Here is a 51,017-nt window from a genome sequence, read left to right as displayed (position 1 = left end):
ATCAAATATTTTTCTTTTGTCTTGAAACAAAAGAAACAAAAATTCAAGACTTGAAACCTTCAGCTAAAAATAAAACATGTTTGCTAAAATTCTAAACTCGCGCGAATTTAACTGTAACCTTTTGATTCAAGTATAGCCTCGCGCTCAAACATTAGAATTTTATTAACGTTCACATCTTTTATTTTCTTAACGCTTCAGCTTCCTATGTCAATTTTTAAAAGATATTGCTTCTAACAGAAGAATTTTTCCAAAAGACATCATTAAGATAATTAGCAAAAATCTTTTTACTTTTTACTTTTTACTTTTTACTTTTTACTTTTTACTTTTTACTTTTTACTTTTTACTTTTTACTTTTTACTTTTTACTTTTTACTTTTTACTTTTTACTTTTTACTTTTTACTTTTATCAAAACAAATCATCCTTTTTATATTCTAAAGGAGATTTTCCGGTGTGTTTTTTGAAAAACTTGCTGAAAGCGGCCTGATCTGAGAATTTTAACTGCGAAGCGACTTCATTTACATTAGCATTGGAGTCTTTCAGTAAAATCTTAGATTCAATTAATAAAACATGATGAATGATATCTCTAGGAGATTTATAAATAGTTTTATTAATGACTTTGGTTAAATATTTTCGGCTGATAAATAGCTGATCTGCATAAAACTGAACATTATGCTGCTCTTTAAAATGTTGTCTTACAAGGATGAAAAAGTTGGTGGTGATCTCGTCTTCACGATAACTCACTTTATTTACTTTCTCGGTTTTCTTCATATAGTTATCCATCTCATAAATAACGAGAGAGAAGTGATGCCAGATCATTTCATTGAAATAATAATTCTCTTTTTCGGTATCATTTAAAGATTTAAGCTCATCTAAATGAAAATGTATTCTCTTATAAATTTCCGGTTCGTTTCGGATAATATTGGTGGGATCTTCTGAAAGACTTTTCAGAACATCATTTGATTTATAATTGAAGCCTGCATTAGAAATAAAGTCGAGGGAAAAGAAAATATACTTGGCATTATAATCATCAGATATTTCTTCTACCCAAAAAGTTTCTGCAATGGGACAAAAAATGATATCACCTTGCTGAACATCGTAACTTTTATCTGATAACCGGAAGCGAATGTACCCTTTTTCAATTAAAAAAACAGTAAAATAGTCGGAACGATAAGGCATATTGAGCTTTACTGAATAATTTACCTTATCAATATTCATCACCACGAATTCTTTTATTCTTAAATCGAATTCTACTTGATTTAATAATTCTTCGAAAGTAAAATGAGAAATGAAACTTTCTGTTTTCGGGATGAATTTTTTAGACATGAACGGTAAAAATTTAGGCGAAATTAATAAATAAAAAAGGGTAAACCATTAGATTTTTAATTGAAATCCTGAATCATATTGTTTGAGATTATTTAAAAATAAAGGAATGTCTTTTACTATTTGATGGCTGTGAAAAACTCCGTGAGGAAGGTCATTATTCAGAACAATCATCGCTATTTCTGTAGCGACAATTGCTGTTATTTTACCTTCATTGTTTCCGTTAATGCTTAACTCCTTTGTATTTCCTGACTTATTTTTTGCTATAATTTTTACGGCGTAAAGATCTGTACCTAAAGTGAAGTTATGAAAACTTTTAATCGCAAGATTTTGGATTTTTTCGTTTTTAAATAATTTAGTAATCTTTAATTTTCTAAGAATGGAAGTAAGATTTGTAAACCATTTTACATCAAAAGCCATTCTGGTTTCAACTTTTGGAATTTGTAAAGTATTTAATAAAACATGCTGGTCTGAAAAATCAAAAAGATAGAAGCTTCTTTTACCTAAAAGCTCGGTTTGAATTGGTTTTGTGAAGCTTTTCATGATTTTGTTCTTTCCGTTTTCTGAAAGTTGATATTGAGAATCAATATTATTGAAAGTCCATTTATAAGCAGCTTCGCCATGTTTTTCTCCTAATCCAAGAAGAACAAATATGTCGATGGAAGTTGTGTTTTGAAGTTCAGTAGTCGCATATTTTGCTAAAAGATTTGTAATTCCGGGGGCAAGACCTACACTTAAAACCACTGTCGATTTGTTCTCAATAGCCAATGATTTTAAATTTTCAATGCTTTTTAATGTTTTATACTGAGCAGAAATATCAATATAATGTATGTTTTTAGAGATGCAGTATTCCACAAAATCGGTGTTGGTTTGATCTAAACACATGATGACCAGATGAACATCATTAAGGATTGAAAAATCAGTTATATTATTGATATTTAATTGATAAGGAATGACTTTATGGTGAAGTTTCTCTGCTGTTTTTTTAGCCTTGGAAAGATTTCTGCCCGCAACGATAATTTGACTAGGAAATTTTTTCGATAAATTGTCTGCAATGATGCTTCCTACAGCTCCGTACCCTCCAACGATAAGTATTTTGTTTTTCATAGCAATAATCTTTTTGCAAAGATTATCATTGGGCATATGAATTTGTTATAAAATTCAGGGAGTATGTTGTGCAATTATGGAAAAGATAATTTATAGGAATATTTTTTTATAATTGAACTTCGCTTAATTATAATTTAAGATATTATTTTAAAGATTGCCCTTATTAGAGGTAAACTCTATTTTGATAAATATAAGATTTGATTTAATAAAAAAGAAAATTACGATACATGATATGCTTTTTACAGTTCTTATTTTATAATTGACGGTTCTTGTTTTATCTTTTACCTTAGCAGTTTTAACTTTTACGATCTTGGTTTTATCATTAACATCATCAAGTTTATCTTATGTGATGCTCATTTTATACTTTACTGTGATCGTTTTATGTTTTACATCAACAGTTTTAACTTTTACTACACTAAGTTTATTATTAACGTTACTCAATTTAACTTGTACAATGTTCGTTTTGTTTTTTACGGCAACTATTTTATATTTAACTATGCTTTGTTTATTTTAAATTTTGAAAAATATATAAAAATCATTTCGTTAAAAAGTTAATGCCTCCATAGAATTTACAATTCAATAATTAATTCTTTATTATAACCATTGTATTTTTCATCGATATATCCGTGTGGATTACAAATGATTTCAGTATTTAAAATCTTGTAGCGTGAAGGTGTATGAATATGCCCGTGAATCCAAAATAAGGGTTGATGTTCTATGATAAAACTTTCTAAATTTGAAGCATATGCAGAGGTAATCGGATCTTCTTTATACTCTTCCGGAACCGATTGCAGACTTGGCGCGTGATGGGTAACGACAATATTTTTGAATCCTTTTGAATTTTCCAGACTTTCCTGTAACCACAGTTTTGAGAACTGATGAATTTTAAATGTATCTACCGTTCTCATTTTTGAATACGATGGATCTCTGGTAATTTTCTTGTAATCATTCATCTTAGATTGACACAACATCCCGTAGTATCGTGGATCTCCAAAGATGGAAAAGTCCGTCCATAATGTTGCGCCATGAAAACGAATATTTTCTATGTCTACAAAAGAATTTTCCAGTACATGAATGTTTGAATCCTGGGCTGCAGCTTTTATTTTATTCAATGTTTTCGGATAAGAGCCTTTATAATATTCGTGATTTCCAAGAATATAGATCACGGGCTTTTCGGGAATTTTTGTTTTCACCCATTCGATGCCTTTGGTTCCGAGATTGGTATCTCCGGCGAGGATCACAAGATCTGCATTATCGAAAGATAGATCTGTGATGCCAAATTCCTGATGGAGATCGCTGATGATTTGAATTTTCATGCTGATAATATGGGCAAATTAAAGTAAAATATTTTAGATTGTCCTATTTTTTTTGCTCAATAAATGGCAAGTGTAATATTGATTTTATTTCTCCCTGATTTTGCAGATTACGCAGATTTTAAATTGTTTGAACATGAAGCTTATATCTGTGAAAATGGGCGGAAATTAAAAAAAATGTGAATTCGAGGCCAGTAAATTCCTTGAAAAAACAATTCGGAGACACCATTAGATATCTCCGAATTATTATTAACAATATATCAATGAATTATGAAACTGCCATAGTGGCTTTTTTTATTTTCGTTTCTTTCAGAATCAGATAGATTAATATTCCTAATGCGATGACAGCATAACTGATCAGGATTTCTAAACTTAAACTTCCGACAGCAAATTGTGATGGGAAAACTTGGCTCATTAAAGTCATAAAAGATAATCCGATTCCTGCTCCTAAAAAGTAACTTGTGGTGCTTAAACTGGAAGCTACGCCGTAATGTGCAGGCTGAATATCCTGAATTCCTAAGATTGATAATCCTGTGAAGCAAAACGTCATCCCAATTCCGGAAATGCACGCTGCTCCTAATAAAACAATAGCCAACGGATGCCCTGTGTACACTGAAATAAATAGCAATGATGAACCCAACAGCATAAATGACCAGCCCAAAATCCCAATCTGTGTGGAGCTTAATCTTTTAGAAACATGTGGTAATATAAATTTTGAAACCCATGCCGACAAAATACTAAACGGAACCAATAACAACCCTGCCGATGCAGAACTGTGGTGCATATCTTTTTGTAACATCAATGAAATCAGAAATAAAAATCCAATGAAAAATGCTCCCAATGTAAAGAAAACGATATTTGCTACCATTAATGATCTTTGTTTTACCAATTGAAGATCAATCAACGGTTGAGAAATTGTTTTTAATCGATAAAAAACCAACCCTAACAGCAGAACAGATAAAGCTAACGACCCTATAATGAAGAACGTATGTTCTTTGATTTGAATTAATTCGTGTGTTCCGTAAGTTAAACTCAGCAATCCTAAAACCAATAATATTCCTGAAATAAAATCTGTATTTTGAGGTTTTTCGTTTCTTTCGTCTTTTGGTAAAAATTGATAAGAAAAAATCAATGTAAAGAAAAGAATCGGAACATTGATAAGGAAAACCCAATGCCAGCTTAGATAAGTGGTGATGATTCCCCCGATCGACAAACCGCTTCCCGAACCAATAGCCGCAAAGGAACTGAAAATTCCCACCGCTTTGTTTCTCTCCTGTTCTTCTCTAAAGGTATTGGTAACAATAGACATGGCAGACGGCATAATAAAAGCTGCGCCTAATCCCTGCAATGCTCTGAAGATTGCCAATGATTCAAAGTTTGTAGATAAACCAGCTCCCAAAGATGTCAACATAAAAATTAAACCACCGATTAGGAAGATTTTCTTTCTTCCGATTTGATCTGATAATTTTCCTCCGATAATTAAAAATCCGCCAAAAAACAATACATATAAAGTCTGCAACCACTGTACGGTAGAAGCGTTGATATTGAATTGCTCCTGAATGGAAGGAATCGTTAAATTAATAATAGCAATATCCAAAGCCTCCACAAATGTTCCTACTGATGCGAGTATTAATATTAAATTTTTCCTTGAGTTCATATCATTCAAATTTCCTGCAAAATTAAAATTAACAGAACGTTTATAAAAATTATATGCTAAATTTGGAACGTATTTAATTTTAAAAACAACTTAAAAGAACATTCATTCTATTTAAGATTATTAAACTTTCAAAAACAGAACAAATGGCTACAGAAAATTATACTCCCGACGAAAAAGATCTTTCTATCCTGAGACTTCTGCAAAAAGATGCTAAACTGAGTGTAAGAGATATTTCAGCAAGAATTAACCTCAGCCCTACCCCAACCCATGAGCGCATTAAGCGTATGGAAAAGGCCGGAATCATTAAAGAATACACAACCGTTCTTGACCGAAAAAAGATAAACAAAGGCATGATGGTGATTTGCATGATTGCTTTAAATGTTCATAATAAAAAAACCGCCGGAAAATTCATTGAGGAAGTTGGAAAATTAAAAGAGGTCGTTGAATTTTATAACATCAGCGGAGATTTTGATTTTATGCTAAAAATTCTGGCTCCGAATATGGATGAATTTCATGAGTTTTTTGTGAATAAACTTTCTGAAATTGAAGGCATTGGGCAAACAAAAAGCATTTTTGTAATGAACAGTATTAAGGAAAGTGTACAGATTTTGTAAATGAAAGGAAATTAAATCATTACATTAAAATCATTACCATAGAGAAAGGATATAATGGTTTGCAATTAAAATCCGTAAATTTGCCGCATGAATAACGATACCATTTGTGCACTGGCTACGGCCAATGGAATAGGTGCTTTAGGCATTATCAGAGTTTCCGGAAATGAATCTTTATCTGTCGTACAGAAATCTTTTCCTGGTAAAAACCTTGAAAAACAAAAATCCCACACCATTCACTACGGATATTTTATGGATGGCGAAGAGGTGATTGACGAAGTAATGTTGTCTATATTTTTAGCACCTCGAACTTTCACCACAGAAAATTCGGTTGAAATCACCTTCCACGGTTCGCCACATATTGGAAAACGTATTCTTGAAACTTTGATTAAAAATGGCGCAAGAATGGCAAAAGCCGGAGAATTTACACTTCGTGCCTTTATCAATGGAAGGATTGATCTTTCCCAAGCGGAAGCCATTGCCGATGTTATTGCGTCTGAAAATGAAGCATCAAGAAAAGTCGCTATTAATCAGTTGAAAGGTGGAATCACCAATGAAATATCATTTTTAAGAACAGACTTATTAAATTTTGTTTCATTGATTGAACTTGAACTGGATTTTGCAGAAGAAGATGTAGAATTTGCAGACAGAACAGCTTTGAATCAGCTATTAAATAAGATAGAATTAAAATTAAATTCGTTAATTGAAAGTTTTCAATACGGAAACGCAATTAAAAACGGAACTGCTGTTGCCATCATAGGAAAACCTAATGCCGGAAAATCGACATTATTAAATGCTTTGTTGAAGGAAGAAAGAGCGATTGTAAGTAACATTGCCGGAACTACGAGAGATACCATTGAGGAAGTTTTACATATTAAAGGACATGCTTTTCGTTTGATTGATACAGCCGGATTGCGTGAAACAATGGATGAAATTGAAGCAATCGGTGTAAAAAAAGCCAAAGAAAAAGTAGAAAACGCCAATATTCTTGTATACTTAGCGGATGCAGCAACAGAAGATTTTTCTGAAGATATTGAAATGATAAAATCTTTGTTGAGAGAGGATTTGAAATTGATCATTTGTGCTACAAAAATTGATGATGTTTCTCCGACAACGTATGAAAAAGTGGAAGATATTTTCCGAAATGAAATTGCTCACGAATTCGATTTTATTAAAATTTCTGCTGTTGAAAATCAAAATATTCAGGATCTGAAAAACGAATTATCTTCTTACGTAGAACAACTGAAAGCTTCTGAAAATAATGTAATCATTACCAATCAACGTCATTTTGAAGCCCTGCAAAAATCTTTGGACGCTGTAAATAAAGTGAAAGAAGCCATAACATTTCAAATCTCAACAGAATTACTTGCTTATGAACTTAGAAATGCTTTAGAGCATCTTGGTGAAATTTCAGGCGAAGTAACCAATGATGAAGTATTGGGGAATATTTTTTCTAAGTTTTGTATCGGAAAGTAACACATTTTTACATAAAATAAAACAGCCATTTCTTCTCTGAATGGCTGTTCATTTATATAAAATCATTTAACAAATCAAAAGTAATCGATACTCTCCGTCATTTTCGATGGGAGCCCTGTGAATACAAGGCAGAACTTTTTGTTGCGGATGATCTACGGCTAATCTCCAAAGATTTTTCAAACCTAGATTAATCGGTTGGGAATCAGGTTTGGGCTCAAAATGTAAATCAAAATAATTCTCTTTCAGAAAAGATTCAAAATCTTCTTCTGAGCCGTCATGCAATTCTTTAAGCTTTTCGCGAATTTCAGGAATCAAAATTTTTAGTATAGCCTGATCGTTCGGTAAAATATCACTCGACGCCCCATAATAGGTACATAAGAAAGTATCGGTTCCGATCGGAGAACGGTCAACATGATAAGAATACACATCGGTTGAGATAAAATCAAACTCATCATCTCGATCATAATTTTTAAGCAAATTAAGTGAAGGAGAAGCTCCGAAATCGGTTAGTGACTGCAAATCATCTAAGATAATTTTCCGGGCTTTACTACCCTTTTCAGATAATTCCAGCGCTAAAAGATCTTCAGCGAAAACTTCGGTAATATTATCTTTTAACTTAAGTTTAGAAACAATTTCTTTAAAATCTCCCTCTAAATTTCTCTCCCAGCATATTGCATTTTGGGTACCTTCAAAAGCGGTATTTATCAACTCAGCAAAGGAATAAACTACTTTTACCTGATTATTAAAGATTTCATTTTTCATGTATTCACAGATGCCTTAAATTAATTCTACAAAAATAAAGAAGAATTCCAAGCTAATAAATAATTGTTGAGAATTCTACTAATTTAAGTTTATTTCTAAAGATTTAATAATAAAAAAATCAACCCAGAACGAGATGATTTTACTGCAATTGAAATTTACTTTAGTATATATGAAAATGATTAGTGTTGATTTTTTGTAGATTTTCTAGAGGCGGCTGGCTTCGCCAGCCGCCTCCATAAAACTTAAAAATGAGCTTAAACAAATGCTCCTATCACAGCTAGGATCTCAGTCGTTCTATTCAAATTTTACCATTAGACACTACTTTTGTTTTTGTCCCAGTACTTGTATTTTCTCCAACCACTTTTTCCTTATAGCCTCATCAGAAGTCTTCACAATTCCCACATACGTCACTTTTCCAGGTTTTATTCCACAAAACTCTAAAACAGATCTTTTAAGCTGATTCACACTTGGTCGACCATAAAACCATCTATAATACCAACCCGGCTGATCCAAAGTCGTTATAATATGAGCAGACTTGCCTTTCAGCAATTTGTCCCACCAAACTGAATTTTCACGATATTTAAAAGCCATTCCGGGAAGAAAAAGTCGATCAATGAGGCCTTTTGTGATCGCTGGAAGTCCGCCCCACCAAACTGGATGAATCCAAACCAAATGATCTGCCCATTCAATTTTTTTCCATGCTTCGAGCAAATCAGGTTCAAGTTCCATTCTTTTCTGATAACCGAATTGCAAATTGGGATTAAACTTCAAATCAGCAATGACAATTTCCTTCACTCCTACACCCGATTCCAAAGCTCCTTTTTTATAAGCTTCAGCAAGACCAAAATTAAAAGACTTTTTGTTGGGATGACCATTAATAATTACGATTTTCTTCATGATTCAACCTGAATTATAATGGATGGATAATTCATCAACGATTCTAATAAAGATGTTGATTCATGAAGCTGATGACTGAAATACACTTTATTTTCAATATCAGTTTTCAACAGTTTTTCAGTATGTAAAACAGCAGACAAAGCTGTCAGTTCCGCTTGCCCTTCTCTACTTTGAAGACTGATTTTCTTCGTTTCTTCTTTATTTTTAATGATAATTTCAAAAACAGTCTGATCACCATTTCCACTGGCTGCAAAAATCATTTTTCTTTCTTTTAAAGATAAAATATTATAGAGTTTTATTTTCTGAAAAGCACCCAAAATCCAGGTTACAAATTTTGAACTGTACGTCATTTTTACACTTACCGTCGGGATATTTTCAATTTGATTTAGAATATACAGATCGGGAACATCAAAATTATAAACCTGTCGCTTTCCAATTCCAAAAGAGAAATCAAAGTATTCGGAATCTAGGAAATGTTTTATCGAAACAGGTTGATTATTTTTATAATTTACAAAAGGGTTAGCTACATTTTCTGCCATAAAATGAGCCGAACTTTCACCTGCTTTATCTTTCACAGAATAATAAACAAAAAGTTTTACTTCATCAATAGATTTCATTTTCAACGAAGCAACATTCACCAAACCTGCCACAATTCCGCCCATCCAGCCAGAACTGAAAACAATTTTGTTATTTACGGAATGATTTTTCGCAAACTTATAAGCTTTCATCAAATCAGGAGTAGGTTTTGTGATATCTAAATAATCTATTTCATGATCGATAGCAAAACGAAGCACATGATCTTCTTTATCATTCACAGAAAGAATAATTAGATGAATATTTTTCTCTAATATCTTTTCAAAGGTTGAAATTTTAGTCACATCAATGAATAAATTATTTTCACTGTTTCCACCTTTTCTGCCTCCGATAAAAATAGTAAGTTCTGGATTTCTTGAATGTAAAATTCGGGCAACGGTTTTACCCACCAATCCGGTGCCTCCGATAATTAAAATATTTGACTGCATTTTATTTTTTTCACAAAACTATTCAGTCACGACCTCAATCAACAGGACAAATGTCTAAAAAGAAATCTCTTTTCGAATTCGGCTCAAATGCCTTTGTGTAATTCCCAAATAAGAAGCAAGATATTGCAGAGAAATATCCTGAATATAATTAGGTTGGTTTTCAAGCAAAGCTTCATAACGCTTTGCTGCACTATCTCTTTGAAGTTGGAAAAATCGTTTTTCAAGTTCCAGATATTCCTGTTCTGCAATTACTTTTAAAAATAAAATCCAATTAGGATTTTCATTAACTAAGGTTTCAATTTTATTTTTTTTGATGATTAAGATCTCGGCATCTGAAATGGCCTGCATATTTTCTATGCTTGGTTTTTCAGAAATAAATGAAGAATAGGAAGCTATTAAATCATTGGGAAACCTGAAACAATATGTCATGTCTTTTCCATCATCAGAAATATAATAAGACCTAAAAATACCTAATTCTATAAAAGCAATTTCTTTACATTTTTCACCTTCACGAACAAAAAAATCATTTTTATTAAGTTTTTTTCTTTCAAAAAGCTGTAAAAAATCGTCGATTTCATTTTCTGAAAAAATATTGAAACTTTGAAAAAACTGATGGATCATTATTTTAAATTAAGTCTGAGGAAAAGTAATTTTCAAACAAAAATACATAAAAAAATCACCCCAGAACGAGATGATTTTACTGCAATTGAAATTTACTTTAGTATATATGAAAGTGATTAGTGTTGCTTTTTTGTTGATACAAAGATACCTTCAATTACATTCTTAGCATTCAGGATAATTACTAAAATTGTTTCCGTAAAAATACGGTTGTGAAAAATAAAAACGTCTTGCAATAAGTTTTACAAGACGTTTTTTATCTAAATTAATGAATAAGGTGAATAATATAATTCACAATTCATCAATAACTGTTCACTTTCTATAACGGACTTACCAATCCAAGGAACCAATCTTTCACATCGCCTTCCAAAAATGGAGCTATTTTTTCTTCACACGTTTTGTGATAAGCATTTAGCCAAGAAATTTCTTCTTCAGAAAGAATTTCTTTTACGATGGTATCTTTAAAGAATGGGCAGAAAGTCAATGTTTCAAACTCATAAAAAGTTCCGTGAATAGTTGTTTCAGATTCTTTTACTGCGATTAGATTTTCGTGGCGAATCCCGTAATCTCCTTCCAAATAATAACCTGGTTCATTAGAACAAACCATTCCCAACCAAAGTTCCTGCGGATTCATATCTTTTCTGATATTCTGCGGACCTTCATGAACGTTCATAAAACTTCCGACACCGTGGCCAGTTCCGTGGTTGTAATCTTTACCTTCCATCCATAAAGGAAGTCTAGCGATTGCATCAAGCTGAACGCCTCTGGTTCCTTTAGGGAATTTCACCATCGATAAACGGATCAAGCCTTGCAAAACCAATGTTGAATTTCTTTTAAAATCATCAGAAACAGCACCTAAAGCAAGTGTTCTAGTAATATCCGTTGTTCCTTCAAGATACTGACCTCCCGAATCCACTAAAATACTTGCATCATTGGTCACTTCTTTACTGCCTTCACTTTTAGCGGAATAATGCATAATAGCACCATTATCTTTATATCCAACAATGCTTCCGAAGCTTTCTCCTACAAAATTTTCACCTTCCGCACGGAAATCTCTCAGTTTTTCACCGATTGAATATTCGTTCATTGCTTCTTTTCCAGCATTGTGAGTCAGCCAGTAAAGGAATTTCACCATCGCTACTCCATCTCTCACCATTACTTTTCTGAAACCTTCCAGCTCTGTTTCGTTTTTCTGAGCTTTCATTAAATTTCCAGGAACTGCTGCTTTGATAAACTGATTATCAGATTTTAAAGCCTCATAAATAGATTGATTACTGTTTGGAGAAACCAAAACCGTTTGATTTTTATATTCCTTTAAATGATTGTAAAACTCTTCGTAGGGCATCATTTTCACAAAAGACTCATCCATTTGCTTTCTTGCTTCCACTTCCATTTTTTCTAGATCGGTAAACAGGATTGCATCATTTTTAGTAATGATGAGATAGCCTAAAAATACAGGGTTGCTTTCTACATCGCTTCCTCTTAAATTCAATGTCCATGCCACGTCGTCCAGACTTGCAATCACGTGAACTGTAGCCTCCTGCTCTTCCATTTTCTGACGAATTGCAGCAATTTTATCAATCACAGATTTCCCGGCTCTTTCTACAGGATGCACAAAAATCGGATTTTTCGAAGGCGTTCCTCTATCCGTCCAGATTTGCTTCAAAAGGGGATTATCTACCAGCGTAATATTTTTAGCGTTTAATTTTTGAGTTAGCAGCTCCCAATTAGCATGGGCAGTCGCCAAAGCATTCACTGCTACTTTTCCGTTTGCTGGAATTTCAGAAATAATCCAGTCGATATAATTGGGAGTTCCTTCCATTCCATCTTTAAAAAGATCGATTCCTGAACCGGCCAATTCAATGGGAGCTTGTGTAAAATATCTTCCGTCAGTCCAAAGTCCGGCTTTATCTTTCGTTACTACCACAAATCCTGCTGAACCTAAAAAACCAGACAACCACGCTCTCTCCTGCCATTCCTGCGGCAAATATTCACTCATATGCGGATCTGCAGAATATACTATAAATGCATCAACATTATTTTTCTGCATTTCTTCACGAAGCGCAGCTACTTTTTCCTTTGAAGTCATTTTTCAATAATTTTTAAAGAGGTGAAGTTACGAATTTTTTGAGGCTTGAAAGAGAATTTGAAGAGTTTTTTAGCTTCGAAATTAAAGCTCTTTTTCAAGTCAATTTTCAGCCATCATCTTACTTTCTTATTTATTAGGAGCTTTTTCCCGCTTTCCATTACAATCTTTTTTTTCAAAAAAGGATGTTCATTGCAATCGGGGCTAGGGTTATAGTCATCCTTTTCAAAAATTGGAGATAAGTTCAAAGTTTGTCATTTCCTAGGAATTTAACTTCTTATTAGAAAAATTTGAGCTTAGATTCCTTCGGAATGGGAAATTTACATGTTAAAGATTGAAAATAAACCACCCCGCCAAAAATTTCTTTGAAATTTTCGCCACCCCGTCCAATGGAGGGGAATTTTCCGACCGTATATAGTCCTGTTAAAGCAGAATTTCCATTCTGTTTTACTTTATTTTAAAAGATAAAATCAAAAACAACTTCAGTATCAAAAAATGATTAAAAATTTTAATTATTTAAGACAAAACAACATGAATTGCATACCACAAATTGCAATTATTATTAAATATTTAACATTTTGGAAAGGTTCTTGCTTATATACACATTATGGAAAGTCAGAATTATAAAAATCACAGGAAATTTTATCCTCCACATCATTTCATTTATCTTCCATTATTAATTCTGCTGGAAGTTTTTGGAATCTATAAGATTTTTAATGATGAAGCAAATCAATTAATTTGGATACTTTTTTCTGTTATCATATTCCTGATTTTCTATCTGGCAATTATGCTGAGGCAGCATTATGCATTGGGACTTCAAAACCGAATGGTAAGATTGGAATTTAAGCAAAGATATTTTGAAATTTTCGGCCTGAGGTCTGATGAAGTGGAAGAAAAACTGACGTTTGGACAAATTGCCGCGTTGAGGTTCGCCAATGATGATGAGTTTAAGGAACTTCTGTATAAGGCTCTGCACGAAAATATTTCCGGTGATCAGATCAAAAGATCAATTAAAAAATGGCGACCGGATAACCACAGAATTTAAAATAATAAACACCAAAAAATAAAGAATTATGAAAAAATGGAGCTTATATAGTATGACCATATTATGTTTGTTAACATTAACAAGTTGTGAAGCAGTAGAGACAATCTTTAAAGCCGGAATGTGGTGGGGAATCATATTAGTAGTTGGCGTAATAGGCATCATTGCATGGCTATTTTCAAGGGGTAGGAACTCTTAACCAAATCTTATGGAAAATTCAGACTTAGACCTCATCACGCATCTGAAACCTTCTAAGATTGTCAAAATTATGAAAGATCCGGTAGCATCTGCAAAGGCGGTACATCTTATTTATACCACCGATGCAGAGACAGCCGGTATCACCCGAAAGAAAACCGGAAAAAAGTACTCTTACTACAGAGACGGTGAAAAAATCAAAAACAAAGAAGAAATTACACGCATCAACAAACTGGTAATACCGCCGGCTTGGGAAAATGTGTGGATCTGCGCTTTGGATAACGGGCATCTTCAGGCAACAGGTTTTGATGTTAAACACAGAAAACAATACCGCTATCACCCGCTTTGGAGTGCCTTGCGAAATCACACGAAATTTTACCGAATGCTTCAGTTTGGCTATGCTTTACCTGAAATTCGGCTTCAGGTGGAGAAAGATTTAGCTTTAAGAACATTCGAAAAGAGAAAAATTCTTGCCTTGATCGTTAGTTTAATGCAACGAACCAATATCCGAATCGGAAATAATGCGTACGAAAAATTATACGGTTCTTTTGGTTTAACCACTTTAAAGGATAAACACGTTCAGATAAAAGGACAAAAAATTACTTTTCATTTTAAGGGAAAAAAAGGAGTCATGCACGATATCGATCTTAAGAGTAAACGACTTTCAAGATTAATTCAAAAATGCAAAGATATTCCCGGAAAAGAGCTTTTTCAGTTTATTGATGAAGAAGGAAACCGTCATTCGGTAGATTCTGGAATGGTGAATGATTATATTAAAGAAATCAGCGGTGAAGATTTTACGGCAAAGGATTTCAGAACATGGTCGGGAACTGTAAGTGCATTAATTGCTTTTAAAGAAATTGGCTACGCCGAAACGCATACAGAATACAAGAAAAAGGTAAAAGAAGCTTTAGACATTGTCGCAGGACATCTCGGAAATACGAGTGCCGTTTGCCGAAAATATTACGTACATCCTTTGGTTATCAATCTCTACGAAAATAATTCCATTAAAAAATATCTTGATGAATTAGAGCAAATTGAGGAAAATGACGGAAAAGCAGATCTTACACAAGAGGAAAAACTTGTGCTGAAGATCTTGGAGAATGAAAAGATGTAGGGGCTTTTATGTTTGAGGGTTTTAGAGTTTGAGGGTTTTAGAGTTTTAGAGTTTTAGAGTTTTAGAGTTTTAGAGTAAGGTAAGATTTAATCAAGAATTCTCCCAGTAATTTTGAACATAATTATTACTTTTTTTATTTTAATTGAAATATCAGAATGAAAACATTACACTTTCTTACATTACGTATGGTGAAAGATCATATTTTTTAAACATACCTTATCAATTCGATTAATTTTATATCAGAAAGCTGTATTTTTTCTTTCCTTTAATTATCGTAAATTTGTATACCAACATATTTTTAAAATTAAAATAATAAAACGTAATATGTCAAAAGCAATTTCGCAAGTACCATTTGCAGTAAATGAGCCGGTAAACTCTTATGCACCGGGAACTCCAGAAGTAAAAAGCCTTATCGCTCAATACAAAAAAATGTGGGCTGAGAAGATAGAAATCCCAATGATCATTAACGGTGAAGAAGTAAAAACTGGTGATACAGTTCAGCTTCAGTCTCCTCAGGATCATGCTCATGATTTCGGTTTTTATCACAGAGGAACAATGCAACATGTGGATGATGCCATCAACGCTGCATTGGCTGCAAAAAAAGAATGGAACGAGCTTGGTTGGGAACACCGTGCTGCTATTTTCTTAAAAGCTGCTGATCTTTTGGCGGGACCTTACAGAGATGTAATCAACGCGGCGACGATGATCGGACAGTCTAAGAACGTTCATCAGGCTGAAATTGATGCTGCATGTGAGTTCATCGATTTCTTAAGATTCAACGTAGAATTCATGACGGAAATGTATTCTGAACAGCCGGTTTCTGATGCAGGAATCTGGAACAGAGTTGAATACAGGCCATTAGAAGGATTCTGTTTTGCGGTAACTCCGTTCAACTTTACAGCGATTTCAGGAAATTTACCAACCTGTATGGCAATGCTTGGAAACGTAGTCGTTTGGAAACCATCTGATAAGCAAGTATATTCTGCTAAAGTAATTATGGATGTTTTAACTGAAGCGGGTCTTCCAAAAGGGGTAATCAACATGATTTTTACGGATGGAAAAGAAACTGCTGAGAAAGTTTTGGCACACAGAGATTTCGCAGGTCTTCACTTCACGGGTTCTACAAAAGTATTCCAGGGAATGTGGAAAATGATCGGTGATAATATCCACAACTACAGAACGTACCCAAGAATCGTTGGTGAAACTGGAGGAAAAGATTTCGTGATCGCTCACCCTTCAGCAAATGTAGAAGCTGTTGCTACTGCTTTGGTAAGAGGGGCTTTCGAATATCAGGGACAAAAATGTTCTGCGGCTTCAAGAGCTTATATTCCTCAGTCTCTTTGGGCTGATGTGAAAAAAGTAATGGAAACTCAGATCGGTTCTATTAAAATCGGTTCTCCAGAAGATCCTTCAAACTTCGTAAACGCAGTAATCGACAAAAATTCTTTCGAAAAATGTAAAGGATATATCGACAGAGCAAACGCTTCAAACGAAGCAAATGTTGTAATCGGTGGAAATGTTGATGATTCTAAAGGATGGTTTGTAAACCCAACAGTTATCGAAACTACAAATCCTCAGTACGAAAGTATGGTTGAAGAAATCTTCGGACCAATCTTATCAATCTACGTTTATGAAGATGCAAAATGGGCTGAAACTCTACAGTTGGTAGATTCTTCTTCTCCTTATTCATTAACAGGTTCAGTTTTTGCACAAGACAGATATGCTGTAAATGAAGCATTCAAAGCGTTAGAAAATGCATCTGGAAACTTCTACATCAACGACAAACCTACAGGTGCAGTTGTTGGTCAGCAGCCTTTCGGTGGTGGTAGAGCTTCTGGAACAAACGATAAAGCAGGTTCTAAAATGAACTTACTAAGATGGACGTCTGTAAGATCTATTAAGGAAACTTTTGTTTCTCCTAAAGATTATAAATATCCATATTTAGGGTAATAAATGATAATTGATCATTGATAAATGATTGACAAGGCCTCGAAATTTTGATTTCGGGGCTTTTTTTGTTTTCTGTTGATGGTTGTTCGTTTTTGGTTTAAAGTTTCTATTTAAGCTTAAATAATTGAATATTAACAAATTTTAAATCACTTTATCAATATTTTAGTAATTCATTCTATGTATTAGGAATAATAATTGAACTTTTACTAATACACCAAAAAATAAATATTATGAAAAAGTTATTAGTAGTCTTTGGATTAGGAATCATCGCAGTAAGTTGCGGAACAAAGGAATCGTCTATGTCAACAAGTAATACAGACTCAACAACTGTTATACAAAGTGCTCCTGCTACCACAGATTCGGCGGTTATGAGTACACCACCTGACACTATTAAAATAGATTCTGCAACAACTGTTAAATAATAAAAGTTTAACCTTAAATAGAAAGTCCGTAGATTAAAGTTCTGCGGATTTTTTTGATTGATGGATATTTTATTGTTTGTTTGATAGGATTATCATCCTACCCTATTTTAAGTCGTCCCTTCGGGACTTCTTATTGATTTAAAAATCTATTAAATGACTTTTTACTTTTTACTTTTTACTTTTTACTTTTTACTTTTTACTTTAAATCATTATATTTGATTAATACTAAACATCAAAAATATTAGACTATGAAAAAATTATGGATTGGAGGCGTTTTAGGCTTATTAACTTTAGGAAGCTGTGCGGATAAAAAAGAAAATAGAGAAGAATTTAAAGCAGAGCACAATAAAGATTCTATAAGAAATACGATGGGAGATTCGGCGGTGGCCAATTCAGAACCAGCACCTGTGGATACACTAAAAAAAGATAGCACAGTAACGAAATAGAAATAAATCCGCAGAAAAAAATCTGCGGATTCTTACTTAAAAAAACTTGACTGAAAAATCGGGCAATCAACCCCGATTGTTGTATAGAAATTTAGATTCTATTAAAAATTATTCGCCTAAATAGATAAATGTATTTACAACTAAATACGCAGATCTGTTATCTAAGGCATTTCCTGTTCCACCTGTCGGAATAGTAGCCGTACCTGCCAAAGCATGAGTATGTGCTCCTGAATTAGCTGTATTTCCCAGCATTCCTACTCCACCCCATGATGTTGGTGTTGAATTTCCCTGATAATGCCCTGAGCCATTATTTCCGGTACTCGTTCCACCTAACAAAAATCCACCTTCATTAGACGTGTGATTGTGCGTTCCCGCGCTTTCTGCAATACCACTGATAATCCCTGTAAGATTAATATTCGGTAAATTCGAGCGGGTAAGCACCAGGCTGTTTGTTCCTCCTTCACTTCCTATCATTTCATTTCCACTTCGTGTTTTTAGAACCCTATCTGTTGCATCTGGCAGGATTGAGGTAAACCCTAAGCTCATCGCCGAACTCTGCGCCGTTGGTGATAGAGTTGAAATAGATCTTCCGTTAAGTAAATACCAACCGTTGTGATCTATATTTTGTGCAGAACTTTTAATGTCTCCCCAAGATTGTACATTCAGTTTCTTAGGGTCTCCGGAAATCATTTTCTGCCATTCTGTTCCGTCGAAATAATACAAACCTGCCGTTGTAATATTTGCTGTTTTGGCACTTGATGTACTTACCGGTGCGGTTGCAAATACAATGACTCCCGCTTGTACACTGGTGTATCTGTCGTCACCCATTTTTATTTGATCTCCCGTAAGTCTGGGTGGCAAAATGCCTTCTGCTGTAGAGCCGTCGGTTTTTTTAGCTACGACATCTAAGCTCGCCAATGGATTAGCAGTATTGATACCAATTTGCGCATAGGCAAAATTAGACAACACAGCCGCCATAGCGAATGTTAAAGTTGTTCTCATCCGTTTAACTTGTTACTAGTTTAAAAGTAGTTTCATGGTTGATACAAAATACATGTCAGTATATTTTATACCTTTTAGTAGTTCTTAGTTTAGTGTTTAGGTTGGTAATACAAGACATATTCTTTTAAACAAGAATAATTTTTCCGGAAAAAATGTGACAGGCTGCAGAATATAGTCTGTCTCGTAAAACCGTTGCAAATATATGAAAGCTATGATTTTACATAAAACAAATGCTTATCTGTTTTCAGGAAAATGATAAGAATAAGGATTTTAAACAGGGAATTATTTAATTATTTTCAGGAAAATGAACAGATACCACTCAGGCTTTTTTATCATCCAAATGCTTAATAAAAGCGGAAGGGGAAAAATCTGTAACTGCCTTAAATACTGATGCAAACTTGCTGTGTGAAGAAAAACCGCATTCGTCTGCCAAGATGCTTATTTTGTACTGGCGGTACTTTTCATCGTTAATTAGCTTATCAACAATATAATTTATCCTTAAGCGGTTTACATACGTTTTAAAGTCTGCACTTTTATGCTGATTGATCACATACGAAAGATATTTGGTATTCGTATTAAGCTCGCCCGCCAAAAAAGGAAGCGACATATTCTTATTATTGTAAAGATTTCCTTTTTCAAAAGTTTCCAGAAGTTCCAGTAATTTGGTTTCAGTTTCGGAGGTCATCAGAGATTCTGTTCTCTTTTTTATTTCTTCACTCTGCCCGATTTCAACCACTGATATATTTGAAAAGTCATCAATTTCCACCGCTTCATTATTATATGCAAAACTTACCTTCTTTTGGTTTCTGATGATATCTTTAAATTTAGCAAACTGTCTTTTCTGTTTAGAATTATAAAAAAAATAAAGCGCGATTAATGATATAATTAAAATAGCAATTACAATATTTTTAATAAGATTTATTTGATTTTGTTTTTTATAATAAACAGCGAAATTATCATAAGCGTCTGCAATCGTTTCCTGAACATCATTTTGATCATTTTTCAGGTTTAAAGATTCATTTTTAGGAATTTCAGATAAAGATGTTTTTTCCTGAGCAGAAATAAAGACGGCAAATATTAAGAAAAAAGCAAGTTTTAGAAGATTTTTGAGCATTAATAATAAATTATTACTTTTTGTTTTATAATAATTCATCATTTTCATAGTTCTTAGTATTGTTTTGCACAAAAATACTAATATTTTATTTTTCAGTGAAATATCTACGTTATTTAATTTTTTTTAACATTAATTTTCACTTTTAAATTGAATTCCGGAAGTTAATTTAGTCTTATTTAAACTAAAAATTTCATTGAAATAGATTGTAACTATTTAAACACATTACACGACTTATGTGTTAAGTTAATTATTACATTTGTAACCATTAAAAAGTATTTATGAAAAAAATAGCAATATTCTCTTCATTATTCATCGGTGCATTGGCTTTTGCGCAAGGAATAAAATTCGAAGACAGCAATTTCGCAACCATTTTAGCTAAAGCAAAAAAAGAAAACAAATTGGTTTTTGTTGATGCTTACGCCTCATGGTGCGGCCCTTGTAAACTGATGGTAAAAAACATTTTCCCGCTACAGTCTGTCGGAGATTATTATAATTCGCATTTCATCAATGCAAAAATTGATATGGAAAAAGGTGAAGGAATTGGTTTGGCAAAAAAATATAATGTGAAAGCATTTCCTACGTATTTATTCATCAATGGTGATGGAGAGGAAGTTCACAGAACATTAGGTTATGTTGAAGAAAATGATTTCATTCAATTTGCAAAAGATGCAGGAGATCCTTCAAAAAGATTAACCGCTTTAAAGCAGAAATTCGAAAACGGAGAAAAAGATCCTGAGTTTTTGAAAAATCTTGCAGGTCTTACAATGTATAATGATGCAGCATTTGCCAGCAGAGTTATGGAACGTTATTTTGCCGCAAAAACGGAATATGATCAGGACGACATTCAAATGTTATTAATGGGCGCTCAGAACATGGACAGCCCTTTATATAAAATTTTCCAGACCAAAAAAGCTGAAATTTCTAAGGTGATTACACCTGAAAGATATGCAGACCTTGACAAAAATATTAAAATCAGCAATATTTTTAAAAAGTCATATAACGCAGAAGCAAAAACCTGGAATGACGATTATTTCTTAACAGAAGCTCAGAAATTTTTGTCTAAACCTGAAGCAGAAACAATACTGAAAAAAGCAAGAGCCAACAGAGCGTTAAGAGCAAAAGACATCTCGACTTACGAAAAACTAGCGTTGGAATTATACAAAGATACAACAGCTAACAGCTCTGAAGAATTGAATTCATTGGCTTGGAATTTCTTTGAAAATGTAAATACAAAATCGTCTTTAGAAAAAGCCGTCGCTTGGGCTCAGGAATCTGTTAAAAAGAATGAAAATTATGCCAATACAGATACTTTAGCAAATCTTTATAACAAAGTTGGAGATAAGAAAAATGCTAAACTTTGGGCAGAAAAATCGATTGCTTTAGCAAAAGCAACAGGACAAGATTCTGGAGATACTGAAAAATTATTGCAAAGTCTTTAATTTTAAAGTTTTAAAACATAGAAAATCCGAAAAACGTATTGGTTCTTCGGATTTTTTTTATTTTGCCACGAATGCACGAATAATCTCTTTATTTCAAATAAATAATTAGTGTATTCGTAGCATTTATTTTTAATATTGAAACAAAACACTTCCCCAAGTGAAACCACTTCCGAAAGCTGAAAGGAGTACTAAATCTCCTCTTTTTACTTTTCCTGCTTCAATCGCTTCACTTAACGCAATCGGAATAGAAGCTGCCGTTGTATTTCCGTATTTCTGGATGTTGTTGAAAATTTTCTCGTCCGGCAAACCAAACTTTTGCTGCACAAACTGAGCAATTCTCAAATTTGCCTGGTGAGGAATGAACATATCGACATCATCGATTGTTTTTCCTGCTTTGTCCAACGCTTCCTGCATCGTTTCAGGGAATCTCGTTACCGCATGTTTGAACACAAAATTTCCGTTCATAATTGGGTAAACTTCCTTATCCGTTACATTTTCAGGATCTTTTCTCATTCTGTCGCTCCAACCGAATTTAGAGCCTGGGAATTGTGTACACAAATCATCGGCAAATTTACCTTCAGAATGCATATTCATTGCTAAAATATCTCCTGCATTTTCATCTTCTGTCGCAGAAAGAACAACAGCTCCTGCCCCATCTCCGAAAATAACAGAAACACCTCTTCCTTCGTCTGAAAAATCAAGTCCGAAAGAATGAACTTCCGCACCAACCACTAAAATATTTTTATAGGTTCCTGATTTAATGAAAGCATTCGCCACACTCATTGAATACACAAAACCTGAGCACTGATTTCTCACATCCAATGCTCCGATGGTATCGCAACCCAACATATCCTGAAGCAAAACGCCACATCCAGGGAAATAATAATCCGGAGAAAGTGTTGCGAAAATAATATAATCGATATCTTTTGAAGTTAAACCTGCATTAGCAATCGCTTTTTCAGCAGCTTTATATCCTAAAAAAGCACTGGTTTCCTGAGAATCATATCTGTTTTTTCGGTGTCTTCTTTCTTTAATTCCCGTTCGCTCCGTAATCCATTCGTCATTGGTGGTCATTAATTTTGCTAGATCATCATTGGTAACAACGTTATCTGGAACATAAAATCCGATCCCTTTTATTGTACTTTTAATCATATAGTTTTTTAATTTTGGCAAAGATAAACTTATTTAACACATAGTATTTCAAAATATTAGTATTTTTACTTTATGCCAATTGATACGATTTACAGAGATTCCCAGTGCGAATGGGTAGATGTGGAGGCTCCTACGCAGGAAGACCTGAAATTTCTTCACGAAAGATACGAGATCAACAACCTTCTTCTGGAAGATACGATGGATCCGAATCACCTGCCAAAATATGAAGAAGACGGAAATGTGAGATTTTACCTTCTTCGTGAAAGTACTGAACTGGAAAGGAAAAACCTCAACACCATAAGCGATATCAGCACAAAAATCGGGATTTTCCTAATCGATAATACCATCATCACCATTCACAGGATGAAGACCAAAAGTATTGTTGAAACCAAGAAAAGACTTTCCCTTTCAAAAGATGAGACCACTACACAAAACATTGCGCTGATGATGGCTTTGCTAATTATGAAAAGTTTTGATGATGAATCGGTAAGTCTTCTGGAAACGATGGATAATATTGAAAACGAAATTTTCCTGAAAAATACCAATCACACAAATCAAATCCGAAGATTGTATAAACTTAAAAGAAAGTCTGGCTTAAATTCAAGAGTTTTGACAATTTCTACTGATGCTATTGATAAGTTTAAATTGCTTGGTTTGCAGGATTCTGAAGTGGTGGATTTAAAAGATAAACATAAAGATGTGGTTGCCGATTTCGATCATCTGAATATTCAGATTACCAACTTAATCGGGATGTTTTTGGCACTTTCAGACCAAAAAGCGAATCAGGTGATGAAGGTTTTGGCTATTTATTCCGTTTACTTTTTACCAATTACTTTTATCGCCGGCGTTTACGGGATGAATTTCGATCATATGCCTGAACTTCACTATAAATACGGATATTATATCACCATTGGTATAATGACTTTGGTGGTGATCTGTACTTTTATTTATGCAAGAAGGAAACAGTGGTAGTTTTGATTAAATTCTTCTTGATTATAAATTTTATTTAATTGATTTTCATTGAATATATGACAAAATCCTTAGCCCCGATCGCAGCATTTGTTTGAGCTCATTTTTTTTGGTTTCGGCGCGGCAGCGAAGCTGCCGCGCCGAAACCAAAAAAAATAGCGAGTGCGAAGAGCGGGAAATAGCTTCAAAAAAATTAAACCATGAAACCTGAAACCCTAAAAACCATTCTTGAAGAAAATACGCTTTCGAAAGCCTCAAAAGACAAATTGCAGGCTCTTTACACAAATATTTCAGCTAAAGAATTTTCTGATTTGTTGGATGCCAATGGCAATCAATATGTTGAATTTGTACAGGAAGGCGGTGGCGTTTGGGGAAGTGCATTAGTAGGTTATTTGTATGGATTGGAAATTTTTGGAATTAGATTTCTGAAAGTAGCCGGAACGAGCGCCGGAGCTATCAACACAATGCTAATTGCGGCCTGTAAAACCAAAGAAGAACAGAAAAGCGATGTAATCAAAGAAATTTTGTTCAACTGGAATTTCGCAGATTTCATGGATGGTAAACCGTATGTGAGGACAACGGTTCATTCGATTTTAAACAATAAAAATTTCATTAAAATCAATGTTATTCTCGCTGTTATTTTAATGGCTACACTTTTGGTAATTCCATTTGCAACCCCTTCTGAAACTACGTTAAGAGCTAAACTACTTTTTCTGGTTCCGTTGATTCCTGTTATCATCGCATTGATCTGTTTTGTGAAATTTTACAATGATTTCAGGAAACAAAACAGCGGATTGAATCCCGGAAATACATTTCTTACTCAAATGACAGAAGTGATGAACGGTTTTGGAATAAAAACGGTTGCCGAACTGAACGAAAAATTTGTTCAGAAAGAGCATCAACTCAACTTAAACTATCGTTACGGAAATCAACAGGAATATTATCACAATGCTTTACAGAATATTGAAGAAATCAGAGAAAATAATAAAGAGCACATTGACGAAACGCGATATAAAATTTTCTATGAAAGCATTGCCAATAATGATTATTATAAAGATAATCCATTTTATCAGTTAAAATCAGAATACATTGTCGTCACAACAGATATTAACGCTAAAATAAAGGTCGAATTGCCTACGATGGCCAATTTATATTGGTCTGAAGAGGAATTGAAACACATCAGTCCGGCAGAATTTGTCCGCGCCTCGATGTCGGTTCCCTTCTTTTTTGAGCCTTTTCAAAAAACAATCAATAAGAATGATGATTCGGTGAAATATGCCTGGAAATTCTGGATGAATACGGAAAAAGAAAATATTTATCCGGTCGGAGTTTTCATCGATGGCGGAAGTATTTCGAATTTCCCGATCGATCTTTTTCATGACAGTGAGGTTTTTTATCCGAGGATACCTTTGTTCGGAGTTCAGCTCACAAGCAATTCTGACATCGCTTCCAGTAAAGTAAAAACGAGCGAGCAAATTATGAAAACTCCATTTTCCTTTGCCGGAAATATTATCAGCACGATGCAAGGGTTTAACGATAAATCTTTTTTAACCAAGCATACTTTTTATCATCTTTACAGCATTCAATCTGTAAATTGTGGCGACAGCAGCTGGCTGAATTTCTTTATGAAAAGAGAGGAAAAAGAAGATCTTTTTAACAGAGGTTTTCAAGCTGCCCTTGATTTTCTTCATCAGTTTGATTGGCAAAAGTACAAATGCGAAAGGATGATGCTTTCTATGAAAGAGAAAAAAGTGTTGAAGGAAGAAGATACGCCGACGGTGGGGTAAATAATTGAAATTAACTATGGATAAAGAAACACTAAAATATATCATTACCTATTATAGTAATTTAATGACTACTGACGAAAAAATTCATTTAAAACATAAAATATTCATCCCTGAAAATGATTATGAAGAATTTGAAATCAATATCGCAAATCGAATTATAAAAGAAAGTTCTCAAAAGATATTTTTTAATAATTGTCCGCAATGCGAAAAACTGGCACGAACACCTTTTGCAAAGCAATGTAAATATTGTGGTCACAGTTGGCATTCAGTTTCTTTTTAATCTTTAAACACACTTTTAACCCATGAAGAAAAAATATCTTTTCGTACTTCTCACTTTAGCTTTCATCAGTTTAATATTCATTTCAATTCCTATATTTCATGTTCTTAAAACAAAATGGAATGAATCTGACTTTCATAAAACTGAAATTCCTAAAGGATATACCAATGATGCAAGTGAATTAAATTTAACCAAAATCGATACCTTAATTTTGGTTCCAAAAACCAAACCTGAGATTGAAAACCAACTTCAACAGATTTTAAAATACGCTAAAGAAAAAAACCTGAAAGTTTCTATTGCTGGTGCACAACACAGTATGGGCGGTCACAGCATTTATCCCAACGGAATTTTACTCAATATGCTTCCCTACAAACAGATGGAACTTGATGAAAAAAATAACGTTCTTACGATCGGTTCGGGAGCACTTTGGGAAGATGCCATAAAATTTTTAGACAAGCACGGAAAATCAATTGCGGTAATGCAGGCTTTCAGTTCGTTTTCTGTGGGCGGTTCGATGAGCGTGAACGGTCATGGCTGGCAAAAAAATCTTCCGCCAATTTCTTCGAGCGTGGTTTCATTTACGTTGATGAATCATAATGGTGAAATCCTTAATTGCAGCAGAACTGAAAATCAGGAACTTTTTAAATTGGTTCTTGGTGGCTACGGACTTTTCGGGATTATACTTGATGTAAAACTAAAAGTGGTTGATAACCTTGCTCTGCAATTTAAATATGTACGATTAAGCTCTGAAAACTATGTTCAATACTACAAAAAATTTATTTCAGACAATCCGAATGTAAATCTTGTTTTTGGAAGGCTAAGAATTTCAGACAAACATTTTCTTGAAGAAGCCACCATTAATTATTTTGAAAAAGTAAACGAAAAACCCCTTTCTCTTCCTGCTCAAAACCTTAAAAATGAAGAGACAAAACGTCTCGTTTTTAGAAGCACAGTAAACAGTGAATATGGAAAAAGACTTCGCTGGGACTTGGAAACGGGAATGAATAAAATAACTAAAAACACTGTATTTTCTAGAAATGAACTACTTAATGATCATGTTTCTTTAATCAAAAACAAAGATCCTCATTCTACCGATCTTTTGCAGGAATATTTTATTCCTGAGAGAAATTTCAATCAATTCATTAAAGACATAAAACCCATTCTTAAAAATTCTGAATTGGATTTATTAAATATCACCATTCGTGCCGTGAATAAAGATAATGATAGTTTTATGAATTATGCCCGCGAAAATGTTTTCGGGTTTGTATTTCTCTTTAACCAAAAGAAAACAGATCAACAGGAAAGAGCAATGAAAGCCTTAACGAACAAACTATTGGATATTACTCTAAAAAATGAAGGAACATTTTACCTTCCTTATCGTTTACATATTGACAAAAACAAAATGAGAAAGGTATATCCACAAACAGATTCTTTTTTTGAACTGAAAAGAAAATATGATCCTCAGGAGATTTTCGAAAATAAATTTTATCTTCACTATAAATAATAAACTATGAAATACTGAATCGATGAATTGGATTATTTCGAAAACAAAAATAAAATTTCATACTCTTTTGCATGAGATTTTAAAACCTATTTGGCAGGATTTAGTAGATTGTGACTGGATTTTAACAGATTTAGACTTCATGTCTGATGAAAAAATTCCTATCGATTTTGATCATGATTATTTTGTTCTTAACACTCAACAATTTGAAGAAGTTTATCAATCTGACACTCAAATTATATGGGGAATTATTTCGGCTGTTCCTAAAAATACAGCATTGGACTTCAACATTATTTCGAGATTATCTGCGGAAGATGAAAATGCGTGGAAGTCTGATCAATTTCTTATTCAACAATCTATCGTAGAAATTATAGCATTTGATAGTTCTTATACCATCGCTAAATTTAAAGACAACTATCTGAAAAATTCAAAGAATACTTAAAAAAAGAAGCTATAGATTTAGAAAAATTTACTCAAAAATACATTAAATGAAAAGAAAATTACTTCATCGATATGTTTTCTTTATAGGGCTCTCACTTATTTTTATTTCTACACTTATGTTTTTATTTGGAGTGGGAATGTTTACCTCTAGAGGAGATTTTTCAAAATTTACCCTTACAATTGCAGAGTTTTGTTTTATCCTTTGGCTTCCATCTTTTATTTTAGGAATTATTATATGCCTTATAAGCTTATTATTGAAAAACAAAACCTCTAAACATTCAGAATAATTATCTTAAATATCAAATTAAAATGATGAAATATTTTTACTTACTACTTTTTACCTCCATTTTAAGCTGTTCAAAAACCGAAACAAAAACTACTGCTAAAGAAGAACTTCCACAACAGAATATTGCTATTTTAATTGATAATTCGATAACGATGTGGGCAAAAGATTTTGAACCTAGCAGAATTGATGTTGTAAAAACCATTTTAAAGAATATTATTAATCATAAGAAAGAAAACCAAGCATTTTCAATTGTTGTTTATTCTGCAAATTCCTATATTTTATGCCCTTTAACAAAGGATAAAAATCAATTATTATCTGCTATTGATAAAGCCGATAAAGGAATTATGGTTTTAAAACCCGGAACCAACTTTTCTCACGGATTGCTTAATGGGATTGCCTCATTAGGTTCTGAACTTCATAATAAGTCGATTCTTCTGATTACTGATGGAAATGAAAATATAAAATCCTATCCGATTGATATTCCACTAAACGATGCGATTAGAAACAACATTACTATCAATTCCGTTGTGATGACCGCAAAAGATTATGCTCTAATGCCCGTAATGATGGATTTCAATAATAAAGTTACCTTTGATAAGGTAAAAATAGAGCCATTTGACACCGTTCAGATTTCAAAAATAACTACTAAAACTGGAGGAAAGTTCCAAATCTTTTATACTAAAAAGGAACTTGAAGGATTTAATTTTCAAAAGTTTTTTGAAAATACTCAGAAAGCTAAAAGTGAAAATATTTCTTCAACTATAAATGATGCTAAACTGAGTAAAATTTACAAGGAAATTCAAAAAACAAATGACAGCTTAAAGTTGAAATTTCAATAATGTCAATATGAGTTATTTTTTTGGATTTCGGCGGTGGCGGAGCCACCGCCGAAATCCAAAAAAATATAAAACCTGAAACTATTTCTCATTCCACATCGGGTTCTTCTTCAAAACCTTCTCATAAACAGGGCAACTCTCATCATGGCAACCTTTTAAATATCCGGTACTCATTAAAAATTCATTCACAATTTCGCCACCGGTGAACTTGAAAGTTTTCTTGAATAATTTCATCCAATCCTGTAATGGTTTGGGATGCTGATGTTCCAGCCATTTTTCAAAAGAGCCAAATTCTTCCTTTAATTTGATAATTGTTTTTGCATTTTCAATCGCCGCATTTACCTTCAATTTATTTCGGATAATTCCGGGATCGTTTAGTAACCTTTCGCGGTCTTCTTCTGTGTAAGCTGCTACTTTTTCAATATCAAAATTATCGTAGGCATTTCGGAAACCTTCTTCTTTTTTTAAGATTGTTTCCCAGCTCAATCCTGCCTGATTAATTTCCATTATTAATCTTCCAAAAAGTTCATTATCATCATGAATCGGAAAACCGTAATGATTGTCGTGATAATTTTTATGAAGTGCTCTTCTGCTTTCGGGCTCCATTCTATTGATGGCTAAACAATAACTCATTTCAGTAAATTTTCAGTTTTAATTAAGAACTTTTCTACAGCCTCATTAATGTCAATTCCGGTTCTGTTGGCTAAGATAATCAACCACCAGATATTTTCACCTAATTTATGTTCTAGTTCTTCAGTAGAATTTTTCTTAGACCAAGTTTTTTCGTGAGACATTACGTTTCTTCCAATCAATCCGGCATCGGTAAGATAGGCTAAAGCGTCCTGCTCTAAAGTCCATTCTTTACCATTTTGCTGAATTTCTAATTGATGATATTTCTCTCTTATTTCAAGAGATCGTTCTATGATTTTATAAAAATTGCTGTCTTCCATTTTTCTATAAATTAATTTTTTCAACCTATGTATGTGTTAATCATTACAAAGATAGGTTGATGGGTGACAACTGTTTGTCAGTAACAAAAAAATTCAACGGAAAAAGCAACTTCCTAACATCGAGAAATATTTTCAAAATTAAATCAATCATTTTCAATTACTTAAAATAATTAATAAAAAAATTAAAAATAAAGGAAATATTTAAATATATATTTGCAAATAATTATTTATTTCAACACATAATATAATTTTGCAAACATCTATGACTAAGGAAGAATATATCTCTTTTAGCACTTCTGCTACTCACAATCATAGCAAAATTCAATAAAAGACAATTTCATTTTTCAAATTAAATTCTAAAAAGAATTATCAATTAATAAACTATTAAATTATGAAACAAAAGATTATCCTCATTTGCTCTCTTGTGGCTTCTGGTATCTCATTAGCTCAAGTGGGAATAAACACCTCCAATCCTCAGGGGACTTTCCACGTAGACGGAGCAAAAGACAATAATAATTCTGGAGCACCAACTGCAGCGCAGCAAGCAAATGATGTCATCATCACCAATACAGGAAATCTAGGGATAGGTACCACCACTCCTACCGCAAAAGTGGAAATAAATTCAGGAACGGCTAACACCAGCGGACTTAAATTTACAAACTTAACCTCTACAACACCAATTTCATCAGGACAAACCATTGGTGTAGATGCTTCCGGAAATGTAATTACTCTACCCAATCCTACCGCAGTAAGCGTTACACCTTATGAAGTTGCATCCAGCACAGGCGCAGACTTTAATGTGAATGACAGCTCTGATACATTGGTTTCAGGAACTACACAAACAGTAACTATTCCCACCGGTGGAAAAGCATTATTTATCAACTTTATGTTGGGAATAGATTTTACAACATTAGATGGTACCGGAGCCGGATATTTTAGAGCTATGTTATTTATCGACGGAGTGGCAACAAATACTTATCTTATTGTTCAGGAACCCGTAGGATCTACCTCAGCAACAGGAGGTCAACAACTCTCTTATACTTTAAATACCGTAAAATTTCTTACAGCAGGAAATCACACCCTTGATATTCGCATGAGAAGAACCGCCAACAACGGAACGGCTGCAGGAACAGTTACAGGATGCCGACCTATTTCAATGTCATTCAACGCTTCATACCTAAACTAATAATTTATGAGAAAAAATTTATTATTAGCAGCTTTTTTAGGATTTCAATCAATTTCCGCACAGATAGGAGTAAATACCAACAACCCGCAGACCGCTTTTCATGTAGATGGTTCCAAAGATAATAACGCATCGGGATCCCCTAGCAACAGTCAACAGCTTAATGATTTCACAATAGCCTCTTCAGGAAATCTAGGTATAGGAACAACAATACCCACTACGAAAGCTGAAATTAATTCAGGATTAGCAAATATCAGCGGATTAAAGTTTAGAAACCTTACTTCTGCAACACCTACATCTGCTTCCGGACAAAATCTTGGAGTAGACGCGTCGGGCAATGTGATTACAGTACCTACCCCTACAACTCCTAGTGTTGTTACCGAAGAAGTATCAAACTCTACAGGATTTAGTTATAATGTAAATGATCTCGACTATACCTTGATTCCATCTTCACAACAAACTCTGAATATACCCGTAGGAGGAAAAGCTGTTTTTATCAATTTTATGCTGGGAATAGATTACTTCACTTTTCTTCCGGGAGGTGGTGCCTCTTATTATCAGGCTAGATTGTTTATTGACAATGCACCCACCAATGTTTTTCTCACCACTCAGGAACGTGTACAGGGAGGATCTCAGACTCAGTATACCATGAGCACCGTTAAATCTTTAACTGCAGGCAGCCATACCATAGATGTGAGAATGATAAGATCTTTTAATAATGGAGTTGCTTCTGGAGGAAATATGGTTTGTAGGGCTATATCAATGTCATTCAATGCTTCTTATATTAATAATTAAAAACCAAGAGATTCTAACAACATAAATCATTAAATATTTTCTAGTAAGTTCCTCAAATAATTGACAATAAATATTTAAGTTGAAAGAAAATAAATTTTAAAATTCATGCCTGATTAACAATTTACTACTAAATGGTTAATTAGCTTACTGGTATCCTTTTTTAAGGATACTTTTTTTATTTTTTTAATAGAAATAAAATTTTAAATAAAATAATCTGAAATAAAACCCTAGTTTTGTAAGAATGTCAAACCTCAAATTCTATATCAAACCATACAAAGCATTCATTACCTTGCTTGTTTTGATGTTCTCTTTATCGCCATGTTCGGTGAAAAGAGATGTTTTGGGAATTTTTGCCATTCAGCATCTCAATACTTTAAACAAAGTAAAAACTACAGCAAGTTCCGCGAACAGTTGTATTTATTTTTCTGAAAAATCTTCGAAAGTTACTGCTTTAAAAGTTGCTAAAAAACTTGATAAGTATGAATTTATCATTGAATTATCTTCTAAAATCAACTCAGAAAAGAAGGTTTTTACGAATCACTATTCAGGATTTACCACGGGTAACAGTCCGCCAAAGTATATTTTATTTAAACGATTGAAATTGGATATAGTGTAGATAATCTAATCTTTTAGACACTTCGACTTCGCCCTATATGACATTTCTAAAACTAACTGTTTTTACCGGACAACATTGTCATGGTAAGCTTGTCGAACCATCGCACCTAAATAACAAAGTAATCATTTAGAGTACTTTCAAATTATTATATCTAAATACACTTCAATGAACAACAAAACAATGCATCAGCCCCATACAATGGCTGGTTTATTCACCCTATCTCTACGCCTAGTTATCGGCTGGACGTACTTTTCTGCTTTCTGGCGCCGCTTAATCCTTGAAAATAAATTAATTCCCGATGAAGCAGGCTATATCGGAGAAAAATTCAATCATTTCCTCCCAAATGCTTTAGGCATTAAACCTATCATTGAATATCTTGTAACACATCCCGAGGCTTTACAAACCTCGATGATGACCTTCACCATCGTGGAAGCCATTGTAGGATTATGCGTCATCCTCGGATTATTCACCCGACTCATGAGCATCGGAGTTTTTGCATTGGCGATGGGAATTCTACTGGGATCCGGCTGGATCGGCACGACTTGTCTGGACGAATGGCAAATCGGAGTGTTGGGAATTGCCGGTGGATTTACCCTTTTCCTGACAGGAAGCTCCTATTATTCACTCGATCAATATCTTTTAGACAAAAATCTCAGCTTTACCAAGAGAAAATGGTTTTCTTATTTTGGTTCAGGAGTTTTGCCAATCGCTAATACTAAACGTTTTGTATTGATAGGTTCTTTATTGATTTTCGGACTTACCCTTTTCACCAATCAATATTTTCATGGTGGTGTTTGGGGAAAATTACATAACAAATCTGTAAAGCCAAAGATTGAAATTTCTAATATTTCATTCAATCATTCTTATCTAAGTTTCCAGATTTTCCGAACGGAGGGCGTAGATGTTTACGGCTCATTCCTCATCGGAATTCAACTATGGGATAAAGACGGAAATGTTTTGAAAGAACTCAATCCTTCCGAGCTTTCAACATTTCCGAAAGAAAATATCCTGAATCATTATGTGGCTAAAGTGAAACCAGGAAATCACAGCCTGATTATTCCTTTGGGCTCCAAAGCAGATTTAAAGGTGAGTATAAATGATATTCCATCAGACAAAATACATTCTTTAAAACTCATTGATATCAGCGGAATTGAATGGACAGCCAAACTTGAATAAATATATTTCTTTAAAGAATTTTAATAATACCAAAGCCATTCTTCGAGTATCAAAATGGTACAACGGGGTTTTGAAATGGTACATCGAGGTTGCAGAACTCCTATAACGGGGTTTCGGAATGCGAACGCGGGGTTTTGAAGTTCGACATCGGGGTTCTGAAGATCAATTTTGGGGTCTACCAACCCCGGCAACGAGGTTCTAAACCCCGTAAGAGTAGTCGTGAACTGCGGCAGGCCATTGTTCAACCCCGAAAGAGAGGTTCGAGACCCCAACGACACTATTAAAAACCCTGACGACAGAGTTCAAGTCTCCAAAAACGAAGTTTTGCAACCACACCGACCGGGTAAGAAACGTAGAATTTGTCCTAAAAAAGTCCGTGATACTATTCACGGACTTCATTTTCAAGGTTTAAGCCTATAATTTATCAATAAAATCAAGATACATCGGAACGCTTCTTTCCACCCATTCCAATGAAGGGTTTTGTTCTAAACCATAATAAATAAAAGGTTCTCTATAATCTGCTTTTATATATTCAAAAGTTAATTCAAAAGGTCGGGTGAGTTCTTTCATCGTATATTTATATTTTCCTGAATCGCTGAAACCTTCATCATCAATTCCTGTAGAGATTGCCAGTGCAATCTTCTTCTCTCCTACTTTAAATCCGCTTTTGCTTCCGTATGCCCAACCGTATAAAAGCACCTCATCAAACCATTTTTTCAACAATGGCGGACTGCTAAACCAGTAAAAAGGAAACTGAAATATAATTTTATCATAAGATTCTATCAGTTCCTGCTCTTTTTTAATATCAATCTTTTCGTCGGGATAAGCTTGATATAATTCATGCACTGTATATTTTTCCGGAAATTTATTCAGCTCTTCAATCCATCTTTTATTGATGGAAGACGTTTCCATGTGAGGATGGATAACGATAATTAATGTTTTCATATTTTAAATTTTCATTACAAAAATAATAGGTGTAACTTACATTTCCGATAGTAACGCCCCGTTGTATGGTACTATAAAAAATGTAAGTAATGACTAAAATAAAAGAAACATCTACCAATTTTGCCAATAAAAAAGCTCTTGCTGACGAATGTCCCGAAATTCATGCCTCGAATATGATCGGCGGACAATGGTCTTTAGCCATCTGTTGTTATCTCATCAATGGAAAGTTGAGATTTGGCGAACTGAAAAAGAAACTCGGAAATATTACAGAACGTATGCTTACACTTCAATTGCGAAGGCTTGAAGATGATAAAATTGTCACCAGAACCGTCTACGCCGAAGTTCCGCCAAGAGTTGAATATGAATTAACCGAGGTTGGATATCAATTAAAACCAATAATTGATGAACTTGAAAAATGGGGAAAACTGCATAAGGAAAGTTTGCAGAAAGATTAATCTAAAATATATTCAGGAGCTTTATCCCGCTATCCACTTTATCTTTTGGGTTACGGCTTCCGCTTCGCTCCAGCCGCAACCCAAAAGGATGTCGTTTCTATCGGGGCTAGGTTTTCCTCTTTCATTTCAGGATAAGTCAAAAATCAACGGTCAAAAAATTCCCCTCCGCTGGAGAAAATTCAAAGAATTTTTGGCGGGGTGGTTAATGATTTTGAGTTATTTCAACTCTTCTCCTTTTATAAACTACCCCGTCTTTTTGCTTTCGCAAAAATCCACCCCTTCAAAGAAGGGGAATTAAAAACCCTAATAAGCTAAAGTTTAACATTACAATAAAACAAAAAAACCTCCACAATTGCGGAGGTTTTATATGTATTTTGAAAAGATTTAGTGTATGCCACTCAAATCTATTTTTTCTTTACTTTTTCGTTCTTTCACGAATAGGATAAACGGAATACAAATTAAGAATATCACCCCTAAATAAAGGAAAACATCCATATAAGAAAGTACCGTTGCCTGTTTCGTTACGGAGAGATCGAGCATTTTGTAAGCGGCATTCATTGCGGCATCGGGAGTCATTCCTTTTGCCATGAAACTTCCTTTTAAAGCCTGCAATCTCTGCTGAACGGCAAAATCTGTTTCATCGAGGTGGGTAATCAGATTAACTCTGTATTTCTGACTGGCATTGGCAATAAATGTAGTAATTGCTGCAATCCCGAAAGAACCTCCCAACTGTCTCATCATCCCTGTAAAAGCCGCCCCCTGACCAATTTCCTGACCTTTCAACGTACTTAATGATAATGAAGTAATCGGGATAAATAATAATCCAAGTCCTGCACCTCTTACAATCAGCATCCAAAAGAATGCATCTTTACTCGTATCCGGTGTCAAGATTTTGTAACCCCAGAAACTGTAAATAAAGAAGATAAATAATCCTAAGGAAACCAAAATCTGCTGTTTAGCACCTTTTGATAATAATCTACCGATAATAGGCATCATGAAGGCGGTGGTTAAAGCTGCAGGAATCATTAAAGCTCCCGACTGAAGTGCCGTCCAACCCAAAATACTCTGCGTATATAAAGGAACAATAAAGGTAGAACCGTACAAACCGAATCCTAATACAAAGGACATTATGGTACCGATCCTTAGATTACTGTTTTTCAAAACCCTCAATTCCACAATTGGATATTTAAACGTAAGCTCTCGCCAAATGAATAAAATAAATCCTAAAACAGCTGATACGGTGAACAGAACAATCCATTCGCTGGCAAACCAGTCTTCTTCGTGTCCTCTTTCCAAAATATATTGAAGCGAACCAACTGTAATCGCCAATAAAGCAATTCCTAACCAATCGACATCTGAAGCTTTACGTTTTTCAGCGTATTTCGGACTTCTCACAAACTGAAGCGTCATTAAAGTCGCTGCAATCCCGATAGGAATATTAATATAGAAAATATACGGCCAGCTGAAGTTATCTACGATATATCCTCCCAGTGGCGGACCTAATGTTGGCCCGATAATTACCCCAAGACCATAAATAGCCTGAGCCATACTTCTTTTTTCAATCGGATAAGATTCCGTAATAATGGTCTGTGAAGTTACCAATAAGGCTCCCCCACCGATTCCCTGCATTAATCTGAAAAATACCAGTTCCCAAATATTGGTCGCGTTTCCGCATAAAAATGAAAATACGGTAAATATAATAATAGATGCAGCAAAATAGTTTCTTCGTCCGAACTGTTGAGACAGCCAACTCGTCATCGGTACAACAATTACGTTACCGATCGCGTATGCTGTAATCACCCAGCCGACTTCTGAAAGTGTAGCTCCCAGGTTACCCTTCATTTCGTTCAGGGCAACGTTTACGATTGTGGAGTCTACAATCTCAAGCAGAGCACAAAGAATCGCCGTAATCGTAATGATTACTCTTCGGGCTCCATATTCTACTAATGAATCTTGCATAGTTTTTTTAATATTTTATTGAATTAAGAGAGGAGGATAAAACTCTGTATTAAACTTTAAGTATTTAATAATTAAAAGATTAAAAAATTAGAGTCTGTGAAAGTTTCCTTTTACCATTAATCTTAGCCTTAACCTCTATATTTCTTAATTTAAAAAAGTGAATTGTCAGTGATCATTCAACATTATTGTCGATCATTGCTTCATTTTCAACATCATTACTGATGGTCATCAGCACGGCCGGCATCATTTTCATCTATCAATATATCGTCTTCATTTCCACATCTACATTGATTTTCCTCTGCATTGTCCTCAACTTCATGGTCATTTTACTACTTCATTTCCACATTTCATTGATTCCGTCTGCATTTCCGGCATCTCCTTCATCATCAGTTTAGTCTTTCGGCATTTTCATCTTCATTATCGACTTGCCTCTGCAAAACTGACAATTCTCTTATATTTAAAAAAGGTGAATTGTCAATGGCAAATCCATTTCATTCGTCAATTTTTACTCCTTCATTTTACATTTCACAGTTAACCTGCTTCAGCAAAATTGACAATTCACTTATTTTTTTATTATTTTAAAGAAACTTCTGCTTTCACATTCATTCCTGTTCTTAATCTTTTTGCGATATTTTTATCAAGATTCACAAAATCAATTTTTACCGGAAGTCTCTGAACCACTTTTACGAAGTTACCACTCGCGTTATCCGGAGGAAGGATAGAGAATGTAGCCCCCGTTGCAGGAGAGAAAGAGCTTACCACTCCGTCGAATTCCTGATCAGGAAATGCATCGATCTCGATTTTTACTTTTTGGCCTTCAACCATTCTGTCAACCTGAGTTTCTTTGAAGTTAGCCACTACCCATTTCTGGTCGTTTTTAATTAAAGCAAATAATTGTGACCCAGCCTGTAAATACTGTCCTGCCTGCGTTGGAACTTTACCGACATATCCATCTTCAGGAGCAACAATTACAGTATATGATAAATTTAATTTTGCATTTTCTACATCTACTTCTCTTTGTTTAGCTACAGATCCCGCAACACTGATTTGTTGAGAACTTGCCGCCGTTTGAGAAGATGCGATATTAGTTTGTTGAGCGATTTGATTTCTTTGGTCAACCAAAACCTGTAACTGCTTATCAGCCGATTGTTTTGCTGCCAAAGCCTGCTCATATTGCTGTTCTGTAATAGAGTGGTCTTTTACCAACACAGAATATCTTTTTAAATCCTGAGCGGTTTTCCACACGTTTACTTTTGCTGCTTCAATTTGTGCATTAGCTGTTGTTACTGCCGCTTGAGAAGAACCAATGTTTTTCGAAGTTGCCGTAGTAGAAGCCTCTGCGTTTGAAATATTACTTTTTGCTGTTACCAATGCCGCTTCTGCTTGTTGAAGAGCCATTTTCTGATCTCTGCTATCCAGAATCACCAAAGTATCTCCTTTTTTCACGAACTGGTTATCTTTTACTTTAACCTCCGTTACATACCCCGAAATTTTAGAAATTACCGGAGACAGGTTAGAAGCAATCTGCGCATCGTCTGTTTCTTCGTGCCCCTCCCCGTAAGTGTAAGCATTATATCCGTAGATTCCTCCACCGATCAAAACAACCGCCAAAATAATTGGGAAAACTAAACTTTTTTTCTTTTTAGGTTCAGTCGCTTGTGTATTATTATTTTCCATTGTTGGTATTGTTCTTAATTTATTTAATTGTTAAAGTTCCTGTAGTTTGTAATAGTTTTCTGTAAGCCAATGCCGCATCTGCTTTAGCATTGATTACGCCAACGTTTGCTGCGATCTGAGCCGCATCTGCATCCAGCAATTCCGTCATGGTTGCCAAACCGTTGTCGTATTTATTTTTTGTGATTCTGTAATTTTCGTTCGCCTGTTCTGCAGATTTTTCAAAAACGGTGATTCTCTTTTTAGAGTAATCGGTGTTTTGATATTCTCTGTTTACATCAAGCTTAATATTATCATTCAATAGCTCATTAGATGCAGAAAGTTGTTTTTCTCTCGCCTGAGACTGTTTGTATGAAGAATTTTCTTTCCAGATATTAGATAAGTTGTAAGAAACTCCAATCCCAACATTTACGGCATTGTAAATCGTTAAAAATTTAGGAATATCCGCCGCTACATATCCGCCTGTAAATGCAATAGAAGGAAGATTTTCAGCTTTTGCTGCTTTTGTTCCCAATGCTGCTGCTTCTCTTTGTTTTCCTAAAGCCTGAAGATCTTTACGATTATCTTTCGCTTCATTTACATAGAAATCAACAGGTTTTATGTCTGAACCTTCATCAATATAATTTTGATCAACCTCAATTTCTGTCGTTTCAGGAATTCCCAATAACAAATCCATATTGATATTGGCAATATTGTAATTGTTTTTAGCTTCCAATAATTGCAATTCTATATTTGAAGTCTGAAGATTTGCCTTTAAACGGTCGTTTCTCGCAATTACTCCATTATTTTCAAGTTTAAGGAAAGTTTCATCTCTCTTTTGAGAAGCTGTAAGGTTTTCTTCTAAAACTTTGATGGATTGATTCGCCTTGAACAAGTTATTATAAGCCTGAGCAACATTATAAGCAATCGCTATTTTATCGTTTTCTGTGCTCAATTTTGATGCTTCCACCAAATATTTCGCAGACTGAATTCCGTATTTTATTCTTCCGCCGCTGTAAATGGGAACACTTAGATTTACTGAACCGTAAGCTACCTGATGTACCTCAGGACTGCTTCCACCTTCCGATGAAACTCCCGGAAGTTTTATATTCACATTCGGTTTATTGGGAAGATACATATAGCTTCCGGAAACTTTAAGGTCAGGAAGTTGTCTGTTCTTCGCCTCTAAAAGATCAGCAGTAGCCTCTTCGATCTTCGCTGCATCGATCTTCAGATTTTTGCTGTTTTGGATACCCAACTGCACAGCTTCATCAAGAGTCAATGTTTTTTTCTCCTGAGCATTTGTGTTTGCAATCCCTAAGAATAGGGCCAGTGCAAGGACTGAGTTATTTATTTTCTTCATAACCTAAAAGGTCTTTTAGTAAATATTTAATATGTTTATTAAGTTCTGTGTAATACTTTTCATCAAAAGTGTCTTCATCTTCCGTATCGTTTAGGAATTCTTTATACATTTCCTTTGCATTAGACGCGTAAAACAATGTTCCGCTCACGGTAGAATGAAGAAGATAGATCGGAGGATTTTTGGTGAAAATTCCTTTCTTCAAGCCACTTTCCAATATTTTTGAATACATGGAAATAAATCCCATTTTTGTCTGCTTCAAAAACTCAATAATATGAGGATTCTCTGCATGTAATTGCTCTCTTTGCATAATTCTGTAGAAACATTTATGGTTTCTTACCTTCCCTGCAAACTGATCCACAATTTTTTCTACTTTTTCCCACTCATTGATGTCTGTTCTCTCAATAATATCTTTCGAAAAGAATTGCCCTTCATTCATCCTGTACTCCACCAACTTCTCGTAAAGCTTTTCTTTTGAACCGAAATAATAGGAAATCATAGAAATGTTTACATTCGCTGCTTTGGCGATTTCTCTGGTAGAAGTTCCTTCAAAACCTTTCTCAGCAAAAAGCTTTTCCGCAGCATATAATATATTTTCTTCTTTTGATAACATTCTATGTTCTGTTTTCAGGGTGCAAATTTACACAAGATTCCAAATAAATCAAACGATTGATTGATTTATTAATTTATTTTTAATATTTAAAATTACAAAACACTGAATTACATTACTTTACGGTTTATTTATAATATTAATCAACATTATAGATTTGGTAATTTAACATCATTTTTTAGGTCAAACTTTCACCAAAATGAGCCTCTGCACTGCATTTTTAGAAAATTAACTTTAAAAATAAGTCAGGAAATAAAAATTTAAGCTAATCAACTGACGATTTTATTTATATTTGAAACTATCAAAATTTAATATTGATCAAAAGGTTAATTTAAAATTTGAAATCATAAACTAATAGCAAGAAAACAATTATTAATCAATTTATATGAGACAAAAATTTATCCCCTTTTTATTTTCCGTTGCATTATTATTGAACTTGGGCTGTCAGGTTGATGATGAAATGGACGAAGAAATTCAAAATTTGTATTGTGATTCTTCAAACACAACCTTCAATCAGTTGTATAATAGTCTGGTAACTCCTACTAACCCAGGAACTGCACAAACATTAGATCTTGTTACTCACTCTTACACATTTAGTGTAACATCCAATAAAGTCATTTGTAAAGTGGGCTATCAAAGTGCACCTGCCATGAGCGGAACACCCTATTTGATTGAAATTTATGATAACACAGATGCTGTCACGGTTTACTCAGATAGTCACCTATTTTCCTCTGCGAGTACATCTTATGTAACTATAATACCGACAGTTATAAAATCAGGACATTCTTATACCATAAAAAGAAGTCAGAATAATTACGCTGGAAACATTGTTAACACCATTGGAAGGTTAATCACAAATTCAACTTTTCCAGTGGTTCACGGAGATTTAAAAATTACAGGATCATCATTTTACGGAACCGGAGGTCCTCTTAATAACGGATCAATTCCTTATATCGATATTGTTTTCGAATAAAAACTAAAAACTCCGGCGATTTGCTGGGGTTTATTTTATGAATTTTTATGAATATATCTCGATAATTTAATGCCCAGATCTGTCCAGACAATCTTAGGATTTCCATTTCGGGTAAGATGCAAATCGGCAGTGCTTATTTCTTCCAAAATACTTTCAATATTGGCTCCGCTGATGAATTTTGAAAAACCCATCCAATTAAAACCATTGGCATCAATCTTTTTATAGACCAAACTTTCAGACTGATAATTTTGAAGCAAAGCCAGCCTGAAAATCTCAGAGCAATAATTTAAAAAGTTCTTTTGCTTTTCACGATTCCAGCCTGCAATTTCACGCGCCCAAACGATAATATTTTTCAGAAACTGAGGTTTCTTTTTCACCATAAACGCATCACGAACCCACTGAACAAAAAGTTTTTCAAACTCTTTATTTTTTGTTCCCGATTGTAATAATTTAATCGCATCATTCAGATCTCCTTGTGCTTCATGTACGATTTCTCTTACTTTTTCATCAGTTACATTGAAGTTCTTCTTTAAATAAACCTCAATATCTTCATTATTAATCCTCGGAACTTCCACCACCTGCGTTCTCGAAAGAATGGTCGGAAGAATATCATTGGTAGACTCTGCGGTAAGGAGAATAATGGTTTTCGCGGGAGGTTCTTCTAAAAATTTCAGAAATTTATTGGAAGCCGCAATATTCATTTTATCGGCTCTCCAAACGATTAGGATTTTGGTTCCGCCCTCAAAACTTTTAAGAGAAAACTTTTGATTCTGATCATCAATTTCATCTGCAGAAATGAAAAGCTGCTTGTTTTCAGACTCTAAAAAAGCCGTCCAGTCATCATAACTTGCATACGGTGAACCCATGATCATTTCGCGGAATTCTTCAAATTTATTTTTACTTAAAGAATTTTTGTTGTCTGTAAAAACCGGGAAACTGAAATGCAAATCCAGGTGATTCAAATGCTCCACTTTTGAAGCGGCATGAGGATTTTCACCCTGTAAAACCTCTTTAGCATACGCCAAAACCATCGGCAACGTTCCATACCCTTCTTTTCCCGTGAAAAGCTGGGCGTGGCTCACTCTGTTTTCGACGATACTGTCTCTAAGAAGCTTTTTCAGATTTTCCTGTCCGGCAATGTTCTCCCAATTCATGTTCCAAAGATAAAAAATCTTCTTTCAACTTCTCAATTTGAAGTTTAATTTAATATGATATTACTTTAATTTCATTTGGAACTATTTGAATGTTGCTTTATTTTTTTTGAAGCCATTTCCAGCTTTCGCTACTCGCTTTTTTGGGTTTCGGCGCGGCAGCGAAGCTGCCGCGCCGAAACCCAAAAAGAGCTCAAACATGCCGCTCGATCTGGGCTAAGATTGCAGTCCTTACATCAAAAGTATTATTATAATTTGATGACTTTACAAGATAGGAACTTCAAAAAACTGATAATCTTGGCACTAATTTTTCATTGTTGGTTGCAGTCTATTATAGGTCATATCAATAATATTAATTGGTATAAAATCTAAATTAAATTGTGTGCAATATAATTTTCAGCAATACATTTGTGATATCAATTTTCAAATTAGTTTAACTATAAAATATTGTGAAGTTTTCGAAACTTTCAACAATTAAAAATAAATAAGATGGATCAACAATCAGAACAGAAAATAAGAGAAATATTCGCTCAACAGAAAGCATTTTTCAAAACCAATCAGACAAAAGATATTGAATTCAGAAAGGCTCAATTGAGAAATTTCCGTGAAGTATTTTTAAATCATACAGATGCACTTTGCGAAGCATTAGATATCGATTTGGGGAAAAGCAGAAAAGAAGCGGAATATGTGGAAATACAAATCGTAATCAGCGAACTTGATTATCTTTTAGAAAATATTGATGACTGGGCAAAACCTACGGAAGTTCCTTCGAAACCTTTACCATCAGGAGCTGAAGTCTCCAGCAAAATTATGTATGAACCTTATGGCGTAAATTATATTATCGGACCGTTTAATTATCCGGTTCAGTTGACTTTCAGTCCGTTGATTGGCGCTCTGATCTCAGGAAATACAGCCATCATTAAGCCTTCCGAAAATACACCTCACGTTGCAAAAGTTTTGGAAGATATTGTGAAAGAATCTTTTGATGAATCTTATGTTGCCGTTGTTCAGGGTGCGATTGAAGAAAACACTTTGCTGTTGAGCTTACCTTTTGATTATATCTTTTTCACCGGAAGCCCGAATGTAGGGAAAATTGTAATGAAAGCTGCAGCCGAACAATTAATTCCTTTAACTTTAGAATTAGGTGGAAAATCTCCAACAATCGTTCATAAAGATGCTGATCTTGACAAAGCAGTAGCCAGAATTTCTTACGGAAAATGGATCAATTGCGGACAAACCTGTGTGGCTCCGGATTATATTTATATTCATGAATCGGTGAAAGATGAATTTATTGAAAAGTTCAAAACGTATTTAAAAAGTACATACGACGATCAAACGCTTGGAAAAATCGGGAAAATAGTAAGTCAGCAACAAATTAAAAATCTTGCAGGTTATTTGGAAGCAGCTCCGGAAAAAGTAATCTATGGAGGAAATTATGATTTAGAAACCCGTCATTTTGAAGCAACTTTAATGGATAATGTGACTTGGGATGATAAAGTAATGCAGCAGGAAATATTTGGGCCTATCCTTCCGATCATGGCTTATAATGATATTAATGAAGCTTTGGAGGAAATCAATAATCGTCCGAAACCTTTGGCTCTGTATGTTTTCACCGAAGATCAGGAATTTGCACAAAATGTTTTAAACCGAACAACAAGCGGCGATGCAGAGATCAACAGTACGATAGTGCACGTGGGTTCTCACTTTTTGCCTTTTGGTGGTGTAGGAACTTCAGGAATGGGAAAATATCACGGAAAATTCAGTTTTGATAATTTTAGCCATACAAGATCTGTGCTTCAGGTAAAATAATTTGAAAACAATTAAAACTATATTAAAGACTGTTCAACTTAGGATGAATGGTCTTTTTTGTTTAAATTAATATCATTTTTTTTGAGGAAAAATCATGTTTTTAGCCTAAAGATGAGCCCTTAACAAACTTTAACCTCGTTAAACTTTTACAATTCATTAATATTTAAGATATTTGCGCATTGTTTTAAAAATAAAGAATGAAAAAAATCTTTGTACTATCATTTATATCGGTGGGATATTTCCTAAATGCACAGAGTTTAAGTAACTCGCCCTATGCAACATACGGAATTGGAGATGTAAAATATGATAATACGATTGAAACTGCCTCTATGGGAGGGATATCAACAGCTTTTATCAGCGACTTTTCGAGTAGTTTCAATTTTGCCAACCCAGCTAACAACGCTAATTTCGAGCTTACAAGTATAAAGCTGGAAGCTACCAACGAAAACAATTACTTCAAAACAAATTATAATAATACGAAGTCTACCAAACATTCTACGTATTTGTCTAATATTTCTTTGGCTTTCCCAATTTCATCGAAAATAAAAATGGGATTGTCTTATCAGCCATACAGCTCAAAAAGCTATGATATTCTGAATTCTGAAACAAGAAAAGATGAAATGGGCAATGAGTATGTGGTTGCCAATCGTTTCAAAGGAAGCGGTACGCTGAACACAGCTATGGTTGCGTTAGGTTATAAAATTACTCCGGAATTTTCTGCGGGTTTAAGAGCCAATTTATATTTCGGAACTCTATATGATACCAATGAACTTGCTCGTTCTAATGCAGAATTGGTAAATGGTTACGAAACTAAAAACAGTATCAAAAACTTCAACTTCACATTAGGAGCAACGTATCAAAAAGTAAATCCTTCTACAGACCGTAAGTTTACGATAGGTGCAACCACTACTTTTGGAAATACTAATGGTAATATGACGACTGATTATACCAACAGTACGTACTATTATTCTGCAGTAGATGTAAAAGCAGGGCAATCTATTATTGAAGAAAAAAGTACAAAATCTAAAAACCTTCTTCCGTTACAGGCTTCATTAGGGGTTGGATACGGAGATGAAAACCACTGGTTTGTGTCTACACAGCTAGACTATAAAAAAGGAGAAACGGTTTCTTATTTCGGAAATACTTTCGATATGCAAGATTCTTACAGAGTAGCAGTCGGAGGTTGGTATTTGCCAAACTATAACAACTTCAGAAGCTATTTCTCAAGAGTGGTTTACCGCTATGGTGCTTTTTATGAAAAAGGAAATATTCAGCTTGCAGGAAACAATATCAACAAGTTTGGTATCTCTGCGGGAGTTTTATTACCATTCAAAAACAGCAGTATAACAAGAATGAGTGGTCTTGAACTAGGCATCGAACTAGGAAAAAGAGGAACACTTAAAGATAATCTGATTAACCAGAATTTTATTAACTTTAGAGTCGGCTTTAATTTTGCCGATAAGTGGTTTAGAAAAACTCTATACAACTAAGAATGAAGTTGAGAAAAAACATATCATATAAAAATATAGCATGCCTTTTTAGTTGTGCTATATTTTTTATATTGACCTCCTGTGAAGAAGATGTAACGAAAGCCAACGGCAAACAAAGTACAAATTTCCCTTCGCAGATTATTAATAATGCCAATATTATTCAAAGAGATTCAGGGTTTGTAACCTTGAGAGCCATTGCCCCGATTATTGAAAAATATGAATTGATTGATAGCCCATATGTTGTGGCAACAAAAGGAATCAACATTCAGTTTTTTGATAAGAAAAAGCCTAAAATCCCCGGGAAAATTACGGCCAAATATGCTAAAATTTTTGAATCTAAAAAATTCTATGAAGCTAAAGGCGATGTAAGAATCACCACCAATGAAGGTCAAAGATTTGCCATGCAAACCTTATATTGGGATCAGCCAAAACAAAGAATTTACACTCACGACACGGTTTACGTAACGATGGAAGATGGTTCTACATTAATTGGAGCCAAAGGAATGACGGCAAAAGACGACTTTTCAGAATACACTTTCTATAAAAATACCGGAGATTTCAGTGCGGCAAAAATCTCTGAATCTAAAAAATAAGCAATCATGGTTTTGCAGGCAATTGGTTTAATGTCCGGAACGAGCCTTGATGGCTTGGATATTTGTTTTGCAAGATTTGAAAAGCAAGAAGTTTGGACTTTTGAGATTCTTAAAGCAGAAACAATTTCTTATCCTAAAAATTGGGAAGAGAAACTCCGAAATTCGATACACTTATCTGCTGAAGATCTATTGGAACTCCATTCCGAGTATGGTTTCTATTTGGGTGAATTGGTGAAGAATTTCATCAAAAAGCATCAATCAGAAAACATTGATTTAATCGCTTCTCACGGGCACACTGTTTTTCATCAGCCACAAAGAAAATTCACGCTACAGATTGGTGACGGAAGAGCCATAAAACTTAAAACAAACTTGCCTGTTATTTATGATTTCAGGGCTCAGGATGTTTTGATGGGCGGGAACGGAGCTCCACTCGTTCCGATTGGTGATGAAATTTTGTTTTCACAATATGACGCCTGCTTAAATTTGGGCGGATTTTCTAATATTTCATTGAAAATTAATAATCAAAGAATCGCTTTTGATATTGCTCCTGTGAATATTGTCCTCAATAAACTGGTACAAAAATTCAATAAAAGTTTTGACGAAAATGGAGATTTAGCAAAAACGGGAAATATTAATGATGAATTATTATTAAAACTCAATTCATTAGACTTTTACCAGCAATCTCATCCGAAATCTTTAGGAATTGAATGGTGTAGCGAAAATATTTCCCCTCTATTTGAACAAATAGAAACGCTTGATATTTTAGCCACTTTTACTGAACATGTAAGCCAACAAATCGCGACTGTTATCAACGACAATACATTAAACAATATCCTCTTTACCGGAGGCGGAACTTACAATACTTATTTAGTGGAAAAAATTAAGGCTAAAACTGCCGCAGAAATCATCATCCCGGAAAAAGAAATCATTGATTATAAAGAAGCATTAATTTTTGCTTTTATGGGCGTTTTAAGGCTTAATAATGAAATTAATGTCTTAGCTTCTGCAACGGGAAGTTCAGCAGCTCACAGTTCGGGAGTTATGGCATAAAAAAAACCTTCATTGCTGAAGGTTTTCTATTTTATTTATAAACTTCGATTTTATCCGTCAAAGTATTAATGAAATTCTGAAGAGGTTTTTCAACCATCATTTTGATGAAAGGATTGAATTTACCTTCAAACAACATTTGTACCTCAGTTTGGTTTTCATTTAAAGGATTTAGTGTTGCGGTCAATGCAAAATCCAAGCTTGAACTTGCAGATTTCAATACTGCTTTCTGATCGTTCACTTCATCTATTTTAAGGGCAATTTCAGGCATTCCCTGTAATCCGAATTTAAATCCATCTTCTCTCGTTTCAAATTTCTGAAGACCATCCGGCATAAATTCTTTGTAATTTTCAGGAGATTTCAGTATTTCTACAAGCTCCTTCGATGATTTATTCACAATAATCTTTCGTCCTTCTAAATTCATTTTTTATTTTTGTATTTAAATTCTTAATTCTTACAAATATATGTATAAAGTTTTTGTGAACGAAAAAAAATTGTTACTGTCTAAGCAATCTGAGAACTTAGAAAAATCGCTTAGCTATGAAAGCTTCACAACTTTAGAAATGGCTTTGGATCTGCTGGAGAACACTTCAGCCAACGAACTGAACGTGTACGGTGAAAATATTGAAGAAATCTGGACAGACTTTCAGAAACTTTTCAGAATCATTGAAGCGGCAGGCGGAATTGTAAGTAATGAAAATGGAGAAATTCTTTTCATCAAAAGATTAGGAAAATGGGATCTTCCAAAAGGAAAAATGGAAAAGGGAGAATCGCGTGAAGAATCTGCGGTAAGAGAAATCGAGGAAGAAACAGGTTTAAAAGATGTTGAATTGGTACAATTTATCAATACTACTTATCATATTTATATCGAAAGAAACGGCGATAAAGTTCTGAAATGCACACATTGGTTTGAAATGAACTTTAATGGTGAAGATACCTCAAAACCACAAACAGAAGAAGGAATTACTGAAGTTGCCTGGAAAAACGACACTCTGATCGAAGATGAAGTTTTTCCAAACACATTCAAAAATATTAAGTTGATTTTAAAAGAATTCTGGAGCAATAGATCTAAATAAAGTCTATTGCTTTTTCCAGCGCAATTCCTCTGGAACCTTTTAGCAATACGTTTTCTGACTGAATTTTATTCGATTTTAAATATTCTGTTAGCTCTGCCGTATTTTCAAAAGATGTTTCAGATGAATTGATGCTTTTAAAGTTTTTACCAACGGTAAAAATTTCATCAAAACCTAAGTTTTGGGCTAAATTTAAAATATTTTGATGCTCTTTTTCACTCTCTTCTCCTAGCTCAAGCATATCACCAATAATGATTGTTTTTGAACCTTCAAAGGTGATGAAATTATGCAAAGAAGCCGTCATAGAACTCGGATTGGCATTATAAGTATCCAACACCAACGTTTTACCATCTTTTTTCACGACCTGAGAACGCATATTCGTTGGTGTGTAATTCTCAATGGCATGTTTAATTTTATCGAAATCGATTCCAAAGTGTAAGCCTAAACTTGCCGCTGCACAAAGATTGGTGAAATTGTACTCACCTGTTAATTTAGAAACAGCTTTTTCATTTTGATAAACTAAACCTAAAAAATGCTCTTCTGAAAATGCTTCAAAATTATAATCTGAAGTCTCTTTTCCAAAAGTAATTGTTGGCGAATAATTTTCTGTTTTTTCAATCTGAATGGGATCATTTTCATTAATCAAAATAGTTTGACCGTGAGTTTTTAAATAATCATATAATTCAGATTTACCTTTAATTACTCCTTCAAAACCTCCGAAGCCTTCAAGATGGGCTTTACCAAAATTAGTGATATAACCGTAATTTGGTTTAGCAATATTCGAAAGTAATTCAATTTCCTTCTGATGATTGGCTCCCATTTCAATAACTGCTATTTCATGTTCTGGTTTAATCGAAAGCAGCGTTAAAGGAACTCCAATATGATTGTTCAGGTTTCCGAAAGTATATTGAACATTGAACTTTTCTGAAAGAACCGCATGAATCAATTCCTTCGTCGTAGTTTTACCATTGCTTCCCGTTAATCCGATAATAGGAATTTGAAGCTGATTTCTATGATGAATGGCAAGCTGCTGCAGAAATTCTAACGTTGATGGAACATAGAAAATATTTTTCGCTTCGTTTTCAAAATCCTTTTGTTCAACAATTACGGCTAAAGCACCTTCATCAATAGCTTTTTCGGCCAATGTTGCTGCATTGAAATTATCTCCTGAAAAAGCGAAAAAAATATCATTCTTTCCTATTTTTCGGCTATCGATGGTTACTTTATTTGATTGTAAAAATAAAGCGTAAAACTGTTCTATATTCATAATTCAAAAATAAAAAAACCTTCCAAAAATTCGGAAGGTTTTTTAAAAATATTTTTTGATAAATATTATCTTCTAGTTCTACTCTTATCGCTAGCTCTAGCATCCTGTGCAACACGGAATCCAATCCAACCATAAGCCTTGTTTTCAGTCTTATATCTTCTTTGTCCCGGATCTAGCCAATAAGCTGTATCTTGCCAAGAACCACCTTTTACTACTCTAACATCGTTAGACATAGCAGAAGTTCTGTCTCTTGTATCTTTTTGCATTTTTACTCTACCTGTAGCATCTACGATAAATCTCTGTTTTGGAGAGTTGTACATATCATAAGATGCAGCAGAATCAGCCGCTCTGTAATACTCTAATGAAGACTGTCTGTCACCATCTCTGTAGTTTCTGTAGTCAGCAACTGTTTGTCTTTCGAACTGACCTGGTAAGTTTTTGTAAACTAATCTTCCGTCAGCCAAAGTATCATATTTAATGCTTGTCTCGTCTACCATTTTGTAAGTACCGTCACCGTTTCTTACGATAGCCTGAGGCATATTTCCTCTGTAGTAGTTGAAATCACTGAAGTCTTCATCAATGATTGGTCTGTATACGTCAGCAGTCCATTCAGCAACGTTTCCATACATACCATAGATTCCTAGGTCATTTGATGGATATTGTCTAACGTCTGAAGTTTGTGCAGAACCGTCGTTTTTCCAACCTGCGATACCAGAATAATCTCCTCTTCCCATTTTGAAGTTTTCAAGGAACATTCCTCTGTCTCTACCTTTAGTACCTCTTAACAATTCGATTTGAGGTTTTTTACCTAAATATTGGTTGTACTCTCTGTTTTTAGCCATTCCTAAAGCAGCGTATTCCCATTCAACTTCTGTTGGAAGTCTGAATTTTTGTACCATAGCGCCATTAGGAGCTCTGTTTGCAGCTAATAATCTTTGGTTTGTAGTTTTCAAACCAGTTTTTTGCTGCATTCTTTGTTCATTTATATATCCTTGCATTTCAGGATCATTCGCCTTGAATTTATCCATGTTGAATGCAGTTCCTCCTTGGTTGTTAGATTCATTGAT

At 34.2% G+C, this 51,017-nt stretch carries 48 protein-coding genes (1 of these 48 cut by a window edge); 25 read left to right on the top strand and 23 right to left on the bottom strand.

The genetic code is table 11. The features are described from left to right. Positions 1-405: 405 nt before the first annotated feature. The 4 genes from OXQ85_RS14020 to OXQ85_RS14005 all read right to left on the bottom strand — a co-directional run bounded on the left by OXQ85_RS14020 (position 406) and on the right by OXQ85_RS14005 (position 5,397). The gene (locus OXQ85_RS14020) at positions 406-1,323 is read right to left on the bottom strand and encodes a helix-turn-helix domain-containing protein (protein ID WP_267405298.1); all 918 of its coding nucleotides are present in this window, start codon (positions 1,321-1,323) and stop codon (positions 406-408) included. 48 nt (positions 1,324-1,371) lie between these two features. Then, positions 1,372-2,427 (bottom strand): saccharopine dehydrogenase NADP-binding domain-containing protein, encoded by a 1,056-nt coding sequence (locus OXQ85_RS14015; RefSeq protein ID WP_267405297.1) that lies wholly within the window; start codon positions 2,425-2,427, stop codon positions 1,372-1,374. Positions 2,428-2,996: 569 nt separating this feature from the next. Next, positions 2,997-3,743, bottom strand: coding sequence for a metallophosphoesterase (locus tag OXQ85_RS14010; protein ID WP_267405296.1), 747 nt, complete (start codon positions 3,741-3,743; stop codon positions 2,997-2,999). Positions 3,744-4,008: 265 nt separating this feature from the next. Next, positions 4,009-5,397 carry an MFS transporter gene (locus OXQ85_RS14005; protein ID WP_267405295.1) on the bottom strand — a complete coding sequence of 463 codons (1,389 nt, stop codon included), beginning with the start codon at positions 5,395-5,397 and terminating at the stop codon, positions 4,009-4,011. 143 nt (positions 5,398-5,540) lie between these two features. Between OXQ85_RS14005 and OXQ85_RS14000 the strand changes: the two genes are divergently transcribed. Both OXQ85_RS14000 and mnmE read left to right on the top strand, forming a co-directional pair. Further along, positions 5,541-6,011 carry an Lrp/AsnC family transcriptional regulator gene (locus tag OXQ85_RS14000; RefSeq protein WP_267405294.1) on the top strand — a complete coding sequence of 157 codons (471 nt, stop codon included), beginning with the start codon at positions 5,541-5,543 and terminating at the stop codon, positions 6,009-6,011. Positions 6,012-6,098: 87 nt separating this feature from the next. Continuing rightward, positions 6,099-7,484, top strand: coding sequence for a tRNA uridine-5-carboxymethylaminomethyl(34) synthesis GTPase MnmE (mnmE, locus tag OXQ85_RS13995; RefSeq protein WP_267405293.1), 1,386 nt, complete (start codon positions 6,099-6,101; stop codon positions 7,482-7,484). Positions 7,485-7,550: 66 nt separating this feature from the next. Here the strand turns inward: mnmE and OXQ85_RS13990 are convergent, their stop codons facing one another. The 5 genes from OXQ85_RS13990 to OXQ85_RS13970 form a co-directional block, all read right to left on the bottom strand. Then, positions 7,551-8,246: a DUF1826 domain-containing protein gene (locus tag OXQ85_RS13990; protein WP_267405292.1), complete on the bottom strand. Its 696-nt coding sequence runs from the start codon at positions 8,244-8,246 to the stop codon at positions 7,551-7,553. 318 nt (positions 8,247-8,564) lie between these two features. After that, a complete protein-coding gene (locus OXQ85_RS13985) occupies positions 8,565-9,143 on the bottom strand; it encodes an NAD(P)H-dependent oxidoreductase (RefSeq protein ID WP_267405291.1) in 579 nt (192 codons plus the stop codon). Continuing rightward, a complete protein-coding gene (locus OXQ85_RS13980) occupies positions 9,140-10,165 on the bottom strand; it encodes a saccharopine dehydrogenase (protein WP_267405290.1) in 1,026 nt (341 codons plus the stop codon). Before OXQ85_RS13980 ends, OXQ85_RS13985 begins: the two co-directional genes overlap by 4 nt. 54 nt (positions 10,166-10,219) lie before the next feature. Next, positions 10,220-10,786: a Crp/Fnr family transcriptional regulator gene (locus OXQ85_RS13975; protein WP_267405289.1), complete on the bottom strand. Its 567-nt coding sequence runs from the start codon at positions 10,784-10,786 to the stop codon at positions 10,220-10,222. Positions 10,787-11,102: 316 nt separating this feature from the next. Continuing rightward, positions 11,103-12,872, bottom strand: coding sequence for an aminopeptidase P family protein (locus OXQ85_RS13970; RefSeq protein WP_267405288.1), 1,770 nt, complete (start codon positions 12,870-12,872; stop codon positions 11,103-11,105). Between the two features lie 604 nt (positions 12,873-13,476). Between OXQ85_RS13970 and OXQ85_RS13965 the strand changes: the two genes are divergently transcribed. The 5 genes from OXQ85_RS13965 (at position 13,477) to OXQ85_RS13945 (ending at position 18,041) form a co-directional block, all read left to right on the top strand. Beyond that, positions 13,477-13,914 carry a DUF6526 family protein gene (locus OXQ85_RS13965; RefSeq protein WP_267405287.1) on the top strand — a complete coding sequence of 146 codons (438 nt, stop codon included), beginning with the start codon at positions 13,477-13,479 and terminating at the stop codon, positions 13,912-13,914. A gap of 205 nt (positions 13,915-14,119) precedes the next feature. Then, entirely contained in the window at positions 14,120-15,223 is a 1,104-nt protein-coding gene (locus OXQ85_RS13960; protein ID WP_267405286.1) for a DNA topoisomerase IB, read from the top strand. Between the two features lie 324 nt (positions 15,224-15,547). After that, entirely contained in the window at positions 15,548-17,173 is a 1,626-nt protein-coding gene (gene pruA, locus OXQ85_RS13955) for an L-glutamate gamma-semialdehyde dehydrogenase (protein WP_267405285.1), read from the top strand. A gap of 230 nt (positions 17,174-17,403) precedes the next feature. Further along, positions 17,404-17,595, top strand: coding sequence for a cytochrome C551 (locus OXQ85_RS13950; RefSeq protein WP_267405284.1), 192 nt, complete (start codon positions 17,404-17,406; stop codon positions 17,593-17,595). A 248-nt stretch (positions 17,596-17,843) separates the two neighbouring features. Beyond that, a complete protein-coding gene (locus OXQ85_RS13945) occupies positions 17,844-18,041 on the top strand; it encodes a hypothetical protein (RefSeq protein ID WP_267405283.1) in 198 nt (65 codons plus the stop codon). Between the two features lie 108 nt (positions 18,042-18,149). On the opposite strand, the gene OXQ85_RS13940 is transcribed toward OXQ85_RS13945, so the two are convergent. Beyond that, the gene (locus OXQ85_RS13940) at positions 18,150-19,043 is read right to left on the bottom strand and encodes a hypothetical protein (protein ID WP_267405282.1); all 894 of its coding nucleotides are present in this window, start codon (positions 19,041-19,043) and stop codon (positions 18,150-18,152) included. A gap of 319 nt (positions 19,044-19,362) precedes the next feature. After that, a complete protein-coding gene (locus OXQ85_RS13935; protein ID WP_267405281.1) occupies positions 19,363-20,199 on the bottom strand; it encodes an AraC family transcriptional regulator in 837 nt (278 codons plus the stop codon). Between the two features lie 236 nt (positions 20,200-20,435). Here OXQ85_RS13935 and OXQ85_RS13930 point away from each other — a divergent pair, with 236 nt between their 5' ends. Then, complete coding sequence (locus OXQ85_RS13930; protein ID WP_267405280.1) at positions 20,436-21,596, top strand: thioredoxin family protein; 1,161 nt, start codon at positions 20,436-20,438, stop codon at positions 21,594-21,596. Between the two features lie 129 nt (positions 21,597-21,725). Here OXQ85_RS13930 and OXQ85_RS13925 read toward each other — a convergent pair whose 3' ends face one another. Then, positions 21,726-22,748 carry a beta-ketoacyl-ACP synthase III gene (locus tag OXQ85_RS13925; protein WP_267405279.1) on the bottom strand — a complete coding sequence of 341 codons (1,023 nt, stop codon included), beginning with the start codon at positions 22,746-22,748 and terminating at the stop codon, positions 21,726-21,728. 72 nt (positions 22,749-22,820) lie between these two features. Here OXQ85_RS13925 and OXQ85_RS13920 point away from each other — a divergent pair, with 72 nt between their 5' ends. The 6 genes from OXQ85_RS13920 (at position 22,821) to OXQ85_RS13895 (ending at position 28,848) form a co-directional block, all read left to right on the top strand. After that, positions 22,821-23,720 carry a CorA family divalent cation transporter gene (locus OXQ85_RS13920; RefSeq protein WP_267405278.1) on the top strand — a complete coding sequence of 300 codons (900 nt, stop codon included), beginning with the start codon at positions 22,821-22,823 and terminating at the stop codon, positions 23,718-23,720. A 197-nt stretch (positions 23,721-23,917) separates the two neighbouring features. Beyond that, the gene (locus OXQ85_RS13915) at positions 23,918-25,504 is read left to right on the top strand and encodes a patatin-like phospholipase family protein (protein WP_267405277.1); all 1,587 of its coding nucleotides are present in this window, start codon (positions 23,918-23,920) and stop codon (positions 25,502-25,504) included. A 16-nt stretch (positions 25,505-25,520) separates the two neighbouring features. Continuing rightward, the gene (locus OXQ85_RS13910; protein ID WP_267405276.1) at positions 25,521-25,784 is read left to right on the top strand and encodes a hypothetical protein; all 264 of its coding nucleotides are present in this window, start codon (positions 25,521-25,523) and stop codon (positions 25,782-25,784) included. A 22-nt stretch (positions 25,785-25,806) separates the two neighbouring features. After that, positions 25,807-27,285, top strand: a complete 1,479-nt coding sequence (locus OXQ85_RS13905; protein ID WP_267405275.1) for an FAD-binding oxidoreductase — start codon at positions 25,807-25,809, stop codon at positions 27,283-27,285. 22 nt (positions 27,286-27,307) lie between these two features. After that, positions 27,308-27,724, top strand: coding sequence for a hypothetical protein (locus OXQ85_RS13900; RefSeq protein ID WP_267405274.1), 417 nt, complete (start codon positions 27,308-27,310; stop codon positions 27,722-27,724). Positions 27,725-28,032: 308 nt separating this feature from the next. Then, on the top strand, positions 28,033-28,848 hold the full coding sequence (locus tag OXQ85_RS13895; RefSeq protein ID WP_267405273.1) for a VWA domain-containing protein: 816 nt from the start codon (positions 28,033-28,035) through the stop codon (positions 28,846-28,848). Positions 28,849-28,926: 78 nt separating this feature from the next. On the opposite strand, the gene OXQ85_RS13890 is transcribed toward OXQ85_RS13895, so the two are convergent. Together OXQ85_RS13890 and OXQ85_RS13885 are read right to left on the bottom strand one after the other, a co-directional pair. After that, a complete protein-coding gene (locus OXQ85_RS13890) occupies positions 28,927-29,478 on the bottom strand; it encodes a DNA-3-methyladenine glycosylase I (protein WP_267405272.1) in 552 nt (183 codons plus the stop codon). Then, a complete protein-coding gene (locus OXQ85_RS13885; protein WP_267405271.1) occupies positions 29,475-29,819 on the bottom strand; it encodes a MazG-like protein in 345 nt (114 codons plus the stop codon). Before OXQ85_RS13885 ends, OXQ85_RS13890 begins: the two co-directional genes overlap by 4 nt. Positions 29,820-30,186: 367 nt before the next feature. On the opposite strand from OXQ85_RS13885, the gene OXQ85_RS13880 reads away from it, so the two are divergent. From OXQ85_RS13880 to OXQ85_RS13865, 4 genes are all read left to right on the top strand, one after another. Continuing rightward, on the top strand, positions 30,187-30,981 hold the full coding sequence (locus OXQ85_RS13880) for a hypothetical protein (RefSeq protein ID WP_267405270.1): 795 nt from the start codon (positions 30,187-30,189) through the stop codon (positions 30,979-30,981). 6 nt (positions 30,982-30,987) lie between these two features. After that, complete coding sequence (locus tag OXQ85_RS13875) at positions 30,988-31,773, top strand: hypothetical protein (RefSeq protein ID WP_267405269.1); 786 nt, start codon at positions 30,988-30,990, stop codon at positions 31,771-31,773. A gap of 241 nt (positions 31,774-32,014) precedes the next feature. Continuing rightward, on the top strand, positions 32,015-32,389 hold the full coding sequence (locus OXQ85_RS13870) for a hypothetical protein (RefSeq protein ID WP_267405268.1): 375 nt from the start codon (positions 32,015-32,017) through the stop codon (positions 32,387-32,389). A 165-nt stretch (positions 32,390-32,554) separates the two neighbouring features. Next, positions 32,555-33,565: a TQO small subunit DoxD gene (locus tag OXQ85_RS13865; protein ID WP_267405267.1), complete on the top strand. Its 1,011-nt coding sequence runs from the start codon at positions 32,555-32,557 to the stop codon at positions 33,563-33,565. A 414-nt stretch (positions 33,566-33,979) separates the two neighbouring features. On the opposite strand, the gene OXQ85_RS13860 is transcribed toward OXQ85_RS13865, so the two are convergent. Further along, complete coding sequence (locus OXQ85_RS13860) at positions 33,980-34,510, bottom strand: NAD(P)H-dependent oxidoreductase (protein ID WP_267405266.1); 531 nt, start codon at positions 34,508-34,510, stop codon at positions 33,980-33,982. 89 nt (positions 34,511-34,599) lie between these two features. On the opposite strand from OXQ85_RS13860, the gene OXQ85_RS13855 reads away from it, so the two are divergent. Further along, positions 34,600-34,965, top strand: coding sequence for a winged helix-turn-helix transcriptional regulator (locus tag OXQ85_RS13855; RefSeq protein WP_267405265.1), 366 nt, complete (start codon positions 34,600-34,602; stop codon positions 34,963-34,965). A gap of 384 nt (positions 34,966-35,349) precedes the next feature. Here OXQ85_RS13855 and OXQ85_RS13850 read toward each other — a convergent pair whose 3' ends face one another. The 4 genes from OXQ85_RS13850 to OXQ85_RS13835 form a co-directional block, all read right to left on the bottom strand. Beyond that, positions 35,350-36,924, bottom strand: a complete 1,575-nt coding sequence (locus tag OXQ85_RS13850) for a DHA2 family efflux MFS transporter permease subunit (protein ID WP_267405264.1) — start codon at positions 36,922-36,924, stop codon at positions 35,350-35,352. Between the two features lie 573 nt (positions 36,925-37,497). Then, positions 37,498-38,601 (bottom strand): HlyD family secretion protein, encoded by a 1,104-nt coding sequence (locus OXQ85_RS13845; RefSeq protein ID WP_267405263.1) that lies wholly within the window; start codon positions 38,599-38,601, stop codon positions 37,498-37,500. Between the two features lie 19 nt (positions 38,602-38,620). Continuing rightward, positions 38,621-39,940 (bottom strand): TolC family protein, encoded by a 1,320-nt coding sequence (locus OXQ85_RS13840; protein WP_267405262.1) that lies wholly within the window; start codon positions 39,938-39,940, stop codon positions 38,621-38,623. Beyond that, the gene (locus tag OXQ85_RS13835; protein WP_267405261.1) at positions 39,924-40,550 is read right to left on the bottom strand and encodes a TetR/AcrR family transcriptional regulator; all 627 of its coding nucleotides are present in this window, start codon (positions 40,548-40,550) and stop codon (positions 39,924-39,926) included. Before OXQ85_RS13835 ends, OXQ85_RS13840 begins: the two co-directional genes overlap by 17 nt. A 382-nt stretch (positions 40,551-40,932) precedes the next feature. On the opposite strand from OXQ85_RS13835, the gene OXQ85_RS13830 reads away from it, so the two are divergent. Beyond that, positions 40,933-41,520, top strand: a complete 588-nt coding sequence (locus OXQ85_RS13830; protein WP_267405260.1) for a hypothetical protein — start codon at positions 40,933-40,935, stop codon at positions 41,518-41,520. A 35-nt stretch (positions 41,521-41,555) separates the two neighbouring features. Here the strand turns inward: OXQ85_RS13830 and OXQ85_RS13825 are convergent, their stop codons facing one another. Beyond that, positions 41,556-42,674 carry a DNA polymerase III subunit delta' gene (locus tag OXQ85_RS13825; protein WP_267405259.1) on the bottom strand — a complete coding sequence of 373 codons (1,119 nt, stop codon included), beginning with the start codon at positions 42,672-42,674 and terminating at the stop codon, positions 41,556-41,558. A 477-nt stretch (positions 42,675-43,151) separates the two neighbouring features. On the opposite strand from OXQ85_RS13825, the gene mdlD reads away from it, so the two are divergent. The 4 genes from mdlD to OXQ85_RS13805 all read left to right on the top strand — a co-directional run bounded on the left by mdlD (position 43,152) and on the right by OXQ85_RS13805 (position 47,613). Continuing rightward, positions 43,152-44,480 (top strand): NAD(P)-dependent benzaldehyde dehydrogenase MdlD, encoded by a 1,329-nt coding sequence (mdlD, locus tag OXQ85_RS13820; protein ID WP_267405303.1) that lies wholly within the window; start codon positions 43,152-43,154, stop codon positions 44,478-44,480. A gap of 197 nt (positions 44,481-44,677) precedes the next feature. Beyond that, complete coding sequence (locus tag OXQ85_RS13815; protein ID WP_267405258.1) at positions 44,678-45,970, top strand: hypothetical protein; 1,293 nt, start codon at positions 44,678-44,680, stop codon at positions 45,968-45,970. 2 nt (positions 45,971-45,972) lie between these two features. Beyond that, positions 45,973-46,563: an LPS export ABC transporter periplasmic protein LptC gene (gene lptC, locus OXQ85_RS13810; RefSeq protein ID WP_267405257.1), complete on the top strand. Its 591-nt coding sequence runs from the start codon at positions 45,973-45,975 to the stop codon at positions 46,561-46,563. Between the two features lie 6 nt (positions 46,564-46,569). Further along, on the top strand, positions 46,570-47,613 hold the full coding sequence (locus OXQ85_RS13805) for an anhydro-N-acetylmuramic acid kinase (protein WP_267405256.1): 1,044 nt from the start codon (positions 46,570-46,572) through the stop codon (positions 47,611-47,613). 31 nt (positions 47,614-47,644) lie between these two features. Here OXQ85_RS13805 and OXQ85_RS13800 read toward each other — a convergent pair whose 3' ends face one another. Further along, entirely contained in the window at positions 47,645-48,034 is a 390-nt protein-coding gene (locus OXQ85_RS13800) for an SRPBCC family protein (RefSeq protein WP_267405255.1), read from the bottom strand. A 40-nt stretch (positions 48,035-48,074) separates the two neighbouring features. On the opposite strand from OXQ85_RS13800, the gene OXQ85_RS13795 reads away from it, so the two are divergent. Beyond that, complete coding sequence (locus OXQ85_RS13795; protein WP_276590747.1) at positions 48,075-48,686, top strand: NUDIX domain-containing protein; 612 nt, start codon at positions 48,075-48,077, stop codon at positions 48,684-48,686. Here the strand turns inward: OXQ85_RS13795 and murF are convergent. Further along, complete coding sequence (murF, locus tag OXQ85_RS13790; RefSeq protein ID WP_267405254.1) at positions 48,679-49,950, bottom strand: UDP-N-acetylmuramoyl-tripeptide--D-alanyl-D-alanine ligase; 1,272 nt, start codon at positions 49,948-49,950, stop codon at positions 48,679-48,681. The genes OXQ85_RS13795 and murF overlap by 8 nt on opposite strands. 65 nt (positions 49,951-50,015) lie before the next feature. Next, positions 50,016-51,017, bottom strand: the 3' portion of a protein-coding gene (gene gldJ / locus OXQ85_RS13785) for a gliding motility lipoprotein GldJ (RefSeq protein ID WP_267405253.1). Its footprint extends 600 nt past the window's final position; 1,002 of the gene's 1,602 nt are visible here — the last part of the coding sequence; the start codon falls outside the window, past its right edge — the gene reads right to left on this strand; it ends in the stop codon at positions 50,016-50,018.

It is taken from the genome of Chryseobacterium sp. GM_Chr_2 (assembly GCF_026540445.1).
In the GTDB taxonomy this organism is placed as follows: Bacteria; Bacteroidota; Bacteroidia; order Flavobacteriales; family Weeksellaceae; genus Chryseobacterium.
Note: the sequence above shows the minus strand (reverse complement) of the source record. Positions and strands in the feature narration are given on the sequence as shown.

Bases quoted from the DNA above. Each gene is read 5' to 3' on its own strand.
- OXQ85_RS13865 (WP_267405267.1), top strand. From the start codon at position 32,555: ATGAACAACAAAACAATGCATCAGCCCCATACAATGGCTGGTTTATTC.
- OXQ85_RS13980 (WP_267405290.1), bottom strand. From the start codon at position 10,165: ATGCAGTCAAATATTTTAATTATCGGAGGCACCGGATTGGTGGGTAAA.
- OXQ85_RS13970 (WP_267405288.1), bottom strand. From the start codon at position 12,872: ATGACTTCAAAGGAAAAAGTAGCTGCGCTTCGTGAAGAAATGCAGAAA.
- OXQ85_RS13890 (WP_267405272.1), bottom strand. From the start codon at position 29,478: ATGAGTTATTGTTTAGCCATCAATAGAATGGAGCCCGAAAGCAGAAGA.
- OXQ85_RS13985 (WP_267405291.1), bottom strand. From the start codon at position 9,143: ATGAAGAAAATCGTAATTATTAATGGTCATCCCAACAAAAAGTCTTTT.
- OXQ85_RS13870 (WP_267405268.1), top strand. From the start codon at position 32,015: ATGTCAAACCTCAAATTCTATATCAAACCATACAAAGCATTCATTACC.
- pruA (WP_267405285.1), top strand. From the start codon at position 15,548: ATGTCAAAAGCAATTTCGCAAGTACCATTTGCAGTAAATGAGCCGGTA.
- OXQ85_RS13935 (WP_267405281.1), bottom strand. From the start codon at position 20,199: ATGATGAATTATTATAAAACAAAAAGTAATAATTTATTATTAATGCTC.
- OXQ85_RS13835 (WP_267405261.1), bottom strand. From the start codon at position 40,550: ATGTTATCAAAAGAAGAAAATATATTATATGCTGCGGAAAAGCTTTTT.
- murF (WP_267405254.1), bottom strand. From the start codon at position 49,950: ATGAATATAGAACAGTTTTACGCTTTATTTTTACAATCAAATAAAGTA.
- OXQ85_RS13815 (WP_267405258.1), top strand. From the start codon at position 44,678: ATGAAAAAAATCTTTGTACTATCATTTATATCGGTGGGATATTTCCTA.
- OXQ85_RS13905 (WP_267405275.1), top strand. From the start codon at position 25,807: ATGAAGAAAAAATATCTTTTCGTACTTCTCACTTTAGCTTTCATCAGT.
- OXQ85_RS13945 (WP_267405283.1), top strand. From the start codon at position 17,844: ATGAAAAAATTATGGATTGGAGGCGTTTTAGGCTTATTAACTTTAGGA.
- OXQ85_RS13895 (WP_267405273.1), top strand. From the start codon at position 28,033: ATGATGAAATATTTTTACTTACTACTTTTTACCTCCATTTTAAGCTGT.
- OXQ85_RS13925 (WP_267405279.1), bottom strand. From the start codon at position 22,748: ATGATTAAAAGTACAATAAAAGGGATCGGATTTTATGTTCCAGATAAC.
- OXQ85_RS13900 (WP_267405274.1), top strand. From the start codon at position 27,308: ATGAATTGGATTATTTCGAAAACAAAAATAAAATTTCATACTCTTTTG.
- OXQ85_RS13920 (WP_267405278.1), top strand. From the start codon at position 22,821: ATGCCAATTGATACGATTTACAGAGATTCCCAGTGCGAATGGGTAGAT.
- OXQ85_RS13930 (WP_267405280.1), top strand. From the start codon at position 20,436: ATGAAAAAAATAGCAATATTCTCTTCATTATTCATCGGTGCATTGGCT.
- OXQ85_RS14005 (WP_267405295.1), bottom strand. From the start codon at position 5,397: ATGAACTCAAGGAAAAATTTAATATTAATACTCGCATCAGTAGGAACA.
- OXQ85_RS13975 (WP_267405289.1), bottom strand. From the start codon at position 10,786: ATGATCCATCAGTTTTTTCAAAGTTTCAATATTTTTTCAGAAAATGAA.
- OXQ85_RS13830 (WP_267405260.1), top strand. From the start codon at position 40,933: ATGAGACAAAAATTTATCCCCTTTTTATTTTCCGTTGCATTATTATTG.
- OXQ85_RS13795 (WP_276590747.1), top strand. From the start codon at position 48,075: ATGTATAAAGTTTTTGTGAACGAAAAAAAATTGTTACTGTCTAAGCAA.
- OXQ85_RS13965 (WP_267405287.1), top strand. From the start codon at position 13,477: ATGGAAAGTCAGAATTATAAAAATCACAGGAAATTTTATCCTCCACAT.
- OXQ85_RS13875 (WP_267405269.1), top strand. From the start codon at position 30,988: ATGAGAAAAAATTTATTATTAGCAGCTTTTTTAGGATTTCAATCAATT.
- OXQ85_RS13800 (WP_267405255.1), bottom strand. From the start codon at position 48,034: ATGAATTTAGAAGGACGAAAGATTATTGTGAATAAATCATCGAAGGAG.
- lptC (WP_267405257.1), top strand. From the start codon at position 45,973: ATGAAGTTGAGAAAAAACATATCATATAAAAATATAGCATGCCTTTTT.
- OXQ85_RS13805 (WP_267405256.1), top strand. From the start codon at position 46,570: ATGGTTTTGCAGGCAATTGGTTTAATGTCCGGAACGAGCCTTGATGGC.
- OXQ85_RS14015 (WP_267405297.1), bottom strand. From the start codon at position 2,427: ATGAAAAACAAAATACTTATCGTTGGAGGGTACGGAGCTGTAGGAAGC.
- OXQ85_RS13950 (WP_267405284.1), top strand. From the start codon at position 17,404: ATGAAAAAGTTATTAGTAGTCTTTGGATTAGGAATCATCGCAGTAAGT.
- OXQ85_RS13940 (WP_267405282.1), bottom strand. From the start codon at position 19,043: ATGAGAACAACTTTAACATTCGCTATGGCGGCTGTGTTGTCTAATTTT.
- OXQ85_RS13845 (WP_267405263.1), bottom strand. From the start codon at position 38,601: ATGGAAAATAATAATACACAAGCGACTGAACCTAAAAAGAAAAAAAGT.
- OXQ85_RS13880 (WP_267405270.1), top strand. From the start codon at position 30,187: ATGAAACAAAAGATTATCCTCATTTGCTCTCTTGTGGCTTCTGGTATC.
- OXQ85_RS13825 (WP_267405259.1), bottom strand. From the start codon at position 42,674: ATGAATTGGGAGAACATTGCCGGACAGGAAAATCTGAAAAAGCTTCTT.
- mnmE (WP_267405293.1), top strand. From the start codon at position 6,099: ATGAATAACGATACCATTTGTGCACTGGCTACGGCCAATGGAATAGGT.
- OXQ85_RS14010 (WP_267405296.1), bottom strand. From the start codon at position 3,743: ATGAAAATTCAAATCATCAGCGATCTCCATCAGGAATTTGGCATCACA.
- OXQ85_RS14020 (WP_267405298.1), bottom strand. From the start codon at position 1,323: ATGTCTAAAAAATTCATCCCGAAAACAGAAAGTTTCATTTCTCATTTT.
- OXQ85_RS13960 (WP_267405286.1), top strand. From the start codon at position 14,120: ATGGAAAATTCAGACTTAGACCTCATCACGCATCTGAAACCTTCTAAG.
- OXQ85_RS13990 (WP_267405292.1), bottom strand. From the start codon at position 8,246: ATGAAAAATGAAATCTTTAATAATCAGGTAAAAGTAGTTTATTCCTTT.
- OXQ85_RS14000 (WP_267405294.1), top strand. From the start codon at position 5,541: ATGGCTACAGAAAATTATACTCCCGACGAAAAAGATCTTTCTATCCTG.
- OXQ85_RS13855 (WP_267405265.1), top strand. From the start codon at position 34,600: ATGACTAAAATAAAAGAAACATCTACCAATTTTGCCAATAAAAAAGCT.
- OXQ85_RS13840 (WP_267405262.1), bottom strand. From the start codon at position 39,940: ATGAAGAAAATAAATAACTCAGTCCTTGCACTGGCCCTATTCTTAGGG.
- OXQ85_RS13910 (WP_267405276.1), top strand. From the start codon at position 25,521: ATGGATAAAGAAACACTAAAATATATCATTACCTATTATAGTAATTTA.
- OXQ85_RS13915 (WP_267405277.1), top strand. From the start codon at position 23,918: ATGAAACCTGAAACCCTAAAAACCATTCTTGAAGAAAATACGCTTTCG.
- OXQ85_RS13850 (WP_267405264.1), bottom strand. From the start codon at position 36,924: ATGCAAGATTCATTAGTAGAATATGGAGCCCGAAGAGTAATCATTACG.
- OXQ85_RS13860 (WP_267405266.1), bottom strand. From the start codon at position 34,510: ATGAAAACATTAATTATCGTTATCCATCCTCACATGGAAACGTCTTCC.